At 35.7% G+C, this 57,671-nt stretch carries 52 protein-coding genes, 2 tRNA genes and 2 pseudogenes (1 of these 56 only partly in view); 27 read left to right on the top strand and 29 right to left on the bottom strand.

Features of this window, described 5'->3' with window-relative positions; genetic code table 11:
• Nucleotides 1-133: 133 nt before the first annotated feature.
• The 4 genes from ACFIQC_RS03720 to ACFIQC_RS03705 all read right to left on the bottom strand — a co-directional run bounded on the left by ACFIQC_RS03720 (nucleotide 134) and on the right by ACFIQC_RS03705 (nucleotide 3,389).
• Nucleotides 134-209, bottom strand: a tRNA-Thr gene (locus ACFIQC_RS03720).
• A gap of 195 nt (nucleotides 210-404) precedes the next feature.
• Entirely contained in the window at nucleotides 405-1,763 is a 1,359-nt protein-coding gene (gene accC, locus ACFIQC_RS03715; RefSeq protein ID WP_375613402.1) for an acetyl-CoA carboxylase biotin carboxylase subunit, read from the bottom strand.
• Between the two features lie 14 nt (nucleotides 1,764-1,777).
• A complete protein-coding gene (gene accB, locus ACFIQC_RS03710) occupies nucleotides 1,778-2,275 on the bottom strand; it encodes an acetyl-CoA carboxylase biotin carboxyl carrier protein (RefSeq protein ID WP_273787930.1) in 498 nt (165 codons plus the stop codon).
• A 241-nt stretch (nucleotides 2,276-2,516) separates the two neighbouring features.
• Entirely contained in the window at nucleotides 2,517-3,389 is an 873-nt protein-coding gene (locus ACFIQC_RS03705; protein WP_375629889.1) for a DsbA family protein, read from the bottom strand.
• Between the two features lie 345 nt (nucleotides 3,390-3,734).
• Between ACFIQC_RS03705 and glpD the strand changes: the two genes are divergently transcribed.
• The 3 genes from glpD (at nucleotide 3,735) to cobT (ending at nucleotide 8,322) form a co-directional block, all read left to right on the top strand.
• Entirely contained in the window at nucleotides 3,735-5,264 is a 1,530-nt protein-coding gene (gene glpD, locus ACFIQC_RS03700) for a glycerol-3-phosphate dehydrogenase (protein ID WP_375621286.1), read from the top strand.
• A gap of 698 nt (nucleotides 5,265-5,962) precedes the next feature.
• The gene (gene dusA, locus ACFIQC_RS03695) at nucleotides 5,963-6,943 is read left to right on the top strand and encodes a tRNA dihydrouridine(20/20a) synthase DusA (RefSeq protein ID WP_375706757.1); all 981 of its coding nucleotides are present in this window, start codon (nucleotides 5,963-5,965) and stop codon (nucleotides 6,941-6,943) included.
• Between the two features lie 392 nt (nucleotides 6,944-7,335).
• On the top strand, nucleotides 7,336-8,322 hold the full coding sequence (gene cobT, locus ACFIQC_RS03690; RefSeq protein WP_375706756.1) for a nicotinate-nucleotide--dimethylbenzimidazole phosphoribosyltransferase: 987 nt from the start codon (nucleotides 7,336-7,338) through the stop codon (nucleotides 8,320-8,322).
• 48 nt (nucleotides 8,323-8,370) lie between these two features.
• On the opposite strand, the gene ACFIQC_RS03685 is transcribed toward cobT, so the two are convergent.
• The 7 genes from ACFIQC_RS03685 to topA form a co-directional block, all read right to left on the bottom strand.
• Nucleotides 8,371-8,862, bottom strand: a complete 492-nt coding sequence (locus ACFIQC_RS03685) for an Lrp/AsnC family transcriptional regulator (RefSeq protein ID WP_375608344.1) — start codon at nucleotides 8,860-8,862, stop codon at nucleotides 8,371-8,373.
• 21 nt (nucleotides 8,863-8,883) lie between these two features.
• Entirely contained in the window at nucleotides 8,884-9,513 is a 630-nt protein-coding gene (locus ACFIQC_RS03680) for a uracil-DNA glycosylase family protein (protein ID WP_375613408.1), read from the bottom strand.
• A 28-nt stretch (nucleotides 9,514-9,541) separates the two neighbouring features.
• Nucleotides 9,542-10,105 (bottom strand): thermonuclease family protein, encoded by a 564-nt coding sequence (locus tag ACFIQC_RS03675; RefSeq protein ID WP_375628149.1) that lies wholly within the window; start codon nucleotides 10,103-10,105, stop codon nucleotides 9,542-9,544.
• A 315-nt stretch (nucleotides 10,106-10,420) separates the two neighbouring features.
• Complete coding sequence (gene rpmG / locus ACFIQC_RS03670) at nucleotides 10,421-10,588, bottom strand: 50S ribosomal protein L33 (RefSeq protein WP_004864083.1); 168 nt, start codon at nucleotides 10,586-10,588, stop codon at nucleotides 10,421-10,423.
• A 102-nt stretch (nucleotides 10,589-10,690) separates the two neighbouring features.
• Nucleotides 10,691-11,827, bottom strand: coding sequence for an MFS transporter (locus tag ACFIQC_RS03665; protein WP_375706755.1), 1,137 nt, complete (start codon nucleotides 11,825-11,827; stop codon nucleotides 10,691-10,693).
• A gap of 312 nt (nucleotides 11,828-12,139) precedes the next feature.
• Entirely contained in the window at nucleotides 12,140-14,416 is a 2,277-nt protein-coding gene (gene rnr / locus ACFIQC_RS03660; protein ID WP_375706754.1) for a ribonuclease R, read from the bottom strand.
• A 3-nt stretch (nucleotides 14,417-14,419) separates the two neighbouring features.
• Entirely contained in the window at nucleotides 14,420-16,993 is a 2,574-nt protein-coding gene (gene topA, locus ACFIQC_RS03655) for a type I DNA topoisomerase (RefSeq protein WP_375677751.1), read from the bottom strand.
• A gap of 264 nt (nucleotides 16,994-17,257) precedes the next feature.
• Between topA and ACFIQC_RS03650 the strand changes: the two genes are divergently transcribed.
• On the top strand, nucleotides 17,258-17,464 hold the full coding sequence (locus ACFIQC_RS03650; RefSeq protein WP_005773510.1) for a hypothetical protein: 207 nt from the start codon (nucleotides 17,258-17,260) through the stop codon (nucleotides 17,462-17,464).
• Here the strand turns inward: ACFIQC_RS03650 and dprA are convergent.
• Genes dprA through ACFIQC_RS03630 form a run of 4 tightly spaced genes read right to left on the bottom strand, consistent with a single transcriptional unit; the run spans nucleotide 17,394 to nucleotide 21,490 of the window.
• Nucleotides 17,394-18,626 (bottom strand): DNA-processing protein DprA, encoded by a 1,233-nt coding sequence (gene dprA / locus ACFIQC_RS03645; protein WP_375706753.1) that lies wholly within the window; start codon nucleotides 18,624-18,626, stop codon nucleotides 17,394-17,396. The genes ACFIQC_RS03650 and dprA overlap by 71 nt on opposite strands.
• Nucleotides 18,583-19,215, bottom strand: a complete 633-nt coding sequence (plsY, locus tag ACFIQC_RS03640) for a glycerol-3-phosphate 1-O-acyltransferase PlsY (protein WP_375706752.1) — start codon at nucleotides 19,213-19,215, stop codon at nucleotides 18,583-18,585. The genes dprA and plsY overlap by 44 nt, the downstream gene beginning before the upstream one ends.
• A gap of 11 nt (nucleotides 19,216-19,226) precedes the next feature.
• Nucleotides 19,227-20,528, bottom strand: a complete 1,302-nt coding sequence (locus ACFIQC_RS03635; protein WP_375706751.1) for a dihydroorotase — start codon at nucleotides 20,526-20,528, stop codon at nucleotides 19,227-19,229.
• Complete coding sequence (locus ACFIQC_RS03630; protein WP_375706750.1) at nucleotides 20,525-21,490, bottom strand: aspartate carbamoyltransferase catalytic subunit; 966 nt, start codon at nucleotides 21,488-21,490, stop codon at nucleotides 20,525-20,527. Before ACFIQC_RS03630 ends, ACFIQC_RS03635 begins: the two co-directional genes overlap by 4 nt.
• 125 nt (nucleotides 21,491-21,615) lie before the next feature.
• Here ACFIQC_RS03630 and ACFIQC_RS03625 point away from each other — a divergent pair, with 125 nt between their 5' ends.
• On the top strand, nucleotides 21,616-23,235 hold the full coding sequence (locus ACFIQC_RS03625) for an acyl-CoA dehydrogenase family protein (RefSeq protein WP_375706749.1): 1,620 nt from the start codon (nucleotides 21,616-21,618) through the stop codon (nucleotides 23,233-23,235).
• On the opposite strand, the gene ruvX is transcribed toward ACFIQC_RS03625, so the two are convergent.
• Nucleotides 23,220-23,699 (bottom strand): Holliday junction resolvase RuvX, encoded by a 480-nt coding sequence (gene ruvX / locus ACFIQC_RS03620; protein ID WP_375621276.1) that lies wholly within the window; start codon nucleotides 23,697-23,699, stop codon nucleotides 23,220-23,222. The genes ACFIQC_RS03625 and ruvX overlap by 16 nt on opposite strands.
• Nucleotides 23,700-23,847: 148 nt before the next feature.
• On the opposite strand from ruvX, the gene gatC reads away from it, so the two are divergent.
• Both gatC and gatA read left to right on the top strand, forming a co-directional pair.
• Complete coding sequence (gatC, locus tag ACFIQC_RS03615; protein ID WP_375621275.1) at nucleotides 23,848-24,135, top strand: Asp-tRNA(Asn)/Glu-tRNA(Gln) amidotransferase subunit GatC; 288 nt, start codon at nucleotides 23,848-23,850, stop codon at nucleotides 24,133-24,135.
• A gap of 31 nt (nucleotides 24,136-24,166) precedes the next feature.
• Nucleotides 24,167-25,651 (top strand): Asp-tRNA(Asn)/Glu-tRNA(Gln) amidotransferase subunit GatA, encoded by a 1,485-nt coding sequence (gatA, locus tag ACFIQC_RS03610; RefSeq protein WP_375706748.1) that lies wholly within the window; start codon nucleotides 24,167-24,169, stop codon nucleotides 25,649-25,651.
• A 94-nt stretch (nucleotides 25,652-25,745) separates the two neighbouring features.
• Here gatA and ACFIQC_RS03605 read toward each other — a convergent pair whose 3' ends face one another.
• The 5 genes from ACFIQC_RS03605 to ACFIQC_RS03585 form a co-directional block, all read right to left on the bottom strand.
• On the bottom strand, nucleotides 25,746-26,456 hold the full coding sequence (locus ACFIQC_RS03605) for an ABC transporter ATP-binding protein (RefSeq protein ID WP_273791026.1): 711 nt from the start codon (nucleotides 26,454-26,456) through the stop codon (nucleotides 25,746-25,748).
• On the bottom strand, nucleotides 26,443-27,225 hold the full coding sequence (locus tag ACFIQC_RS03600; protein ID WP_375611930.1) for an ABC transporter ATP-binding protein: 783 nt from the start codon (nucleotides 27,223-27,225) through the stop codon (nucleotides 26,443-26,445). The genes ACFIQC_RS03605 and ACFIQC_RS03600 overlap by 14 nt, the downstream gene beginning before the upstream one ends.
• Entirely contained in the window at nucleotides 27,222-28,280 is a 1,059-nt protein-coding gene (locus tag ACFIQC_RS03595; RefSeq protein ID WP_375629862.1) for a branched-chain amino acid ABC transporter permease, read from the bottom strand. Before ACFIQC_RS03595 ends, ACFIQC_RS03600 begins: the two co-directional genes overlap by 4 nt.
• Nucleotides 28,280-29,356 carry a branched-chain amino acid ABC transporter permease gene (locus tag ACFIQC_RS03590; RefSeq protein ID WP_375706747.1) on the bottom strand — a complete coding sequence of 359 codons (1,077 nt, stop codon included), beginning with the start codon at nucleotides 29,354-29,356 and terminating at the stop codon, nucleotides 28,280-28,282. The genes ACFIQC_RS03595 and ACFIQC_RS03590 overlap by 1 nt, the downstream gene beginning before the upstream one ends.
• 114 nt (nucleotides 29,357-29,470) lie before the next feature.
• Nucleotides 29,471-30,604: an ABC transporter substrate-binding protein gene (locus tag ACFIQC_RS03585; protein ID WP_375621270.1), complete on the bottom strand. Its 1,134-nt coding sequence runs from the start codon at nucleotides 30,602-30,604 to the stop codon at nucleotides 29,471-29,473.
• 324 nt (nucleotides 30,605-30,928) lie between these two features.
• Between ACFIQC_RS03585 and ACFIQC_RS03580 the strand changes: the two genes are divergently transcribed.
• The 4 genes from ACFIQC_RS03580 (at nucleotide 30,929) to ACFIQC_RS03565 (ending at nucleotide 33,869) form a co-directional block, all read left to right on the top strand.
• Nucleotides 30,929-31,504, top strand: coding sequence for a cold-shock protein (locus tag ACFIQC_RS03580; protein WP_273791031.1), 576 nt, complete (start codon nucleotides 30,929-30,931; stop codon nucleotides 31,502-31,504).
• A gap of 251 nt (nucleotides 31,505-31,755) precedes the next feature.
• Complete coding sequence (locus ACFIQC_RS03575; protein WP_375706746.1) at nucleotides 31,756-32,268, top strand: DUF192 domain-containing protein; 513 nt, start codon at nucleotides 31,756-31,758, stop codon at nucleotides 32,266-32,268.
• On the top strand, nucleotides 32,265-33,038 hold the full coding sequence (locus ACFIQC_RS03570) for an alpha/beta fold hydrolase (RefSeq protein ID WP_375611926.1): 774 nt from the start codon (nucleotides 32,265-32,267) through the stop codon (nucleotides 33,036-33,038). The genes ACFIQC_RS03575 and ACFIQC_RS03570 overlap by 4 nt, the downstream gene beginning before the upstream one ends.
• 618 nt (nucleotides 33,039-33,656) lie before the next feature.
• Nucleotides 33,657-33,869 (top strand): DUF3126 family protein, encoded by a 213-nt coding sequence (locus tag ACFIQC_RS03565; protein WP_375621268.1) that lies wholly within the window; start codon nucleotides 33,657-33,659, stop codon nucleotides 33,867-33,869.
• 44 nt (nucleotides 33,870-33,913) lie between these two features.
• Here ACFIQC_RS03565 and radC read toward each other — a convergent pair whose 3' ends face one another.
• From radC to sfsA, 3 genes are read right to left on the bottom strand one after another with little or no spacing between them, the layout of a single operon-like run.
• A complete protein-coding gene (gene radC, locus ACFIQC_RS03560; protein WP_375621267.1) occupies nucleotides 33,914-34,708 on the bottom strand; it encodes a DNA repair protein RadC in 795 nt (264 codons plus the stop codon).
• Nucleotides 34,709-34,725: 17 nt separating this feature from the next.
• Nucleotides 34,726-35,556, bottom strand: coding sequence for a type I methionyl aminopeptidase (map, locus tag ACFIQC_RS03555; RefSeq protein WP_375629859.1), 831 nt, complete (start codon nucleotides 35,554-35,556; stop codon nucleotides 34,726-34,728).
• Nucleotides 35,549-36,265, bottom strand: a complete 717-nt coding sequence (gene sfsA, locus ACFIQC_RS03550) for a DNA/RNA nuclease SfsA (protein WP_375611922.1) — start codon at nucleotides 36,263-36,265, stop codon at nucleotides 35,549-35,551. The genes map and sfsA overlap by 8 nt, the downstream gene beginning before the upstream one ends.
• 302 nt (nucleotides 36,266-36,567) lie before the next feature.
• Here sfsA and ACFIQC_RS03545 point away from each other — a divergent pair.
• The 4 genes and pseudogenes from ACFIQC_RS03545 to ttcA all read left to right on the top strand — a co-directional run bounded on the left by ACFIQC_RS03545 (nucleotide 36,568) and on the right by ttcA (nucleotide 40,156).
• Nucleotides 36,568-37,405: pseudogene (locus tag ACFIQC_RS03545) on the top strand (RNA methyltransferase).
• On the top strand, nucleotides 37,398-38,225 hold the full coding sequence (murI, locus tag ACFIQC_RS03540; protein WP_375640802.1) for a glutamate racemase: 828 nt from the start codon (nucleotides 37,398-37,400) through the stop codon (nucleotides 38,223-38,225). Before ACFIQC_RS03545 ends, murI begins: the two are co-directional and overlap by 8 nt.
• A 170-nt stretch (nucleotides 38,226-38,395) precedes the next feature.
• Nucleotides 38,396-39,013, top strand: coding sequence for a 30S ribosomal protein S4 (gene rpsD / locus ACFIQC_RS03535; protein WP_273722651.1), 618 nt, complete (start codon nucleotides 38,396-38,398; stop codon nucleotides 39,011-39,013).
• 267 nt (nucleotides 39,014-39,280) lie between these two features.
• Entirely contained in the window at nucleotides 39,281-40,156 is an 876-nt protein-coding gene (gene ttcA, locus ACFIQC_RS03530) for a tRNA 2-thiocytidine(32) synthetase TtcA (RefSeq protein ID WP_375634106.1), read from the top strand.
• A 532-nt stretch (nucleotides 40,157-40,688) separates the two neighbouring features.
• On the opposite strand, the gene rimO is transcribed toward ttcA, so the two are convergent.
• Nucleotides 40,689-42,002 carry a 30S ribosomal protein S12 methylthiotransferase RimO gene (rimO, locus tag ACFIQC_RS03525; protein ID WP_375629851.1) on the bottom strand — a complete coding sequence of 438 codons (1,314 nt, stop codon included), beginning with the start codon at nucleotides 42,000-42,002 and terminating at the stop codon, nucleotides 40,689-40,691.
• A 459-nt stretch (nucleotides 42,003-42,461) separates the two neighbouring features.
• Nucleotides 42,462-43,166, bottom strand: a complete 705-nt coding sequence (gene lexA / locus ACFIQC_RS03520) for a transcriptional repressor LexA (protein ID WP_375693136.1) — start codon at nucleotides 43,164-43,166, stop codon at nucleotides 42,462-42,464.
• Between the two features lie 1,211 nt (nucleotides 43,167-44,377).
• Here lexA and ACFIQC_RS03515 point away from each other — a divergent pair.
• The 11 genes and pseudogenes from ACFIQC_RS03515 (at nucleotide 44,378) to ACFIQC_RS03465 (ending at nucleotide 54,216) form a co-directional block, all read left to right on the top strand.
• Nucleotides 44,378-44,453, top strand: a tRNA-Lys gene (locus ACFIQC_RS03515).
• A 538-nt stretch (nucleotides 44,454-44,991) separates the two neighbouring features.
• A complete protein-coding gene (locus ACFIQC_RS03510; protein WP_375610370.1) occupies nucleotides 44,992-45,891 on the top strand; it encodes a septal ring lytic transglycosylase RlpA family protein in 900 nt (299 codons plus the stop codon).
• Nucleotides 45,892-46,980: 1,089 nt separating this feature from the next.
• The gene (locus ACFIQC_RS03505) at nucleotides 46,981-48,144 is read left to right on the top strand and encodes a D-alanyl-D-alanine carboxypeptidase family protein (RefSeq protein ID WP_375628125.1); all 1,164 of its coding nucleotides are present in this window, start codon (nucleotides 46,981-46,983) and stop codon (nucleotides 48,142-48,144) included.
• 28 nt (nucleotides 48,145-48,172) lie between these two features.
• Nucleotides 48,173-48,817, top strand: coding sequence for a dTMP kinase (gene tmk, locus ACFIQC_RS03500; protein ID WP_375629841.1), 645 nt, complete (start codon nucleotides 48,173-48,175; stop codon nucleotides 48,815-48,817).
• On the top strand, nucleotides 48,814-49,857 hold the full coding sequence (locus ACFIQC_RS03495) for a DNA polymerase III subunit delta' (protein WP_375613424.1): 1,044 nt from the start codon (nucleotides 48,814-48,816) through the stop codon (nucleotides 49,855-49,857). The genes tmk and ACFIQC_RS03495 overlap by 4 nt, the downstream gene beginning before the upstream one ends.
• A 76-nt stretch (nucleotides 49,858-49,933) precedes the next feature.
• Nucleotides 49,934-51,493, top strand: a complete 1,560-nt coding sequence (gene metG, locus ACFIQC_RS03490; protein ID WP_375613425.1) for a methionine--tRNA ligase — start codon at nucleotides 49,934-49,936, stop codon at nucleotides 51,491-51,493.
• The gene (locus ACFIQC_RS03485; protein WP_375706745.1) at nucleotides 51,483-52,256 is read left to right on the top strand and encodes a TatD family hydrolase; all 774 of its coding nucleotides are present in this window, start codon (nucleotides 51,483-51,485) and stop codon (nucleotides 52,254-52,256) included. Before metG ends, ACFIQC_RS03485 begins: the two co-directional genes overlap by 11 nt.
• Nucleotides 52,257-52,266: 10 nt before the next feature.
• On the top strand, nucleotides 52,267-53,076 hold the full coding sequence (locus ACFIQC_RS03480; protein ID WP_375706744.1) for an MBL fold metallo-hydrolase: 810 nt from the start codon (nucleotides 52,267-52,269) through the stop codon (nucleotides 53,074-53,076).
• A 109-nt stretch (nucleotides 53,077-53,185) separates the two neighbouring features.
• Nucleotides 53,186-53,545, top strand: a complete 360-nt coding sequence (locus tag ACFIQC_RS03475) for a hypothetical protein (RefSeq protein WP_375606871.1) — start codon at nucleotides 53,186-53,188, stop codon at nucleotides 53,543-53,545.
• Between the two features lie 56 nt (nucleotides 53,546-53,601).
• Nucleotides 53,602-53,730 (top strand): annotated as a pseudogene (locus ACFIQC_RS03470) (MBL fold metallo-hydrolase); the annotation flags it as partial.
• Between the two features lie 123 nt (nucleotides 53,731-53,853).
• On the top strand, nucleotides 53,854-54,216 hold the full coding sequence (locus ACFIQC_RS03465) for a hypothetical protein (protein ID WP_375618144.1): 363 nt from the start codon (nucleotides 53,854-53,856) through the stop codon (nucleotides 54,214-54,216).
• A gap of 314 nt (nucleotides 54,217-54,530) precedes the next feature.
• Here ACFIQC_RS03465 and ACFIQC_RS03460 read toward each other — a convergent pair whose 3' ends face one another.
• Genes ACFIQC_RS03460 through pcsA form a run of 3 tightly spaced genes read right to left on the bottom strand, consistent with a single transcriptional unit; the run spans nucleotide 54,531 to nucleotide 56,826 of the window.
• Nucleotides 54,531-54,944: a DUF6163 family protein gene (locus tag ACFIQC_RS03460; protein ID WP_375613429.1), complete on the bottom strand. Its 414-nt coding sequence runs from the start codon at nucleotides 54,942-54,944 to the stop codon at nucleotides 54,531-54,533.
• The gene (locus tag ACFIQC_RS03455) at nucleotides 54,941-55,987 is read right to left on the bottom strand and encodes an enoyl-CoA hydratase/isomerase family protein (RefSeq protein WP_375613430.1); all 1,047 of its coding nucleotides are present in this window, start codon (nucleotides 55,985-55,987) and stop codon (nucleotides 54,941-54,943) included. Before ACFIQC_RS03455 ends, ACFIQC_RS03460 begins: the two co-directional genes overlap by 4 nt.
• A 26-nt stretch (nucleotides 55,988-56,013) precedes the next feature.
• Nucleotides 56,014-56,826: a phosphatidylcholine synthase gene (gene pcsA, locus ACFIQC_RS03450; protein ID WP_375613431.1), complete on the bottom strand. Its 813-nt coding sequence runs from the start codon at nucleotides 56,824-56,826 to the stop codon at nucleotides 56,014-56,016.
• 185 nt (nucleotides 56,827-57,011) lie between these two features.
• Here pcsA and ACFIQC_RS03445 point away from each other — a divergent pair, with 185 nt between their 5' ends.
• Nucleotides 57,012-57,671 carry the 5' portion of a UbiH/UbiF family hydroxylase gene (locus tag ACFIQC_RS03445; RefSeq protein ID WP_375706743.1) on the top strand. 567 nt of this gene lie beyond the right edge of the window, so only the first 660 of its 1,227 coding nucleotides appear in the window; the start codon lies at nucleotides 57,012-57,014; its stop codon lies off the right edge, out of view.

The raw sequence follows: 57,671 nt of genomic DNA, 5'->3' as shown, positions 1-57,671 counted from the left end.
GAGAAAGTTTGCAAAAAAAGAGGCGTCCTATAGAGATAGGTTGAAAAATCCTATTCCCTAACTTTTATTTACGCGTCCCTCACTGTAAAAAATATATGGAAAATCAATAAATTATTTTGGATAAAAAAGAGCATGGTGCCCCCAGAGAGACTCGAACTCCCGACCCCCTGATTACAAATCAGGTGCTCTACCAACTGAGCTATAAGGGCGTAACCATGTAGGAGTTAGCACAAACTAACAAAAAGGAAAACAGAAAATTATTAAATTTTATGCATATTAAAAGAAAACTATATAAAAAATAACCAATTTATTTCCTTTTTCCACTTTTTACAGCAAGGTTGGAACTATCCTTATGTTGATATCTTATAGAGTGTTTTATAAGAATGCACCGTTTTGCTATCGAATTACGAATCTGAAGACTTTGATTGATGAGCAAGGTAATTTTCTAGCCAGTGAATATTATAATTACCATCAGCAACATCTTGATTATTAATAAGATCGCGAAAAAGAGGTAGTGTAGTTTTTATCCCATCGACGACAAATTCATCTAAAGCACGCCGTAAACGCATCATACATTCTAAACGGGTACGTCCATGAACAATTAGCTTTCCAATCATGCTATCATAGTAAGGAGGGATACGATAACCTGAATAAGCGCCTGAATCAACACGAATCCCTAAACCTCCAGGTGTATGAAAATGTGTAATGGTTCCAGGTGATGGCGTAAAGTTAATGGGATCTTCTGCATTAATACGGCATTCAATGGCATGACCAGAAAAACAGACTTCATCTTGTGTTACTGAAAGTTTACAGCCTGATGCAATATGGATTTGTTCGTGGACTAAATCTATACCTGTAATTGCTTCAGTTACAGGATGCTCGACTTGTAAACGTGTATTCATTTCAATAAAATAAAATTCGCCATTTTCATAAAGAAATTCAATAGTACCAGCTCCACGATATCCAAGTTGGGCACAGGCATTTGCAACAATATTTCCAATTTTTTTCCGTTCAGTTTCATTAAGTGCAGGTGACGTAGCTTCTTCCCATACTTTTTGATGCCGTCGTTGAAGTGAACAATCGCGTTCTCCTAAATGAATAGCATTTCCCGCACCATCACCTATGACTTGAATTTCAATATGACGGGGTTTTTCTAAATATTTTTCTATGTAAACAGCGTCATCACCAAAAGCAGCTTTCGCTTCTGAACGCGTTGTTTTGAGAGCTATAGAAAATTCTTGTTCAGAATGAACGACTTTCATACCACGTCCGCCACCACCGGCAGAAGCTTTTATAATAACTGGATAACCAATTTCACGAGCAGTGCGTAAAGCATCTGATTCTTCAGTGACTGCTCCATCTGAACCTGGAACTACAGGAATACCAAGTTTTTTGGCGGTTTTCTTTGCTTCGATTTTATCGCCCATGATGCGGATATGAGTAGCTGTTGGACCGATGAATGTAATATCATGGGCTTCTAGAACATCTGCAAATTTTGCATTTTCAGAAAGAAAGCCATAACCTGGATGAACAGCATCCGCTCCTGTAATTTCACAAGCAGCAATAATTTGCTGAATACTCAAATAAGAATCACGAGCGGGAGGAGGGCCAATACAAACACTTTCGTCAGCAAGACGAACATGCATTGCATCTGCATCAGCGGTAGAGTGAACAGCCACGGTTTTTATGCCAAGTTCTTTACATGCACGTAAAACGCGAAGAGCAATTTCTCCTCGATTAGCAATGAGGATTTTTCGAATCATGTTTGCCCCTCGCTTTATTCAACAATAATAAGTGGTTCACCAAATTCAACAGGTTGGCCATCTTTGACAAGAACAGTGGTTACCGTACCGGAGCGTGGTGATGAAATTTGATTCATTGTTTTCATGGCTTCAATAATAAGTAATGTCTCTCCTTCAGAAACATTTTGTCCTACTTCTACAAAAGGTTGTGCACCTGGTGAAGGTGCAAGATAAGCTGTTCCAACCATTGGAGAGGTTATTGTGTTTTTGGATTTATCTTCTTGGATAGATTGTATGGGAGATTCGGTTGTTGGGACCGGAGAAGATGTTACAGAAAAAGTAGGAGTAGAAACAGGAGCATAGATTGCTTGCTCAGAAGAAGTTAAGGTATTTTGGCGTGAGACACAAATACGAAGCTCCCCTTGTTCAACTTCAATGTTCGTTAAATTGGTATCATTCAAAATTTCAGCAAGATCACGAATAATTTTCGTATCAATTGCGGTTTTTGCCGAATCCATTTTTTTTGTTGCCATTTTATTTCTAACTCCTTGATCAATGAAGATCGTCATTATCTCATTTTATGACCGAATATCTCTAGATTAGGGATGAGATCTTTTGAGGCTTTAAAGATTTTTATTTCCTTTAAATCATTATAGTTTGCAATTTAAACTCGTATCTGCTTTACGTAAAATTGCACTTATAAGCCTGTTATCAAAAAAGAGAAAGCATAAAATTACCTCATTTACAGTATTCTTCCTAAAACGGATCAGGTATTCACTGTGTATTATCTATCGCTTGTTTTAGAATATCTTGTCTGGCTGCGCCGATGAATATTTTATCACCAATGATGTAAGAAGGTGTTCCCGTAATATGAAGTGCAGAGGCAATTTGAATGTTTTCTTTAAAAGCGTTTTGCAGAGTGGGATCTTTTATTGCATTATGTAGTTTTTTTTCATCTGCTCCTAATGAAACAGCTACTTTAATAGCTTTAGCTTCATTTGCACGACCCTGATACATTAAAAGCGTTTTGTGAAACTGAGGATATTTCTCTGGAAATTGTTTTCGAAATGCGTAGGCAACAGTATGGGCTGCCATAGAATCAGAGCTTAAAATTGGTAAGTCCTTGATAATAACCTTTAAATCTGGATATTCTTTTATCAAGTCTTCTATATTTGAATAGGAAATTTTACAATAACCACAGTTGTAATCAAAAAAATTGACAAGCACTCTTTTACCATTTGGGTTTCCCAAAACAGCGTCATGAGGAGAATGAAAAATCTCTTTTTCTAATGAATGAATGACAGAAGTTTGTTTTTGGTTTTCGTATTCATTCTGTTTTTCCAGCTTATCTTGAAGAATAAGCTGCATTTCAATCATAATTTCTGGATGAGTAAGAAGATACTCTCTGACGATTTGTTGAATATGATGAGAATCAGTATGTGGTATCATTTTTTCTTTAAGCTTAGATAAAAAGCTAGAATCTTCCAAAAGTTGTGATTTAAGCTTTTCTAAGCTTAAATCATTTACTGTTTTTGAGTGTGATGTTGCGTTTGATAAAGAAGGTAAAAAGATTAAAATACTCGACATAACTATGACTAAAATTTTTGAAAAAAGTGTTATTTTCGAGTTTTGAGAGTGATAATTCATTTGTATACCTTCACATTTTTTAGGGTGTCATTGAGTGAACTATATGAAAAGCGCTATCTATGTGCAATGAAGCATTTAGTTATAGTGTATCTTTAAGAATGAGAAAAAACATCAATTTTTCTCTAAAAAGATTTCATATGATAAACCTTGGCTTGGTAAGGATTATGTTTTGTAAAAGATAAAAAAATTCTCTTTAATTTGTCAAATGTTGTTTTGATGTATAAGGGTATCAAAAGCTTTTTGTGCGTGTTTATTTTAGGAAAAAGTACGTTGATAATACAATGAAGAACATTTGTATTATTTTTTCCTGTTGCTTTATTGAGTACTGAGAAACAAAATTAAATAATGAAAAGTGAAATTATGAAAACCACAACACATTATGATCTGTTTATCATTGGAGGAGGGATAAACGGCTGTGGATTGGCAAGAGATGCAGCAGGACGCGGATTTAAAGTGGGATTGGCTGAAATGAACGATCTTGCATCTGGGACCTCAAGTGCGTCAACAAAGCTTATTCATGGTGGGCTTCGTTATCTTGAACACTATGAGTTCAAACTTGTTCGTGAAGCATTGAAAGAACGCGAGATTATTTTACGTATGGCTCCACATATTGTGCGTCCTTTGCGTTTTCTCCTTCCTTATCATAAAGAATTGCGCCCTGCTTGGATGTTGCGTTTTGGACTTTTTATTTATGATTATTTAGGGAATTGGAATCAGAAATTGTGGCGCAGTAAAACGATTAATTTTTCACAAAAATTTTGCTCTACACTGAAGAAAGAATATCAGAGAGGTTTTGAATATTCTGATGCAAGAGTAGATGATGCGCGTTTAGTTATTGGCAATGCTCGTGATGCAGAAAAGTGGGGAGCTGATATAAAAGTACGAACAGAAGTTCTCTCTTTAAAAAAAGAAGACAATAAATGGCGTATCTTTCTTCAAGACAAGTTAAGTAGCAAAGAATATAGTGTCACAGCTTCTTATGTCGCGAATATGACAGGTCCTTGGATTGATCATGTTTTAGCAAGCATATTAGATTGTAAAGAACATCCACCAGTACGGCTTGTTAGAGGTTCTCATATTTTAGTTCCCAAGCTTTATACTCATGATCGTGCTTATATTTTTCAAAATGGTGATGGGCGTATTATATTTGCTATTCCGTATCAAGAAGAGTTTACCTTACTTGGAACAACAGATTGTAATTATCAAGGAGATCCGGCTGACGTTCATATTACTGATACAGAAATTGATTATATTTGTGCAGCAGCCAGTGAATATTTCATACAACCAGTGTTGCCTGAAACGATTGTCTGGTCTTACTCTGGAGTTCGTCCACTCTATGATGATGGAGCTTCAAAAGCACAAGAAATTACGCGCGATTATGTTTTAAAAGAAATGGGAACAGGAACGACACCAAAGATACTTAATCTTTATGGTGGAAAGATTACAACTTATCGTAAGTTGGCTGAAGATGCGATGAAATTTGTTGAAAAAGAGCTTGGTAAAAAGGGAGCATCATGGACGGCTAAGGCAGTACTTCCAGGGGGTGATTTTCCCTATAACAAATTAGATACAATCGAAAATAGGATTGCTCTTTTAATGCCAGATTTAGATGCTTTTACACATCGCAGGCTTGCACGCTCCTACGGTACGGAAGCATTGGTGATCTTTGCACATGGTAAGGCAAATAAAGGAAAAAATTTTGGACATGGGCTTTATGAAGTAGAAGTAAAATGGTTGATGGAAAAAGAATGGGCTAAAGTATGTGAAGATGTGTTATGGCGTCGTTCAAAACTGGGGCTCCTATTTAATGAACAAGAGGTTGATACTCTTTCTTCCTATATGCAAAGCCAACAAGAGATTGAACAACGTTTATGATCATTTCATTTTACAGATTGTATCTGCAATATTGTAAAATATTTTCCTTCGAGAGATACTGATATTAGTTATAGATATTAAAAAGGCAATGGTTGTCTATACCCTGATTTTAGTTTTTTTTGCAAGAATCACAAAATGGCAAAATTAGATAGAATATTTAAGATGAAATTTGTCTATCTTATAAAGTGAAATCTAAGAATATTACCAAAAAGAACTCATTGATAAAAAATAATTTATAATTAGATTCGTGTGAAATAAGGTTTTTTTCTTCTTTAAGAGAAGATAAAAGCTACTTTCTGTATCGTTTATTTGCACAATGAGTTAAAAAAATCTAAAGAAAATTAAATCGATCATGAAAAATTCTATAATGTGTTAGTTTAGCATTTATTATCTTAAATGCTGTACTAAATCATGTAAGGGAAGAGGCTTGAAGAGCGTAAGAAGAACTTATAAATGAGTTTTTTATATTATAGTAAAAATCTTCTTTTTTCATGTTTATATACCTGAACACTAATCTATGAGAAATGCGATATTGTGTTGTGGCATGATTGATTGTAGTAAACCTTGATATCAATTGAAAATAATGAGCTGTTATTATACTCATGATAGTATAAGAGAATAAAATTTTCCGTAAACTAAAAGTAAGTATTTTTTTATGTATAAAGAGAGAGCTATAGGGACATGAGAGTAATACCCTCATGATATTTTACAATCTTCCATCGCCTATAAAATTTGCAGTAGCACCAATGTTGGACTGGACAGACCGACATTGCAGATTTTTTTATCGTCTTTTAACGAAAAAAGCTCTCCTTTATACGGAAATGATGGTAGCAGATGCTGTCATTCATGGTGTTCGCGAACAATTGTTGGCTTTTAGCGACAAAGAATGTCCAGTTGCATTACAATTAGGGGGGGCTGATCCGAGAAAGTTAGCAGAAGCTGCACGAATTGCTGAGGATTTTGGCTACAACGAAATAAATCTTAATGTCGGGTGCCCATCAAATCGTGTTCAAGCAGGTGTCTTTGGGGCTTGTTTGATGCTACATCCAGACATTGTGGCAAATGCCGTGGAAGCGATGAAACGAGAGGTTACTATACCTGTAACTGTCAAATGTCGGATTGGAGTGGACGAACAAGATGAAGAGTTAGCGTTAGATCTTTTGGCTAATCAGGTTTGGAATGCTGGATGTGATGCGCTCTGGATACATGCACGCAAGGCATGGCTACAAGGATTGAGTCCGAAAGAAAATCGCAATATTCCGCCCCTTAATTATGAAAGGGTTTACAAATTAAAACGTCAATATCCTCATAAATTCATTGGGATAAATGGTGGAATTAAATCGATTGATGAGATCAAAGAACACTTAACTTTCTGTGATGCTGTCATGGTTGGTCGCCAAGTTTATCATGATCCAACTTTGTTAAAACATATTGATTTTGAACTCTATGGTGAGTCGCAAAATAATCTGAGTGAGAGTGATCTTATTGAGGTTATGTGTGATTATGCAGCTCGACATATTGCATCGGGGGGGCGGCTTTCTCATGTGACACGTCACATGATTGGTTTATTTCATGGGCGGGGTGGGGCACGTCGATGGCGGCAAATACTATCAAATGATGCGACAAAACCAAACGCAGATATATGTACTTTAAAAGAAGCTTTTTATGCTCTCATTTAATAACAGTCAGACAATTAACATATATTAAAGTTGAGATCCTTTGCGTTTTGATTTCTTTGCGATAATTTTGATCCTTTTAATTTTATAAGTTTTTGAAAGTTTATAACTTTTATTATGAATAAGAATGTTAGAATTTATATATTAAACGGCATGCTGATTATACCTATTAAATAAAAAATAACTTAAGGGTATCACTGTAAAGGTAGTCATAAGATATTAATAACATTTTGAATCTTGCACGTTTGTTATTGGGGTAGAAAATAGAATATAGAAATTATTGCCTTCATAGTATTTAACTTTTTTAAAGCACTGTTAAAAAAACAATAAATTATTTATATCCTGTATATATGACGTGATTTTCATAAACATTGTAGATTTTAAAAGGTATCCTTATGATCGCTAGTCCATTTGATGATTTTCGTGCTTTGCTTACAAATTTACCTGTTGCTGATGAGTTTTCTATAATTTTGGCAAAAAAACGGCAAAAAAACTTAACAAAAGAGCAAGGAACATTGGGAAAACTAGGAGATATTGCTGTTTGGTATGCGGGGTGGAGGGGTACAGAAAAACCTATCGTAACGCGACCTTTGGTTGCTATTTTTTCTGGAAACCATGGTATTGTAGAGGAGAATATTACACCATTTCCACAATCTATGACACAAAAAATGGTAGAAAATTTTGCATCTGGTGGAGCTGCTATCAATCAAATTTGTATTGCTTATGATCTTGGATTAAAAATTTTTGATTTAGCATTGGAATATCCAACAATGAATATTACGAAGGATGCCGCAATGGATGAGCGGAGTGCGGCTGCTACAATGGCATTTGGAATGGAATCCATTGCGGGTGGGACAGATCTTTTATGTATTGGAGAAATGGGAATTGGAAACACAACAATAGCTTCAGCTTTATGCTTAGCATTGTTTGGAGGGGAAGTGGAAGAATGGACAGGAAATGGTATGGAATCAGAAGGTGATTTTTATCAGCGTAAAATTGCAGCGGTTAAGACAGCCATTTCTTTGCATAAGGATTATTTTAATGATCCTTTTGAGATAATGCGTCGCTTAGGAGGACGTGAGATTGCTGCTATGGTTGGTGCTATTTTAGCAGCAAGAATAGAAAAAATACCCGTTATTTTAGATGGTTTTGTGGCAACAGTAGCTGCAGCGGTTCTTTATAAAATGCATCCAAAAGCTCTTGATCATACCCTTGTTGGACATGTTTCTTCTGAGACAGCTCATCGTAAACTTTTAAAAAAAATTGGCAAAGAACCACTTCTAGATTTGGGGATGCGTCTTGGTGAAGGGACAGGAGCAGCTATGGCAGCTGGTATCGTCAAAGCCGCTGTTTTAACACATGCACAAATGGTGGTTTTTTAACAAGAAAGTTTGAATGCCTAAAAGATCATAAGACGGATATAAAAAATCTTAAGAGCTTTGTTCATGCGTCTTGTCGTGTAATTTAATATAATTCAGCGGAAGTTCTGTTGTATATTTAATCTGTTCCATTGCGAAAGAAGAAGAGACATCACGGATATCAATTTTAGAAATTAATTTTTTATAAAAAAGATCATAAGCTTCAATGTTGGGCACAACAACACGCAATAAATAGTCAATATCTCCACTCATTCGATAAAATTCAATGACTTCACGGAATTCTTGCACAATTTTTGAAAAACGCTTAAACCATTCATGACTATGTGTATTTGTGCGAATAGACACAAAAACAGTGACGTGTGCGTTTACTTTTTCTGGAGAAAGAACAGCAACACGACGCTGAATGACGCCATCTTCTTCAAGTTTTTGAATTCTACGCCAGCAAGGAGTGGTCGAAAGTCCCACTTTTTTAGCAATATCAGCAACAGAAAGTGTCGCATTTTCTTGCAAAAGATGTAAAATTTTTCGGTCAAGACGATCCATATTTTTTCTCAATATTTTAATTTATAAAAATTTACGCACTAAACAACGCAGATATACAATAAGCTCATCGTTAAACCATGGGTTTTTCTGTAACCAAGAAGTATTTCGCCATGACGGATGAGGCAAAGGCATAACATTATAGCCTCGAGGTTGAGGAATGGAAAGAATATTTCTCCAATCACCAACAGTTGCAGAAACGGTTTTATGTTTTAATTCTGTAATGTGCCACTTTTGCGCATAACTGCCAATAGCAAGAACAAGCTTTATTTGAGGCATTGCCTGAAATATCTTTTCATGCCATATTTCTCGACATTCACGTCTTGGTGGTAAATCAGCTTTATTTTTGTCATAACCTGGAAAACAAAATCCCATAGGAACAATAGCAAAGAGAGATTTATTATAAAATTCTTCTTTCGTGACACCCAGCCAATTACGCAATTTTTCACCAGAGCGATCATTAAAAGGGATAGACGTTTCATGGACACGCAACCCTGGTGCTTGGCCTGCAATTGCAATCGAAGCAGTATCGGATAAATAAACGACAGGGTTTGGTTCATGAGGAAGAGGAGGAAAATAATGGGGTTGTTGGACGCAAACACGACAGGAATAGATCTCTTTTTCAAGTTTGATAATTGGGCTACATTGTTTCATTAGTAAATAAAATTAAAAAATATTTTTTTTATTCTGTGCGAGGATTTGCTTTGCGCCATTCTTTTGGTCGTTGAAAACTTGATGCCCATATTCCTTTCTTTTTCTTTCTAGCTTCTTGCTCTTCTTTGGGGTATTCATAATAATTTACAGCCCAACCATTATGTACAAGTGTTGCGTTGATATTGCTAACTTGTTTTGTTTTACATGTTGCAAGAATACGGCGATATTTATCTGTTTTTTTCCAGTGACATGTAACAGTTTGATTTTTTAATAGTTGTTCTAAATATTTTTTTGCCTCAAGCCCACAAGGGTAGCGCGCTTCCTTTTTTCCACAAAATTGGTGGAGTTCAGGAGCATCAATTCCAGCTAGTCGAATCTTAATTGAAGAAATCATAATGGTATCGCCATCAATGATTAATGCATTTCCTTCAACAGAGTTTTGAGAAGAAAATTTTTCTTTTTGAGGCAACCGCTGAGTTTTCTTAAAATAAGTTGACATAATGATAAGAATGCTAGCAGCGACAAAAATACTGAAACCGATAACTTTTAGATTAAAGCTTCTTAGATTAAAATGAGAAAAAGATTTTTTCATGAAATAAAGAAACTGCTAACATTATTATAACTCTATTTTAGTATCGAGAAACTTTATTCATATGACGAAACAATGTTTCGTTTTAATGACAAAATTTTCATTAGATATCACAATAATCAAATACTCATACAGAATATATGTAAGCAACTTAAATAATAAATCAACTTATCCAAATCCGTACAAAACATACAAAGTTTAAAGTAAACTTTTTAAACTTAAGGAAATAAAAAACACCCCTCAAAAAATAAATTTGAAGAGCAATACTCCCACATTTCTTTTGGAATATAAAATCTATCAATTCAATGATAATTTTATTTATTTAATTTTTGTTTCTTTAAATTCAACGTGTTTTTTTACAACTGGATCATATTTACGCTTGCTCATTTTATCTGTCATTGTACGGCTGTTTTTCTTTGTTACATAGAAAAAACCAGTATCCGCAGTTGATAAAAGCTTGATCTTAATGGTTGCTGCTTTAGCCATAATGTAAGTACCCTATTTATACTGAAAAAATATTATTACTGTCAAAACTTATTTCCGACATCATCAGATTTTCCGGCAACACTACGGATGTTCTCAAAAAAGTCAAGAGCTGATTAATTTTCTCATAAGTTGGACAAACACGAAAATGACATATAAACCGAAAAAAACAGCCATGGCTATTGAAAAACCAAAGGGTTTAAAGATATCCATGGATTTTCCGATAAAGGTCGGTCCGATGAGCATACCAATTCCATAACAAAAAATAAAAGCAGAATTAGCAGCAGCAAGCTCTTGCCCCTTGAGACGGGCTCCTAAATGTGCAAGACTAATTGTATAAAGGCTCGCTGATACACCACCCAGAAAAAACAAATCAAGCATCAGAATCCATGGATATTGAAGAATCCATGGTACTATAAAAGTTCCTATAAAACCTAAAATAGCGCAACTCATCAGCGGGTAGCGTCGATCTTTGGCGTAGTCGCTTATAATGCTGATAGGAATTAAGAGGAAAATATTCCCAAGTGCAAGGGTTGCCATAAAATGTGCTGCTTCATTCTCATTATAACCAATGGATAAACTAAAGGGTATTATAAGAGTTAATACGCCCATTTGAATGGCCCCGTAAACAAGGACCGCCATCATTGCACTTGGAACGTGAAAAAGATAACGAAAAAATGGCATATATTGATTTTTTTGAAATTCTGGACTTAATTTCCAAGCGGTAAGAATTGGTATAGTAGCAAGTATAATAAGGCTATATCCAACAGCAAAAGGAATAAATCCTTGTGTTCCCACTTTTGCTAGCAGCGTTAGACCTATTATAAACCCTAATCCTAAGACAATAGCATAAATAGAAAGGATAAAACCGCGTTTTTTGGGGGGAGCATAACTGTTGATCCAAAACTCTGACAGGATAAACATAACTGTCATGCTGAAATGTAATATAAACTTTAAAATAAACCAAACCCATATGGGATCAAAAAAATAGAATCCTAAAAAACTTAAAGATCCTATCGCCATCATAAGCAATATTGTTTGAGCGATTCCTAAGCATAAGGCAATTCGAGACGTAAAAATAGCTGCAATAATTGTGGCGATTCCACCAACTGTTCCACTATAGCCGATTGTACTGTTGGAAAGTCCTTTCTCTGCCATAAGAAGAGAGACAAGTTGTGTTCCCATTGCCAATGCTGTTCCAACAGTGCCAATGGTTGCAATAGCGGCAATAATTGCACGCAAAGAATTATTTTGAGAGTCAAAAGTTTTTTTTTCATGAGAATGGCTTAAGGGTACTCTTGTTTATTTAAACAATGAAAAGATGAGCTGAAATGAAAGGGAGCCAAAACTATCCTTTGCAGTTTCTCTCATTTCCTAAGTATAAAAAACTGCAAGATTTTTATATGGTTATTATAGACTTAACAATAAAATTTATCATCTTGTATACTAAAGAAAGAAGATTGTACATATAAAATAATATAAATATTATATAATATAAGCCATTTCTTAAATTGAATTTATTATTCAAATTATATTTAATGGAGGGCAAGAAGCTTAATTTTTTCTTTTCCCATAAAAAGTATACTTTTGTTTTTTTAATTTGTTTTTATGGTAGGATGTCGGTGAAAATTTTATTGGACGAGGTTTTGTTAACAGTTCAAAGCATAAAGCGCCAGCAAAAGGTTGTACCGTTATAAGTTTTACTTCTACAACATCACTGAGCTGATAGCCTTTATGGCTACGCTGTCCTACAAGAACATGTTGTGCTTCATCAAAATGATAATAATCATTTTTAAGTGTAGAAATATGGACAAAACCATCTGTATTGAGTTTATCAAGTGAGATAAAAAGACCTGCTTTTGTAACTCCGGAAATGCGACCTGTAAAAATACGACCGATTTTATTCGTTAAATAGTGAGCAACAAGCCGATCAATCGTTTCTCTTTCAGCCATCATTGCACGGCGTTCGTATAAAGAAACTTGCGTAGCAATTTCTGCAAGATTTTGTTCTTGTGTATCTGTTAATTGATCATTTCCTAATTTGAGAGCTTTAATGAGTGCTCGATGAATAATGAGATCAGCATAACGACGGATTGGTGATGTAAAATGTGTATAGTTCTGCAAATTTAAACCAAAATGGCCACTATTTTTAGGGTTGTACTCTGCTTGTGATTGTGAACGCAAAATAACTTGATTGACTAGTTCTTGTTGTTTAGTATGAGCGACCTTTTCTAAAATTCTATTAAGGCGTGCTGAGGTAAGTTCGCTTCCGCGGGAGAGTGGTATCCCCAAACTTTGAAGAAAGCTCCGAAGTATTTCTTGCTTAGCAAGAGAAGGTTTTTCATGAATACGATAAATGAGCGGCTGGTGATGTTGTTTTAATGTTTCAGAAGCTGCAATATTAGCTTGTATCATAAACTCTTCAATTAAACGATGCGCTTCTAATTGTGTTTCACTCACAACATCTTTTATGCATCCATTTTGATCAAGAATAATCTTTTTTTCTGCAATTTCTAATTCTAGTGGTTGGCGACGATTTCGCGCAGCTTTAAGGCATGCATAGGCTTCCCATAAGGGGTGCAAAATGCTCTCAAAAAGAGGGGTTATTTTTTCATTTATATTACCTTCAATTGCCAATTGTACTTCTTGATAAGAAAGTTTGGCTCTTACACGAATCATAGTACGATGAAAACTATGTTTTCGTTTATTACCGTTTGCATCAAAAATCATACGAACGGCTAAAGCTGGTCTTTCTTTTCCTTCACGCAGAGAACATAAATCATGAGAAAGGCGTTCAGGTAACATTGGCACAACGGTATCGGGAAAATAAACAGAATTTCCACGTTTCAATGCTTCTTTATCTAAAGCGCTTCCTGTTTTGATATAATAAGAAACATCTGCAATGGCTACAATAATAATCCAACCATCATTATTTGCTGGATCCTTATCCTTGGTTGCATAAACTGCATCATCATGGTCTTTTGCATCTGGTGGATCAATTGTAATAAAGGGTAATTGTCGCCAATCTTCACGATTATCCATATTGGCAGCTTTGATATGTTTGGCTTGCTCAAGAACACTTTCAGGAAAAATATAAGGAATTCCTTTCGAAAGAAGCGCTATCATTGAGAGTGTTTTCTCACTCTTAATGTGCCCTAAAACATTCTTTATTTTTGCGCTCTTTAATCCGTAACCAGTATTTTTTTTTATTTCGACTTCAACGAGATCACCAATTTGAATCTTCATTTCTGGAGACATTTCAACAATGAGTTCATTGGTTTTGCGGTCTATAGGATCAAGGCGCCATTGATTATTTTCCAATTTTCGTACAATAGCAAATGCGCTTTTGGGAGATACATCAATTTTACGAATAATTCGTCCCGTATAAGGATGGCTTGAGCTTTCAGAATTTTTATTTCGAAAAACTTTTACAAGAATATGATCTCCAACACCAATATTACTTCCTGTTATGTGATGAAAAGAGTGTATTTCAATATTGGGCTTTGGAGAATCTTCCCATTCAAGAGGTTGTGCAATAAAACTTCCATCTTTATCACGTCCGCTAATTTTTACTAAAGAAACAGGGGGTAATTTTCCTTTGTTTATTGCTCTTTTGTGGTGTTTAGATATGAGATTTTGATCCTTTAACTCACGTAACATATCTCTAAGCCAGATACGAGAATCGCCTTTTAAGTTAAAAGCTTTAGCGATTTCTCGTTTACTTGAGTGGTTAGGATTCTCAATTATAAAGGAAAGGATTGCTTCCTTATTGGGAAAAGTTTTCCCCTTGAATGAAGAGAGATATTTTATGTTTTTTTCACCTTTAGCCAAAATTTATGTCTCTTTTATTTTTGCTTTTGTTTTAGAAGAAGCTCTTTTTGAAGTTGTTTTTTTACTCGATGCTTTAGCCGATATAAGTTCTAGTGCCTCTGGAAGTGTTACACTAATGGGATCTTTATCTTTTGGCAATGTTGCATTAATTTTACCCCAATTGACATAAGGACCATAACGCCCGTTGCGCACGGTAATGGTTCCTCCTTCGGGATGCTCTCCTAATGTTGCCAATGCTTCAGGTGTTGTTCTGCTTTGCCTGGTTTTGTTTTCTTGTTGTTCTGCTAATACTGTAACAGCGCGATTGATACCAATATCAAAAACTTCATCTGCATGAAGAAGGCGCGCAGATTTTCCATTATGGCTAAGATAGGGACCATATCGTCCAATCGTAGCCGTGATTGTTTTTCCGGTTTCAGGATGAATGCCAATTTCACGGGGAAGGGATAGTAAAGCCAAGGCTTTATCAAGGGTTACATTTTCTGCCTGCCATTCTTTTGGTAATCCTGCACGCTTAACTTCTTTGCTTTCACCAAGTTGAATATAGGGACCAAACCGGCCATTACGAAGAGAGATCTCTTTTCCTGTTTCAGGGTCAATACCAAGTATAACAGGTTCATCATTGCGTACAGCTTCATTCTCTTCTCCAGTATCTGTACCAAGTTGGTGTGTGTATTTACATTCGGGATAATTGGAACAGCCAACAAAAGCACCATAACGCCCAAGTTTTAATGATAATTGACCATTTTTACAAAGAGGACAGGAACGCACATCACTTCCATCTTCGCGTTCAGGAAAGGCGAGAGGTGCTAATGTTACATTTAAAGCATCAAGAACATTGGTTATACGGAGTTCTTGGATATTGCTAATAGATGCATTAAATCCATCCCAAAAATCTCGCAATACGTCTTTCCAAGAAAGTTTGCCGTCAGAGATAAGATCCAGCTTTTCTTCAAGATCTGCTGTGAAACCATATTCTACATAGCGATTAAAAAAATTTTCAAGAAAGGCCGTAACAATACGTCCCTTGGCATCGGGAATAAGCTTTCGTTTATCAATGACAATATATCCACGGTCACACAATGTCGCCAATGTGGATGCATAAGTTGAAGGACGACCAATTCCTAACTCCTCAAGCTTTTTAATTAATGAAGCTTCAGAATAACGAGAAGGGGGCTCTGTGGTATGTTGTACAGATTCAACTTTTTCTTTTGTAAGTGCTTCACCAGTGTTTATTTGTGGTAAACGTGTTGTTTCATTTTCTTCATTATTTTCTTCGTCTCGTTGATCCGTGTAGACGGAAATAAAGCCATCAAAGCGAATAACAGATCCTGTTGCCCGTAGATTTGCACAGTTTTCTCCTGTCTGTGCTTCAATTTCAACAGTTGTACGTTCAATTTCAGCAGAGCGCATTTGGCTGGCAATGGCACGCTTCCATATCAGATCATAGAGCTTTGCTTGATCGCTATCGAGAAAATTACGGACTTGACTAGGATTGCGTTGAAAATCTGTTGGGCGGATCGCTTCATGTGCTTCCTGTGCATTTTTTGCCTTTGTTGAATAAAAACGTGGCTTTTCAGGAATATAGTCTTTTCCGAAAGTTTCATGAATAACTTTTCGTGCTGAATCAATAGCCTCTGGTGCTATCTGCACACCATCGGTACGCATATAAGTAATAAGCCCTGCCGTTTCACCATTAATTTCAATGCCTTCATAAAGCTTTTGGGCAATTTGCATAGTGCGAGAAGCTGAAAAACCTAGTTTTGAAGAAGCTGCTTGTTGTAGTGTAGAGGTTGTAAATGGAGGAAAAGGATTTCTCTTTGTAGGTTTTGCTTCAACACTGAGTGTATGATATTGAGCTTTCTCCAGCATAAAGCGAATTTGGTCTGCTTGTTCTTGAGATTGAATATCAAGCTTGCCTATTTTTCTTTGATTAAACATTGTCAATCTTGCTTGGAAACTATCATTTCGGATGGTTTTTAACTGTGTTGTAATGGACCAATAATCTTCTTTGATAAAATGTTCTATTTCTGATTCACGATCACAAATAATACGCAAAGCAACCGATTGAACCCGTCCTGCTGAACGCGCACCAGGGAGTTTACGCCATAAAACAGGTGAAAGTGTAAAACCAACGAGATAATCAAGAGCGCGACGTGCAAGATAAGCATCTACAAGTGATGTATCAATATCACGTGGATTGTTCATAGCATCAAGCACAGACTTTTTGGTGATGGCATTGAAGACAACTCTTTTAATAGGTTTATCTTTTAAAACTTTTTTTTGACGGAGAACATCCAGAATATGCCATGAAATAGCTTCCCCTTCACGATCAGGGTCTGTTGCTAATATAAGGCTATCGGCTTCTTTAACGGCTTTTGCTATTTCATTTAAACGTTTAGCGGCAGCAGAATCTATATCCCATTTCATAGAAAAATCTTGATCCGGTAAAACAGAACCATCTTTTGCAGGCAAATCACGAACATGTCCAAATGATGCGACAACTTTGTATTGAGACCCAAGATATTTATTAATTGTTTTTGCTTTTGCTGGAGATTCAACGATAACGATATTCATAATTTTACCCAAATATTGAAATAAAAATTTTTTTATAAACGCCTTTTACGCGAATAGCTAATGCCAATTGCTTAAGAGCACATAAAAAAATATTAGCCATATAAAAAACATGAATATTGTACAACTTATGATTGTCATTATTAGAGTACACCCTATATAGAATTACACGATTTATTTTCCACTGTTATTACAAAAACATACGGCGAAATACTAAGATAACGTCTATTGAGAGGTAGGAGGGGAAATGCTCAAGGATAGAGGATTATGTTTATAAATCATTTAAAAGTTATCCAATATATTACAGACATGTCAAAGCAAATGAATCAGATGGCGCGTCAGGCGCACAGTCCGCTTTTAGCATTGCTTTTGGATATGGTTGCCAAAGAAGGGCAAAGCATTATTAATAGTGCTGAGGCTCTTGGGGAAGATCAAGATTCGACAATGACACACAACCACCAGAGTGTCGAATAAGCTTTCCAGCAAGCTCGAGTTCTACCAACAAGAGGTAGAGAGCTGGGAGTGAAATACCTGAGTGGATACTGAGTGTGTCTAAGTCGATTGGCGTTGTTGAAAGAGCGGAGAGAACTGCTGCACGTGCTGCATCATCATCTGCTAAAGAGAGATCGCTGTTTTTTTCATCTGCTAAATTAAAATTCTCCTTTTCAAGTTGTAAGGAGGATGGTTCCTCAAAAAAATTGAGTTGCGAATTTGGAAGCGGTGAAATTAATGGCGTAAGTGTTTCTATAATGTCAGAAGGATGTGTGGTGAGTAGAGCACCGTCTTTGATAAGATTGTTTGTACCAACAGATCTTGGATCAAGTGGAGAACCGGGAATGGCAAAAATTAGCCGTCCCATTTCAGCTGCTTGACGTGCGGTAATTAAGGACCCTGAGCGCAGGGCTGCCTCTACAACCAAGAGACCAAGTGATAGAGCTGCAATAATACGGTTTCTTCTTGGAAAATCGATAGCACGCGGCTTCCAAGAAATGGGCATTTCGCTGATGATGGCTCCACCGTTGGCAATAATATCTTCATGCAACTTTTTATTTTCAGGAGGATAGATATGATCAATTCCTCCCGCCATGACTGCAACAGTTCCTGTTTTTAAACTTGCTTGATGCGCAACGCTATCAATTCCACGAGCGAGCCCAGAAATTGTTACAAAGTCTGCTTCTCCGAGAAAACGCGCAAATTGAGCTGTAAGCTTTTTTCCCGCAGCTGAAGCATTTCGAGAACCTATAATTCCAATAGAAGTTTTTTGAAAAATTGAAACATTACCTTTGATAGCAATAAGCGGCGGGGGGGCTTCTGTAACCTTAAGAAAAGCTGGATAATCTGGTTCGCCCATACCAATAAACCGGACACCTAATCTTTCAGCTTCTTGCATTTCTTTTTCTGCATCTTCTAAGCTTGCTATTTTTATAGATACAGAACCACCACCTTTTCTACTAAGCTCTGGCAGCGCTGCCAGAGCATTTTCTGCTGTTTTATAATGATCAATGAGATTGCGAAAACTAACAGCTCCAATATTTTCACTGCGCAATAACCGTAACCAGCTTAGACGTTGACGATCAGTAAGCAGGATTCCTTTATTTATCTCCGTGTTGCGTACCAATCTTACTTTCTTCCCCAATTAATAATCTACCGATATTTGTATAATGTTTTATGAACACAAATATGCTCATCGCAATCAGCATACAACAGAAATAAGAATCGGAAAAATAAAAAACAAATATCGGCGTGATCATAACAGCAACGAGTGCGGATAATGAAGAATAGCGTGTGAGGAGAAAAATCGCACTCCATACAATAATAAAAATAATTGCTGCGGGCCAGTAGGTCCCTAAGCAGACCCCTAGATAGGTAGCAACACCTTTGCCACCTTTAAATTTAAGCCATACGGGGAAAAGATGTCCTAAGAAAGTAAAAAAACCCGCTAGAGAAACAAGTATACTATTGTCTAGCGGATTACTAAAAAACTTTATAATCAAAACAACGATAGTTCCTTTTAACATATCACAAAGAAGTGTTAGAGCAGCAAGCTTTTTATTTCCTGTTCGTAAAACATTTGTTGCTCCAATATTGCCGGAACCGATTGTTCTTATATCACCAATTTTGAACAATCTCGTAAAAAGAAGACCAAATGGAATCGAGCCAATGAGATAAGATATGAGGAAAATAAACCATGGAGTGGACTGAAAAAATATTTCTGCTTCATTCATTAAGAATCTCATTAAGTTTGTTGATCAAGTTTAAAAACGGATTTCCCTTTCACAAAGGTCTGGAGCACACGTCCTTGAAAACGTGCATTATCAAAAGGGGTATTTTTTGAACGTGAATAGAGCTTCTCTTTCGAAACAACCCATGGTTCTTCAAGATCAACCACAATAAGGTCTGCATGAGCCCCTTTTTTGAGTGTTCCTGCATTGAGTCCAAAGAGCTTTGCAGGCGCCGTTGACAAAAGTTCCGTTATCCGTAGAAGAGATAGGCTCTCATCATGATAAAGGCGTAAGGCTGCGCTCAATAAGGTCTCCATACCAATAGCGCCAATTGCCGCGTCATTAAATGGTAAATGTTTTTTGTCGATACTCTGAGGATCATGAGAAGAGACAATAACATCTATAGTCCCATCCTTTATTGCTTCAATCATTGCTATACGGTCTTCTTCTGTACGCAATGGGGGCATTAAGCGAAAAGAAGTGCGATATTGTCCAATGTCATTTTCATTGAAAGATAAATGATTAATAGATACACCCGCTGAAATTTTCTCACTGCGTTTTTTACCTAAACGAAGTGCATCAGCAGAGAGTGCTGTCGATATTTGAGCGGCATGATAGCGTGTTTGCGTTAATGCTGCTAAACGTAGATCTCTTTCAAGTGGGATAACTTCTGCTTCGCGAGGAATGCCAGAAAGACCAAGCCAACTGGCAAGCAGTCCTTCATTCATCACACCTTGCCCTGTAAGATCTTTATCTTGCGTTTCATGCATCAATGGAACATCAAAATCGCGTGCATAAGTCATTGCACGCCGCATAACAGATGAATTTTGAAGTGTTTTTTTTCCTTCACTAAAAGCAACGGCTCCTGCATCTTTGAGCAAACCAAATTCGGTTATTTCTTGTCCGTTGAAACCTTGTGTGATTGAAGCAACGGGATAAATATTGACCAATGAGATTTCCTGTGCTGTATGCGTAATAAATTTAACGAGTGCTACATTATCAATAACTGGATGCGTGTTTGGCATCATAAGAAAGGAAGTAATACCACCTGCTGCGGCCGCGTAACTTGCTGATGTAATTGTTTCACAATGTTCATTCCCTAATTCTTCAACAAAAACGCGCGCATCAACAAGTCCAGGGAGAATTGCTTTGTTTTGTGCGTTAATAACTTCTGCTTCTTCAGGGAATCCCTGATTCAGAGCTTCTTTTCCAGCGGCTATAATTCGTCCATTTTCAACAATAACTGTACCAATTTCATCGATTGCGCGCGAAGGATCAATAATACGAGCATTTTGAAAAACAATTGGTTTTATCATTTTTTTTCTCCACTGATCTTTGCGCGTGAATCTAATAGAGCCTCCATGACAGCCATACGCACTGCAATTCCCATTTCTACTTGCGTATGAATCATACTTTGTGGTCCATCTGCTATATCGGATGCAATCTCTACACCACGGTTTATTGGACCAGGGTGCAGAATAATAGAATCATTTTTGGCATAGGCTAAATTTTCTTTATGTAAGCCAAAATAATGGAAATATTCACGCGTAGAAGGAATAAAAGAGCCTGTCATCCGTTCATGCTGTAAGCGCAACATCATGATAACGTCAGCATTTTTAAGACCTTCTTTCATCGTGTTAAAAACCTCAACACTCATATGAGCGATTTCTGCGGGTAAGAGTGTTGAGGGAGCAACAGCACGAACACGAGCACCCAAAGCATTGAGACACAGGATATTGGAACGGGCAACACGTGAGTGTAAGATATCTCCGCAAATCGCAACAGTTAATCCTTCAATACGACCTTTTGCCCTTTTAATGGTTAGAGCATCTAATAAAGCTTGGGTTGGATGTTCATGAGCACCATCACCTGCATTAATAACACAACAATCAACTTTTTGCGCTAATAAAGCTGCCGCTCCTGCACTGTTATGGCGAAAAACCAGTATATCTGGCTTCATCGCATTGAGAGTTGTAGCAGTATCAAGTAATGTTTCTCCCTTTTTTACAGATGAGTTGCCGATCGCAAGACTCATCACGAGTGCACCTAGCCTTTTACCCGCTAATTCAAAAGAAGATTGTGTTCGCGTAGAGGCTTCAAAAAAGAGATTAATTTGAGTCCGTCCATGCAAAGTAGATTTTATTTTATCAATTTTGTTAGAAAGGATAATATTTGCTTCTGCACGATCAAGCAATGTATTAAGATCTTGTACACTCAGATCTTTAATAGCTAAAAGATGTTGATGAGGGAAAAGTGGGAAAAAATTATCTTGCATCATAGCATTCTTCTTTATCTCTCTCTAAACAGGTTAAACAAGCATTTGTTTGAATATGATAAATGTTTCTTAACTCTAAAAAGACAAATAGTCTATGATATGAATGATTTGAATGTAGGAATATACCTATGAGTGCTGTATCTGCGCAAAATACTCGTCGAAAAAATACATTTCTTAGCGATACGCTTATGTTTCGTATTGCTTCTACTTTGCCTAAGTTTTTGTTAGCAAGTTTTGAAGAAATAGGGGATTTTGCCGCGAGTCGAGAAGCATGGAAACTTTCTTGCTTAGCGAATCATTATAAGCCTTTATTATGCTATAATGATGAATGGGGGCAACCAACGGAAAAATTAGAGATCCATTCTTCCTATCAAGCTCTTCAACAATATTCTAGACAAGCAGGTTTGGTTACCTCACTTTGGGAAAATGCGAGCTCAGAAAATGGAGTACGCTATCAAGCGCGTGCGATTCGTTTAGCTTTATCTGCTGGTTTAGAAACAGGACATTTGAATGAAGTTATCATAACGAGTGCAGCTATTGCTGTTTTAATTAGTGATATCGAGCTCTTCAAAAAATGGCAAAATGTACTTTTATCACGCCAATATGATTCCTCATCAAAGCCTATTCATCATAAAAAGGCAGCTTCTCTAACTTGTGCATTTGACGATATTGAAAAATACGCTTTCAATTTTCCAAGTGTTAAGAAAATTTCTTTCGATGAAAGTATGGAACGTGATCTATATCGTTTAAATGTTGTAAAAACCAACGTTATTAATCCTACCGCTGACGGATATCTTGTTAGTGCAGATTTAGATGGTCATTTAAGTTGTTTTTTTATTCCACGCATACAAGAAAATGGCGCATTAAATGGATCTATATCGATTCGTCATTTAATTCAGCGTTCTGGAGAACTTTTAACACCAGAGGGGGTTGTCGACTTCCAAGGCAGTTATGGCTGGCTTTTGGGAAATGCTGGAGAAGGGCTTAAAGTTATTAAAGATATCGAGACGATGATGCGTTTCGATCAATCTGTCATATCGGCAGGTGTTTTACGAGCGGCTCTTCAATTTGGTATGGATTTTTTCCGGAAAAAAATGCCCAATCAGCCTTTACCTCCACTGACAGAACGTATTTTTGCAGATATTGCATTAGATATAGCTGCCTCACAAGCATTGGTTTTACGTTTAGCGAGAGCATTTGACAATGCAGCAAATGACCGTTCTGAAGCAGCTTTTGCCCGCATTATGACACCTATTATTGCTTATCATGTAAGTCAATTGGTTGTGCCTATTATTGGTGAAATTATCGCACAACTTGGTATTGAAAGTTTTATAGAGAATAATCCATTATCACAAATGTTGCATAATGGGCCTGCGCGAATTGTGAGAAATAGTTCTGCTAATCAATTGGTAAAGGATGCCATTCTTATTGCTGAAAAAGCACCGGGATTGTTTCAGAAATTGTTGGAAAAAATTGCTCTTGATATTGGACCAGCAGGACCCCGAGCAATTGAAATTATTAAGTCAGCAGGTGATATGGCATCAGCAAATGAAGGTGCAGGAAGATTTTTTGTTGAACAAGTAGCTTATGCAGCAGCAGCAGCAGCATTACGTTCTACAGACATAGAACATGTTGCGAATGCCTATATGGAAAGCCGCCTTGGGGGACAATGGAGATCTTCTTACGGGATGCTCATTGCACGATATAATGCAGGGCATTTGCTCAATGTTCTCTATCCTTCCATATGATGAAAGTTTTGAATTCTATTGAGAGCACCTTGCAATATAAAAGCGGCGGCGGCTGAATCAATACGGCTTGCTCTTTTAGCGCGCGATACATTCATTTCTAAAAGAGACCGTTCCGCAGCAATTGTTGATAAACGTTCGTCCCAAAAAACAAATGGAATTTTTGTATAAGCTTTCATATTACTCACAAAAGCTCTGGTTGCTTGAACACGAGAGCCACTGCTTCCATTCATGTTAAGAGGTAAGCCAATGATAATAACGCCTACATTTTCACGGTCAAAAATTTTAATAAGTGTGTAAGCATCTTCTGTAAATTTTTTTCGCTGTAGTACAGGACGCGGATTTGAGACAGTCAGCCCCCTATCAGAAATCGCAATTCCGATAGTTTTTGTCCCTAAATCTAAGCCTGCTATTGTTTGTCTAGGCAAAAGATGTTTTATAACTTCATCTATATTAATAACAGTCATAAAGGTATAATACGTTTTTTAATGTTTCAGATCTATAGTTATATTCTTTATTCATGTTATCTAATATTCTTGCACTTACAAGTGCAGCCTTGTATAGCCAGAATAAAGATCAAATAAATAAACAAAAAAGCAGAAAGGCGTAAAGAGTATGTCTGTTGATCAAGAGACAGTCAAGCGGATAGCACATTTAGCAAGGATTGCCCTCCACGATGATGAGATAGAACCTGTGACAAAAAAATTCAATGCTATTTTAGGTTTTGTAGAGCAATTGAATGAAGTTGATGTCAGTGGAGTTGAGCCATTAACATCTGTGATGCCGATGACTCTACGAATGCGTGAAGATACTGTTACAGATGGCGATAAAGCAGAAGATATTGTAGCCAATGCCCCTGTTACAGAAGAAAATTTTTTTCTTGTCTCAAAAATTGTTGAGTAACTTTTTATATTTTTGAAATTTGAGAACCAATATGACTGATTTAACAACTCTCACAATTGCGCAAGCTCGTGATGCTTTAATAAAGAAAAATCTCAAAGCAACAGAATTAACGGCAGCTTATTTACAAGCAATAGAATCAGCTAATCCAGTTTTGAATGCTTATGTAACAATAACAGCAGAACAGGCAATGAAAATGGCTGCTGAATCAGATAGTCGCTTAGCGAGAGGGCAGGGAGGGCTTTTGGAAGGAATTCCCTTGGGGATTAAAGATCTTTTTGCAACCTATGGTGTTCATACTCAAGCCTGTTCAAATATCCTTGATGGTTTTAAACCGCACTATGAATCAACTGTCACGGCTAATTTATGGCAAGATGGTGCTGTGATGTTAGGAAAACTTAATATGGATGAGTTTGCTATGGGCTCATCCAACGAAACATCATATTATGGTCCTGTTATTAGTCCATGGAGAAAAAAAGGCTCAAATGAAAAACTCGTACCCGGTGGTTCTTCGGGGGGATCCGCAGCCGCTGTTGCTGCACAAATTTGTGCTGGTGCAACTGCAACCGATACAGGTGGCTCAATACGTCAACCAGCAGCTTTTACTGGGACTGTAGGAATAAAGCCAACTTATGGACGTTGTTCGCGATGGGGCGTTGTCGCGTTTGCTTCATCTCTTGATCAAGCTGGACCTGTTGCTAGAGATGTTCGTGATTGTGCTATCTTACTCAGATCAATGGCCTCTTTTGATGAAAAAGATTCTACTTCCGTCAATTTACCAGTTCCTGATTATGAAAGTTATCTTGGTCAATCAATCAAAGGAATGAAAATCGGTATTCCAAAAGAATATCATGTGGATGGAATGTCTCCAGAAATTATTGAGCTTTGGCAAAAAGGAATAAATTGGTTAAAAGAAGCAGGTGCTGAGATTAAAGATATTTCTTTGCCCCATACAAAATATGCTCTACCTTCTTATTACATTATAGCTCCTGCAGAAGCCTCTTCTAATTTAGCGCGTTATGATGGTGTGCGTTTTGGTTTGCGCATGCCTGGAAAAGACATCATTGAGATGTATGAAAATACGCGTTCTGTTGGTTTTGGTGATGAAGTCAAACGACGCATTCTGGTTGGGACTTATGTTCTTTCATCAGGTTATTATGATGCCTGTTATTTAAGAGCTCAAAAAGTAAGAACACTCGTAAAACGTGATTTTGATCAATGTTTTGCTTCAGGCATTGATGCTATTTTGACACCAGCAACACCAACACCTGCTTTTGGTATTGCTGATGAAAAAATAAAAAATGATGCTGTAGCAATGTATCTTAATGATATTTTTACGGTACCAGTTAATATGGCTGGTTTACCAGGAATTTCTGTTCCTGCTGGTCTGTCATCAAATGGTTTACCTCTAGGATTGCAATTGATTGGTAAACCTTTTTCTGAAGAAGTCATTTTTCAGATAGCGCACATTATTGAACAAGAAGCAGGAATATTCAGTGCAGAAAAATGGTGGATGTAATAGTCAAAATTCACAAAAAAGCATTTCTCATCCTTAATGAGAAATGCTTTTTTAAAAGGTGGAGGGATGAGCTCTATTTCCTTAATTCGTAGTCTTACCCACCAAGATAGGCTTCTTTAACACGCGAATCAGAGAGCATAGTTTTTCCTTCACCGTGAAATAAAATATGTCCTACCTCTAAAATATAAGCATAGTCAGCTATGGAAAGTGCAGCAAATGCATTTTGTTCAATAAGAAGAACAGTTTTTCCCATATCATTAATTTTTCGAATAATCGAAAAAATTTCTCGAACGAGAAGTGGTGCTAACCCCAACGAGGGTTCATCTAATATGACCATATCAGGATTGCTCATGAGTGCACGGCCCACAGCAACCATCTGTTGTTCACCACCTGACATTGTTCCTCCCAACTGTTTTGCTCTTTCACGTAGGCGCGGAAAAAGGTCAAATATCCATTCAATATCACGGGAAATTCCCTGCTTATCGTGACGAATATAAGCGCCTAGATGAAGATTCTCTAAAACAGTGAGATGGGGCATGATACGTCGTCCTTCAGGGCTTAGAGCAATCCCTAATCGCAAAATCTCTTCTGGTGATTTTTTTATAATAGATTTGCCATTATAGGTAATTTCTCCATAAACAGAGCGATTAAGCCCTGTAATAGAACGTACAATACTGCTTTTTCCTGCACCATTGGCTCCAATTAAAGTGACAATACTGCCCCGCTTTATGGACATAGAAAGATTTTGGACAGCTTTAATGGCGCCATAATGAACATAAAGATTTTTTATTTTAAGAATATCCATAAACATCTCCGCCAAGATAAGCTTCAATAACTTTAGGGTTATTACGAATTTCATCTGGTGTACCACTGGCAATGCAACAGCCATATTCCATAACCAAAATATGTTGGCAAAGCCCCATAACCACTTTCATATCGTGCTCAATAAGAAGAATTGTAAGATCAAAGTCTTTTTGCACTTTTGCTATGAATTTTCTAAGATCTTCACTTTCTTGTGGATTCATGCCAGCAACAGGTTCATCAAGAAGAAGCAATTTGGGCTTTGTGGCTAACGCACGCGCAATTTCTAGACGTCGTTGCACACCATAAGGTAAAGCTGTTGCCGATTGATTGGCAAGATGATCAAGTTGTAGCTGTTCAAGGAGCTCCAAGGAATTTTTATAAACTTCCTTCTTTTCTTTTATTGCTTTTGAAAAAAAGAGAGCTGACGAAAACCAAGGATATTTTTGTCGAACATGCGCTCCTACCATAACATTCTGCAAAACCGTTAACCCTGAGAAAAGACGAATATTTTGAAATGTTCTGGCAATATGGCTTCTACAGATAATATAAGGAGACGCTCCAGAAATTTTTTTCTCATCAAAAAGAATGATGCCGCTTGTAGGAGCATAAAATCCAGAAATCATATTGAAAACTGTTGTTTTTCCAGCACCATTGGGACCAATTAATCCAGTAATACTTCCTCGTTTAATTGCCATATTAACATTATTTACAGCAACTAATCCGCCAAAACGCATTACAATATTATTGAGTGAAAGGATATTGTCGTTCATAGCTTTCCCTCAGTATTAGAAAGCTTTTTGCGTGTCAAAAAGCTATAAATTCCATTCCATGAAAATTCTCGTTGTCCCATTAACCCTTTTCTCCAAAACAAGATAATTACCAGCAATAAAAGAGAAAAAACAACCATACGAAGCCCTGGGGTTTCTGGAATATGTATAAAACCTAAGTCAAATGGACTTTCAATAATACGAAGCCATTCAAGCATGACTGTAATAATAATGCTGCCAATAATACTCCCTGTAATTGAACCGAGACCACCAGCAACAACAATCATTAAAATATTAAAAGTCAGAAGAAAATTAAACATTTTGGGATCAATGGTTGAAATAAGAGCCGCCATTAATGCGCCACCTATACCTGCAAAAAATGCTCCAACAGTAAAGGAAAAACTACGGTAGAAAAAAGCATTTATTCCCATAGTTTTCGCAGCTATTTCATCATCACGAATAGCACGTAATACGTTACCAGTATTACTTTGCAGTAAGAGGACAATAAAGAGAACTGTAAATGCTAGCCAACCATAGTTCCACCATAATGTTGCATTTTGAGGTATTCCTTTGATTCCCAAAGAGCCATTTGTGAGCGATGTTGCGTTCGTAATGACAATGCGAATAATTTCCGCAAAACCTAATGTTGCAATTCCAAGATAATCGCCACCAAGACGCAATATTGGTAAAGCAATTAATAAACCTACAACAGCAGCACACAAACCACTTATAACAACAGCGATAAAAAAAGGTAACTGTAAATGATATAATGGTTCAGCAATAGGCTCAAGAATCCACATCATTTCTTTTTGTTCAGGGGAAAGAAGTAAAATTGCGCAAACATAAGCACCAATAGCCATAAATCCAGCATGTCCAAGAGAAAACATACCTGTGAAACCATAAATCAAATTAAGCGAAATTGCCAATATCGCATTAATAGCAATCAGATTGATGATACGAAGCGTATAGTCATTAAAATGGCTATCAGCATAAAATAAAAAACCTATGAGAACTAAAACACTTATACACGATAAAACAGTTGTCGCTGACTTTGCCATTAGATTTTCTCCTGATTTCTTTTACCCATTAATCCTGTGGGCAATATCAATAGAATCAGAATCAATAAAATGAAAGCGAAGGCATCTCGATATCCAGATAGCGCGGGGAAAAATGCGATAATCATAATTTCAATAAACCCTAATAATAATCCTCCCAACATTGCACCTGGTATCGAACCAATACCTCCGATAACAGCAGCGATAAATGCTTTAAGACCAGGAAGAACACCCATATAAGGCTGAATTTGAGGATAACGTAAAGACCACATAATGCCAGCTATGGCGGCAAGAGCTGAGCCTATTCCAAATGTAAGCGCAATAACTTTATTGACAGACACACCCATCAAACGTGTTGTTTCAATATCATGGGAGATTGCGCGCATAGCAAGACCCGGTTTTGTTTTATGGATAATCCATAACAGTAATAAAATAAGAATTAATGACACAAAGGGAACGATCAGAGACATGGGAGCAATTCTGATGATACCATCTGCTCCTGATCCTAGATGCCATAAAAATGGTGTTACAAGAAAGTCTGGCTGTTGTACACCTTTCGGAACACCACTAAAGAGTACAGTAGCAAGATTTTCAATAAAAAAAGAAACACCAATTGCACCGATAAGTGCCGAAATACGCGGAGCATGGCGTAGAGGTTTATAAGCAAATTGATCAACAGCAACACCCACAGCACTTGTAATAAAAATGGAAAAACAAAGAGCTAAAACCCAAATCGGTGTAAAGTCTTGCGGGGAAATTTTAAAATAATAAACAAATCCTAGCGCAAGAATTAAAAAAGCAGCAATCCAATAAATTGGAGGACGCCTTTTAAAGCCTATAAAGACCGAATAATAAACAAGAGCAGCAAGGAACAAAAGAAGAAAAGCTGCCCACGCAGGCATAAAGCTAATTGTGGAAAAGAAAACAAAGTATGCTCCCAGCATAAAGATATCACCGTGAGCAAAATTAATGAGTCTCAGTATACCGTAGACCATGGTGTAGCCAATAGCAATAAGCCCATAAAGAGATCCCAATGCCAGTGCATTAAAAAAGTACTGGATGAACATTTCAGTGCTCATCTCTCATCCTTCCACATTTGTTAATTTACATAGGACAATAAGAAATTTCTAAGTTTTTGGTTGAGAAAAAAATCCTCAACCAATTCTTGCATTTTAGTAAGTAAAACTTTTTAATTAAAAAGCAGGTTTAACTTCTTCTAAATAAACACGTTTTCCATCCTGTATTTTAATGATACCAATAGGAATTTTAGGATTATGATTTTCATCCATTGACATATCCCCAAAGGGGGTAGGAAAATCTTTTAATTGGCTAAGTGCGATAGTAATTTTTTCACGATCAGTGCTACCAGCATTTTCAATAGCCTTCATGAACATCATATAACTCGTGTATCCCAAAACAGAATTGATATTTGGCTCTTTGTCTGGGTAAGCTTTTTTCCATTCTTTTGTGAATTCTTGCGCAGCTACTGACATATTTGGCATATCCTCACTATAGGGAAGTGTCGTATGTAAGAAACCTTCTGCAGCTTTTCCTGCAATCGTAATGGTTTCTGGATTATCCATAGCATCTCCACCCATAATTTGAAACTTCGCCCCTAATTCTCGTGCTTGTTTCATGATGATAGCACCTTCAGAAAAGTAAGATGGAATGAATAAGATATCAGGTTTCTGGGCGATAATTTGCGTGAGAACAGCTGAAAAGTCCTGATCTCCAGAATTATAATTTAAATTTGAGATAACTTCACCACCTAATTTTTTGAAAGCACGCGTAAAATAACTTGCAAGACCAATGGCATAATCGCTTGAAATATCTTTAAGGATAGCAGCTTTTTTTGCGTGTAAAGTTTGGCTTACATAAGTTGCGATTCCTACTCCTTGATAGGAATCAATAAAGCAAGCACGAAAGTAATATTTTTTACCCTGTGTAACAAGGGGACTTGTTGAGGACGTTGCAATGGTTGGAGTCTTTGCCTTTTCAGATATTTCACCACCTGCTAACGAAAGTGAAGAACCATAGCTACCAATGATTCCACTCACTTTTTCACTTGCTGTTAAACGCATAACAGCATTAGCCGCTTCTACTTTATCAGATTTATTATCAATAATAACAAGTTCCACTTTACGTCCTAAAATTTCTGGAACTTTTTTATGGGCTAATTCTATACCTCTAATTTCAAGCTGCCCTCCAAATGCATTTTGACCACTTAATGGAAGATAAACACCAATCTTAATAGGTTCACTCGCATAAACATTTGCTGTAAATGCCATAAATGCTGTGATTATCGTAAGGATTTTCTTCAATTGCATTGCGCATTTTCCTTAATTGAATTGTCGTTTTTTCACCTTATATTGAACTTCTTCATCATGCAAGTTACACATTAATCAAAATATCATTATGTAAAAAAACTTTGTATATGACCTCTTTTGTAGGGCACTCCTTGTAAGGTATGTAAAGTGTACAATCAAATAGTTTTATAAATATTCATGTTGATATTCTCTGACATTAACATAGAAGATACGACAATGTGGGGAAATCTTATCTTGGGGCTTGCGTGTTGATACAAGAGCAATGTTTACTTAAACCTAGAGAATCAATATCGTACAATTTATAAGCTACAGGATCACGTTATTATGACGAGTAAGGATGCATTAAAGGATTGTTCCCCATCTGAGGATAGTATAGGTGCTTGTGGGGAGATTATCGAAATCAGTGGTGTCATTAAGTGGTTTGATGGTAGTAAGGGGTATGGATTTATTGTACCTGATTTACCTCATTTTCCAGATATATTATTGCATGTTACGGTAATGCGAAGGGATGGTTTTCAAACAGCTTTAGAGGGAGCTAAAGTCATTTGTGCTGTGGAAAAAACTGAACGAGGGTTAAAGTGCGTTCAGGTGAAATCCATAGATTGTTCTTCAGCAATTCATCCATCAGAAGTTCCTGCCCGTACCCATGTTGTTGTTACTCCAGAAAGTGGACTAGAACGAGCAATTGTTAAATGGTTTAATCGTGACAAAGGATACGGTTTTCTTAGCCGAGGGCAAGGAACAGAAGATATTTTTATTCATATGGAAACATTGCGCCGTTTTGGTTTAGCAGAGCTTCGTTCCGGCCAAGTTGTTCTTGTACGTTTTGGTAAAGGAGAAAAAGGTTTAATGACAGCAGAGATTTATCCGGACATAGGCATTCCTTTAGCTACGCATTGAATTTCACGAGTGAAATCAGTGTGTTTTCTATATTTTTAAAGATGGTTATTCCGTAAATTGCTATAGAGGTAGATTTTTAAAGAAAATATGGCTCTCGTTAATCCATAAACCAAATGAAGAAAATTTCGCATATTACGTTGAAAAAAACTAGAAAATAACAAGGAAGCAATCCTCTTGTTTTTTGACTTTTAAACTCTGGTACTTTTTATTTTAGAAACAAAATTTAAAATTTTTCTGTGGTGGAGACAAGAATGTTAAAGCCTTTTAAAAAGGGGCATATTGTTTTATTGGTGATGCTTTTTATGTTAGATATGCGTGTTGTTGTAGCAAAGGAGCCCATAGAGATTCCTGTGCATCCGGTTCCTTTAGAAATACATACAAAGCAAGGTCCGGTTTTTTATAAGGTAGAGATTGCTTTTACGCCATCTCAAGCAGCAGCTGGTTTAATGTATCGAACTGATTTTCCACGCGATCGTGCAATGCTCTTTAAGCAGCTAAAAAGTTCTCGATCGGGAGATGAGCAGAAAATTTTTATGTGGATGGCAAATACGCCTTTACCTTTAGATATGATTTTCTTAAACTCTAAGGGAATTATTGTATCGATTATTGAAAATACTTCTCCACTTTCAACAAATACCATTTCATCAGAAGTTCCTGCAGCTTTTGCACTTGAAATTAACGCTGGTGAAGTTTCTAAAAAAAAGATACAAAAAGGACAACGTGTTATTCATCCTGTACTTTGTGGAAAGTGCAATAAAAAATGACCGCTGAAGATATTCGTTTTTTTGAATATAATGGTTTGCGATTTGCTTATCGAGAAGAAGGGCAGGGCGCGCCTATTTTGTTGATCCATGGTTTTGGATCTTCTGCACGGGTGAATTGGTATGCAACGGGTTGGTTTCGTATTCTCACTGAAGCAGGATATCGTGTTATTGCTCTTGATAATCGCGGTCACGGAGATTCAGTTAAAAGTTATGATCCTATCTTTTATACACCTCAAGCTATGGCTGGCGACGCAGTAAAGTTACTGCAGCATTTAGAGTTATCTAAAGCCCATGTTATGGGATATTCTATGGGGGCTCGTATTAGTGCTTTCATGGCTCTTTTGCATCCAACATATGTACACAGTGTTATTTTTGGTGGTTTAGGTATTGGTATGGTGACGGGAGCAGGAAATTGGGAGCCTGTTGCTGAGGCCCTTTTAGCAGAAGATATTTCCACTATTACCAATACGCGCGGTTTAATGTTCCGTAAATTTGCAGATCAAACGAAAAGCGATAGGCGTGCTCTTGCTGCTTGTATCATTACATCAAAACAGGAGTTAACGGCGTCTGAAGTTTACAAAATCAAACAACCAGCACTTGTTGCCGTTGGTTCATTAGATGAAATTGGCGGTGATGCAGAGCCATTGGCAGCCTTGTTGCCTTGTGGTGAAGCTTTATCAATTCCTGATCGAGATCATATGCTTGCTGTAGGCGATAAAGTTTATAAAAAAGGCGTTATCGATTTTCTTTCTCGTTATCCTATAAAATAAGAACTCTTCATAGCTTTTAGAATTTACAGAAATACCCAATATTTTTATTTCGTATAAATTGAAAAAAGCTTATTAAAAAATCTTTTTGTTGTGACGTAAGTTTTTATAAAAAATGAAAAGAAAAATAAACTCTTATTAGCTTATTTTGTATATTTTCCAGAGACGTAATTCTTCTAAGATTAGATAATTATACTTTAAAGGTTATTAAAAAGAATTATTTTCGAATGATGTAATAAATATTTTTTGCTAAAAAATGTAGTTTTAAATAAAAAAATATTTTTATTTATATTTTTTATAAAATAAACAAAATTATAAATTATTGATCAATTTATTCTTACGAATATGCATTTTAAATACAGAGGCTAAAATTGGAGATAAAGTAAAATTATTAAAAATATACAGTTTTTTTGCCATTTTTTAATCTATACGGGTATATTTAATAATGATAGACTCCTTTTGTAAACGTTCTTTATGAATGTATAAAGAACGTTGTGAATATATGTAATATTAAGTAAATATTCAGATTATGCTTTTTTACTGACTTTACAGAATCATAAGAGTGTCTTATTTGCACGACACGCAATTATTTTAATCGTTTCAAAAAAACAGGAGAGCATAGTGAATGCTGATGAAATAAAAAAACTTGATAATTATTTTAAAAATATATTCCAAAACTCAGCATTGCAAGTCAGAGCACGGCCTAAAAAGAGTGATTCTTGTGAGGTTTATATGGGAGATGAGTTTTTAGGCATTATCTATCGAGATGAAGATGAAGATGAGCTCTCCTATAATTTCTCAATGGCTATATTAGATATTGATTTAGAAAATTGATTCGTTATTCATAGTTGAATGAAGTCTTTTTTATCCCATAAGATTTATATAAGTTTTAACGCTTTAAAACTCGTATGGTTATTTCGTGCAATAATAAGATGGTCATGGATAATAATGCCTAATGCATTTGCTGCATCTTTTAATCTATATGTCATTGTTATATCTGCATTAGAGGGTGTGGAATCGCCAGAAGGGTGATTGTGGACTAAGATAAGTCCTGATGCGGATAACTCTAAAGCTCGAGAAATAACTTCACGAGGATAAACAGGGGTATGATCAATGGTTCCAGTTTGTTGCACCTCATCAGCAAGTAAGCCGTTTTTCTTATCAAGAAACAAAATACGAAATTGTTCACGTGTTTCGTGAGCCATAACAGCTTTACAATAAGCTAACACTTTATCCCATGATGAAAAAATATCGCGCTTAAACAATTGCGCACGAGCAAGACGTCCAGCAACATCTGAAATAATTTTTAAATCAACTGCAGTGGCGGGACCACATCCTGGAATTTCTTGAAGTCGGTGAATATCCGCTCCCAACACATCAGCTAATGAACCAAAACGTGCTATCAAATTTTTAGCTATGGGTTTTGTGTTTGCACGGGGTATTGTGCGAAAAAGCAATAATTCAAGATATTCATAATCTTCAATTGCATTTCCTTTTGACTTTAAATAGCGCTTCCGAAGACGTTCACGATGGCCTTGATAATGTTTATGAAGCTGTGCGTTTTTCTGAGGCTCTTCACTTTTTCTTTCTGATACTGGGGTGAGTGGAAAACTCGATGTTAATGCAAAGTGATTACTTTGAGTACCTTCTTTTTGATTTAATTTTTTAGCCATAACATCTCTACATTGCGTTAGGTATGGGAATTTGGAATATAAAAAATATTTTTAGGAGATTGTGTAAATATTTCATACCCTTCATTTGTAACACCAATTGTATGTTCATATTGTGCTGTCAGAGAGCGGTCACGGGTAACAGCAGTCCAACCGTCAGATAAAATCTTAACTTGTGGTTTACCAAGGTTAATCATAGGCTCAATTGTAAACATCATACCTTGTTTTAATTCAATTCCTTCTCCAGGATTTCCATAATGGAGGATATTGGGAGCATCATGAAAAAGTTGGCCGATACCATGTCCGCAAAAATCTCTCACAATTGAACAGCGTTCAGATTCTGCATACTGTTGAATGGCTGCTCCAATATCACCTGTCGTTGCTCCAGGCTTAACGACAGCGATTCCTTGCATAAGACTTTCATAGGTTATTTTTAGCAAGCGTTCTGCTGCACGCCTAATTTTTCCAACAGGATACATTCGGCTTGAATCCCCATGCCAACCATCAAGGATAAAGGTTACATCAACATTTACAATATCACCTTCTTGCAAAGGTCTTTTATTGGGAATGCCATGGCAGACAACGTGATTGATAGATGTACAGCATGAATGGCTGTATCCATGATAATTTAGATCAGCAGGAAGTGCTCCTCGCTTAGCTCCAAAAATAAATACAAAATCATCTATTTCTTGCGTAGTAACGCCCGGCTTAATAATATCTGTAAGCGCATCAAGGCATTCTGCAGCAATACGACCAACTTCACGCATTTTAGCAAAAGCATAATCATCGAAAATGCGGATTTTTCCATTAAATTTTAAAGGGATTTTATTATATTCGATATACTCAGTCATTGTTTCTTCTATTTTCTATTTTTACTCTCTGAATCGGAAAAATGCCTTCTACACTTACATGACACTTTACAGCATAACATTCTACTCCTGATTTTAATGCTAAATCAAACTTACGTCCATAGAGTGGATCAAGATCATGACAAATTGTAAAAGCTGAGCAATCTTCTCGTTGAATAATATAAAGCATAGCAGCTCGTTTTCCTTGTTGTACAACTCCTATGAGCTCATCAAGGTGACGTGCACCACGTTTTGTTTCGCTATCAGGAAATTCTGCTAATCCTTTCTGACGAATAAAATGAACATTTTTGACTTCTAGGTAACAATCAGGAAGAATGTCATCACGTAAAAGAAAGTCAATTCGTGATTGTGTCCCATAGCGTTGTTCTTTTAAAATTGTTTTATATCCATTTAATTCTGGTAGTAATCCGTTTTGAATTGCTTCTAACGCAAGTTTATTGGGTAAAGACGTATTAATGCCAACCAAAGTATTATCGGCTTCAATAATTTCTAATTGATAGGCATATTTTCGTTTGATGTTGTTATGATAAGAAAGCCAAATATTGGTATTGAAAGCTGTTAATCCAAGCATTGATCCTGTATTAGGTACAGACACGGTGAGGACATGCTGATCATCTTGTTGAACATCCGCAAGGAAACGTTTATAACGACGGATAAGCTTTGCAGGAAAAAGTTTGGGAATAAAGTGCATATCCCTTTTTTAGGATTTATGATTTCATAATTCAACTGAGATTATGATTTATAGGGGCTGTTCCCTATTAAAAAAGATAAAATTGATGTAAAAAACGCTACGATATCTTATATAAATTGTTATAAATTCCATCGTTCACTTTAATGGCTTTTAAAATTTATTATTAGGTTTAGAAACTATTATCTTTGAATGAAAAGATAGATTATCTATAATTTATTATTAAACAGCATTAGAGTATTGTGAAAAAGGTTTCGTAAAAATAGTGGAGAGGGAGATAGTTTAAGTGAAACTAGGTAAAATTGATGGCAGGAACGAATAGGAATCGTGAAAATTTAACAAATGGTCCCATTATTATTTTAGTTGAACCGCAGCTTCCTGAAAACATTGGTATGGTCGCAAGGGCAATGGCAAATTTTGGACTTTCTAAGCTTCGATTAGTCAATCCTCGAGAAATGTTTCCAAATGAAAAAGCTAGAGCTGCTGCAAGTAAAGCTGATCATGTCATTAACAATGCTGTGATTTTTAACACATTGCGTGATTCAATTGCAGATTTACACTATGTTTTTGCCACAACAGCACGTGAAAGATGTGGATTTAAAACTGTAAAAAGTGCTGTCGAAGCAGCAAGCGTATTACGTCAGCGTGAAAGTATCGGACATAAGACTGGGATTGTCTTTGGAAGAGAGAGATGGGGACTAGAAAATGATGAAATCAGCCTTGTTGATGAAATTATTACTTTTCCAGTTAATCCTGCTTTTGCGTCACTTAATATTGCGCAAGCGGTTCTTTTAATGTCTTACGAATGGATGAAAACTGGTTTAGAGAATGTCAGCGATACGGCATTTCGTGCAGCAGAGATGGAACCTGCAAATAAAACAATATTCCATGGTTTTTTATCTCAGTTAGAAGAGGCTTTGAATATCCGTGGGTATTTTAGACCACCAGAACGTAAAGAAGTAATGCTTGCAAATTTGCGCTCTGTTTTTACGCGCGCTAACTTTAGTGAACCTGAGGTTCGTTTATTGCGAGGCATTATATCTTCTTTGGATCATTTTTCGCCACAATATCCACGAGGGAGTAGAGCACCGGAAGAGCGTGATCGTAAAAAAATTAAAAATAAGTGTGAAAACTAATGGATGAACGACCTGTTCTTTTTTTTGATAGCGGTATTGGTGGTTTAACAGTATTCAGGGAAGCGCGTATTCTTATCCCTGACATGCAATTTATCTATGTTGCTGATGATGCAGGATTTCCTTATGGAAATTGGAAAGAAAATATTTTGAAAGAGCGTATTTTGAAGATTTTTAAAAATATTTTAACACGTTACAATCCAGCTTTATGTGTGATTGCTTGCAACACTGTTTCTACACTGATGATAGCAGATTTACGACAGAATTTTCCTCATGTCCCTTTTGTAGGAACGGTTCCTGCAATTAAATCAGCTGCTGAACAAACAAAATCTGGTTTTATTTCCGTATTAGCGACTCCTGGAACAGTTAAACGTGCTTATACAAATGAATTAATTAACTCTTTTGCTGGACAGTGTCATGTTCAGCTTGTGGGAAGTAAAAAGCTAGCTGGACTTGCTGAAGATTATTTACGGGGAAAATCTATCGATTCAGAAGAGTTAAGAAAAGAAATCCTGCCATGTTTTGTGGAAAAAAATGGACAATATACGGATGTTATTGTTTTAGCCTGCACACATTATCCTTTTTTGATTAATTTCTTTCGTGATCATGCTTTATGGTCCGTTGAGTGGATTGATCCGGCGAAAGCGATCGCCAAACATATCAGATCTTTATTACCATTGTCGGGAAAGATACACCATCAATATATAAAGAAATATCAAGATTTTGCGTTATTGACATCGAAAAATATCACTTCTTTAACGGAGAATTTGTTTAAAGGATTTGGCTTAAAACTCATGAAAGGAGTTGACTTTGGGTTACGAGACCAATAATGATGATCTAGCTATTTTTTCAAGAAAATAGCATTAATTGACGTGTCCCGTGGATAACTTTGCATATTGATATGTTAAGGTATTCTGTCAGTCTTTAGTATTTAAAGGCAGAGGAGGGCGCGTTTCCTTGGGGTCTTAAGATCTCGTGTTTTATTTTATAAGGAAATGCGATGAGTAAACGCGAAACAACAAAGTATAAAATTGACCGTCGTATGGGAGAAAATATTTGGGGGCGTCCAAAATCTCCTGTCAATCGTCGTGATTATGGTCCAGGTCAGCATGGACAGCGTCGTAAAGGAAAACTTTCTGACTATGGGGTTCAGTTGCGCGCTAAACAGAAATTGAAAGGGTTTTATGGAGATATTTCAGAAAAACAATTTCATAAAACCTACGAAGAGGCAGCTCGTCGACGGGGCGATACTGGCGAAAATCTTATCGGTCTGTTAGAATCACGTTTGGATGCTGTTGTTTATCGTGCAAAATTCGTACCTACGATTTTTGCTTCTCGCCAATTTATCAATCACGGTCATGTTAATGTCAATGGGCGGCGTACAAACATTCAATCTTATCGTTGTAAACCAGGTGATGTTATTGAGGTTCGGGAAAAATCGAAACAACTTGTTTTAGTGTTAGAATCAGTGCAATTGGCAGAACGTGATGTCCCTGATTATATTGAAGCAGATCATAAACAGATGAAAGCAACCTTTACACGTATTCCTGCTTTTGCAGATGTTCCTTATGCTGTGCAAATGGAACCTAATCTGGTTGTTGAATTTTATTCTCGATAATTTTTCTGTAAGAGAAATTGTTTCTCTCTTCTATTATGATAACTTCAAAATATTGTGTTATTCTTACAATATTTGAAGTTAATAAGTTCTTTTTGTAAATGGTTCTATATTAAGTTTATTGCTATGTTTTATAGTCATAAATTTGTATAGTTCCATTTCTTTTTTGTGTATCTAATTTATAAATTCAAAAAACATAAATGTAAGCTTGCTTTAATATTTGTTTTTATCTTTGCAAAACGAGCCGTTTATTGTGCAGGATATGGTATTATGAATGATGTTTCAGTTGAATATCAGGCAATAGAAGAAAACAAAGGGAGAGATGATCCTTTAATAAGCGAAGCAGATAATTGTCATCCAATGTTTCGTGTTGCTCCTTCAAGCGTAGAATTTAATAAATTGCGCAAACGACTTTTACGTCATATGCGACAAGCTTTGGATGATTTTTCTATGCTCTCTACAGGGAAAAAATGGCTTGTTGCTTTATCGGGTGGAAAAGACTCTTATGGTTTATTAGCGCTTCTTTTAGACTTAAAGTGGCGAGGTCTTTTATCCGTTGAAATTCTAGCCTGTAATCTTGATCAAGGGCAACCAGGATTTCCTAAGCATATTCTTCCAGACTTTTTAAGTTCTTATAAAATTCCATATCGTATTGAATATCAGGATACTTATTCCATTGTTACAGATAAATTGGCAGAGTCGCAGACATATTGTTCACTTTGTTCTCGATTACGACGTGGTAATCTCTATCGTATTGCACGTGAAGAGGGATGTTCTGCATTAGTTTTAGGTCATCATCGTGATGATGTTTTAGAAACATTTTTTATGAATTTGTTTCACGGTGGCCGATTAGCTGCCATGCCTGGAAAACTTAAAAATGATGAAGGAGATCTTTTTGTATTACGTCCTCTTGTTTATGCTGCTGAGGAAGATATGGAAAAATTTTCTCAAGAAATGCAATTTCCAATTATTCCTTGTAATCTTTGCGGTAGTCAAGATGGATTACAACGTAATGCAATGAAAGAAATGCTGAAAAATATAGAAAGACAAATGCCAGGACGTAAAGATACGATGATTCGCGCTTTAACAAATGTACGCCCAAGTCATTTGCTTGATAAGAAATTCTTTGATTTTAAAACGTGTTAATAAAAATTAGATATTTTAAAAATAAGTTTAAAGAGTTTAAGATAAGAGACTTATTTATAATGATAATTTATTTTTTTCATTTAAATATCGTCAGATTGTTTTGTTTCAAATTCTCTTATATTGCAACCATAAAAAACATCCGTTTGCATATCACAAAGGAAGTTCTTGTGTGCATAAAACACTCTTGAAAAAAGTTTCCTTTCACTAACCAATGACTGTCGTAATATGAAAAATGGGAAAATAGTACGGTTGTCGATTTGCTCTTTTGTTAATTAAAAATGGTGAGCCTTGTGGATTTTATTCTTTTGCGCCGCCGTCACCGCCATTTAAAGCTCATTTTAAGGCATTAAATTAAGAGAATATATAACTGCTTGGTATTTTGGGAGTGTATAGCAAACATTCAGAGTAAGGATTGCTCATAAATTCTCATGAAGTAAGTCACATGATCGGTTCTTGTTATGAAAAGTCGCTTTTTTATAAACTAATGCTGATAGAAATCTTCATCATTGAGGACAGGGAAGGAGTTAAATTTTTAAACGGCTATACCATAAAGGTCATAGGCATCCGATTGTTCGATTTTAACGGTGACAAATTCACCAACACGCAGTGGGCGTCGTGATGATATATGGACAACACCATCTATTTCTGGAGCATCGTACTGACTACGTCCTTTGGCAACTTTTCCTTGACTTTCATCGATAAGCACTCGGAGTCTTTTTCCAATTTTTTTCTTTAAAAGATGTGTAGAAATTTGTTGTTGTTTTGCCATAAAACGATGCCAGCGGTTTTCTTTCACCTCTTCAGGAATATTTTCTAATCCCAAATCATTTGCGGCAGCTCCTTTTACTTCTTCATATTTAAAGCACCCCGCGCGTTCAATTTTTGCTTCTTCTAGCCATTCTAGAAGTATATTAAAATCTTCATTCGTTTCACCAGGAAAACCAACGATAAATGTTGATCGCAAAGTAAGATCTGGACATATTTTCCGCCATTTTTCAATTCTACGGTTTGTTTTTTCCATAAGTGCGGGACGCTTCATGTGACGCAAAACAGTTGGTGATGCATGCTGAAAAGGTATATCCAGATAAGGAAGAATTTTTTTTGCAGCCATAAGTTCGATAACTTCATCAACATGGGGATAAGGATAAACGTAATGCATACGTACCCAAATACCCATATCGCCTAGTTCGCGACAAAGATCAAAGAATTTAGTTTTGATTGTACGATCTTTCCAAGAATTTTCGAGATATTTAAGATCAACACCATAAGCACTCGTATCCTGTGAAATAACCAAAAGTTCTTTTACACCCGCTTGCACGAGTTTTTCAGCTTCACGAAGAACATCGCTGATGGGACGTGAAGTGAGATCACCACGCAGTGTAGGGATGATACAAAAACTACACCGATTAGAGCATCCTTCAGAAATCTTTAAGTAGGCGTAATGGCGAGGTGTTAAACGAATACCTTGGGGAGGAACTAAATCAAGAAAAGGATCATGAACAGGAGGAATTGCTGTATGAACAGCTTCTATAACGCTTTCATAAGCTTGCGGTTTTGTAATAGCCAATACATTAGGATATGTTTGGCGAATAGCATCAGGATCAGCACCAAGACACCCTGTTACAATAACTTTTCCATTTTTTTTAAGAGCTTCATCAATATTGGCTAATGATTCTCTCCTTGCCGAGTCAAGAAAACCACAGGTATTCACAATAACGACATCAGCTCCTTGATGTTGACGTGAAATCTCATACCCTTCAGAGCGAAGGCGTGTAATAATTCGCTCAGAATCTACGAGTGCTTTTGGGCATCCGAGGGAGACAAAACTAATACGAGGTGCTACCATGATGATCCTACAATTACTATGAATGATTGAGTTGCGCTTTTATTAATTTAAAAATAATGTTCTTTATTTTTATACCTATGCAATACAATCTGTTACAAAGTTATTTGATTTTTTTCTACAAAATTTTATGTGTTTTTATGCATGCATACAATTTTGTCTTATTATATCGTAAAATTCCGTTATTGAGGATGATGATATAAGGCAGCTTCCTTCAAAGCATTTAAGTTCTTTTCAAAGTACGTGGTGAATATTTTAAAACTTACTTGTCAAGCCTTGCATTAAGTGAAGAACATGGAGGGAAGGGAAAATTAAACCCGCTCGATAAGGATCTGGATTGTTTATAAACCGAATTGGGGGCATCTTTGGCTGTGGAGAAGAAGTCAATTGCGTGTGGCACAATAAAAAAATACTCAACAGCTTCTTACTGCGATATCTATCGCGTACTATAAGGTTTATTTTTTAATATTTGCGAATAAGACCGGTAAGTTTGCCTTGTATTTCTACACGCTCGGATTCGTATGTCCGTACTTCATAATGAGGATTTGCGGCTTCTAATGCAATAGAAGCTCCTTTGCGTCGATAACGTTTTAATGTGGCTTCTTTTTTATCAATAAACGCAACAATAATTTCACCTGTTATTGCTGTATTTTGACGTTTTACAATGATCGTATCTTTATCAAAGATACCAGCCTCCATCATAGAATCATCTTTAACTTCTAATGCGTAGTGCTCACCTGTATTAACCATATCGAGTGGAAGAGAAAGGCTGTTTATTTGTTGCAGTATAGCAGAGGCGGGTACGCTCGCAGAAATACGTCCCATAATAGGAATGGTGATATTTTTTTTTTCTTCTTCATCAAAGGGACTCAAGCTTTTTGATATTTCCCTTTTCTTTCTTTCTATCATACTGGGAGAAATTTTACGTGCTAAAGAAAGGTTAAATGTTATTTTTTCAGGGAGGCGAATCACCTCCACAGCACGAGCACGATTGGGCAAGCGACGTATAAAACCTCGTTGTTCTAAGGCTATAATGAGCTTATGAATACCAGACTTTGAAGAAAGTTCTAATGCATTTTTCATTTCTTCAAAAGAAGGAGGAACACCAGTTTCTTTTATATGGTTATGAATAAACAAGAGTAGCTCATACTGTTTACATGTTAGCATTCAACATTCCAATCAAAATAATAAAAATTAGTAAAGTAAAAATACATGTATATATAATACTTTTACAATTTTTTATCGCCAAATCAAAATTATTTTCTTTGTTTTTGATCTTATCGTTTAATAAATCAATATGTTTATTTATAGATATATTTAAATTATTATTTATATACTGTATATCTACATTAATATTAAATAATGTATAAATATACTTTATAGTTCTGACTGAATTATCCAACACTAAATTTTGTGACTAGTATTATCCTTTTCTTCTAAAAATATATCTACGTATTTTGTAATTTTTGATATAAAAAAGTTAATTAGAAGGCATTCTATATATTCAAAACACTTAAAATAATTTTGCATACTGCATATTATTTCTGCTTTTTTATTCTTAGTAAAATTATCTACAGCTCTAATAGTGAGCATAATTTATAGTCATTCGGGATATTTTCAATGAGACTAAATTTTTTCTTCATATCTACTTGATTCTATAGGATAAATTGGCTTTCGTTATATATTCATTATACATGAATAAAAATCATACTCTCAAAGCCATTGTTGCTCATTGTTCCATTTTCAAGTCTAACGTGTCAACCGCTATATACTATTTTCATGAACCCTAATGTTGCGATAATTTTTGGTTATTGAAAGGAGGCATAAAAGGTATTTTCATTTCTTTTTTATAGTTTTATTCTCTCGCTTATATCGGTCAAGAAAATGCTTTTTATTGTTTCAATATAAAAAAGATTTGAAATGAGAAAAACTTACAGTATTTGAGAATTTTCACTCAAGTAAAAAATAATAAATTATTATAAATCAATATATTATCTTATAAAGCTGTATTCATATTTGAAAATTGAACACTAAAATATAAAGATATAAAAATAATATTATGATAAAAGGTATTTTTTCTTCTCTACCCATTATGCTCAACAACCCATGTGAGGGGAAGGGGGTATTTCTCATAATTTTAACGCTTCGAATCTATGCAATATTTTGCAGTGAAATTTTTCCTTTATTGAAACTTCAAAAAGAAGATTAAAGAGTACTTATACAATGATGAAGTAAAGGGGCGAAAACGGAAAATTATTGATAACTGAAGAAAATAATAATATTTTTTTTCAAAAGGTGTTGACCAAATGGAAAGTCAACCGTATGTTCCCTTCACTTTCTACAAATTAGATAGTGTGCAAACTAGATAGCTTGTGTGAGAGCGCGTAGCTCAGCTGGTAGAGCAACTGACTTTTAATCAGTAGGTCCAGGGTTCGAATCCCTGCGCGCTCACCAAATTTAAGTAATATCAATAGGCTATCAAAAGTTTAAGAATCTTTTTTGTTTTGATTCTTTTTGAAGTTTTTATCGATTCTATAGTCTGTCATTTTCTATCAGCTGTTTTGGAATAGAGCGGTGCTATGCTGTCTCCATTTTCAACAAACTTACGGATAGGGTTGTACCTGCGTTAGCAGCACATGCGGTTTCTAATTTTCTCAATCCATAGGTGGTTTTTAATACCCACTGCATTACATGATTCGCAAAACAGTTGCTAAAATCACCACTTATTCACACTTATATTATGAAATGAATTTTCTATAAGATGTTGATTTGTTTAAATTTTAATCTTTTTAACATCTACTATAGTACATTTATTTTGTATGAAAACCATAAAAAGGTTAACAATACGTTAATTTCTTGATAGAAGGGGCCAATTCAAGAGTGGTATATGCGCGAGGGGAATCATTTAAAAACGTAAATTCTTCCGTTGCGTACAAAAAGCGTGACGTGGTTTTTACAAGTAGTACTTAACAGAAATAAGTGGACTGAATAGATGCCTTCAAATAGAAAAAAGAAAATTACTTTTATGATTAAACCAACACTTCAATTGTTTTCTATGATCGTCATTTCTCAGTCACTGGTATCTTGTTGCGCAAGCCAAACTATGAATTTTTCAATAAAAGATTCCTATCATAATAAACCAATTAACGTAAACACTTCTGTACTACCTCAACAAGTATCTAATAAGAAGAATCAATCGGAAGAAAAAAAGCGTGGACGAGCGATTGTTGGTAAACCTTATCAAATAAAAGGAAAGTGGTATTATCCTCAAAGTGATCCAACTTATAAACGTGTTGGCGAAGCATCATGGTATGGTTCAGATTTTCATGGACGTTTAACTGCCAACGGTGAAATTTATGACATGAATCTTTTGACTGCTGCTCATCCTACAATGCCTTTACCTAGCTATGCTCGTGTTACTAATTTGAAAAATGGGTCTTCAATCGTTGTTAGAGTGAATGATCGCGGACCTTTTATGAAAGACAGAATCATTGATTTATCAAGGCAAGCTGCGGCAATATTGGGGTATGTAGATAGGGGGGTCGCAGATGTTAAAGTAGAATATATTGCTGAAGCACCTGTTGGCTATTATGATGCTGCATATTTAATGTCCTCTTATACTCCTGGAAATGCTGCCCCATATTCATTAGCGTCGGAAAATGTTGCGAAAAAAAGAGAAACTGTTTTGTTAAAAGAGCAGCGCAATACAAGGAACAAAAAAGAATTAGCTAAAGCAGCTGCTGTTGAACAAGAACAACGTAATAAAACTGTTGCAGTTAAATTGCCAGAAATTGGTCCTATCATGGTTGATAAGCCGATACCATTCGATCAAGTTGCTTCTATAAATAAGCTAAACAAAAAAACAAAGGTTAATTGGCTACAACTGTTTTAAGAAAAAATGCATTGATTTTTTATCTATATAATTTTCTAGTAAAAAAGGTAAGAAATTACGGATTTAGTGTAGGATTTTTATCTTAAAGCGCTTTGTCCTTTTCAAAAAGCGTGGTTGGGTTCTATTATTATAAATTCAGTACGGCCTTTCCACTCCATTGCTGGTCTATTCGTCGTTTTATGATATTGCTTGCTTAATAAAGCGTGTACTTTTCTTGCTGTAATAGCTTTTGCTAGACGAAGGTAAATTATTGTGTCAGTCTGTTTGTGTAATCTCTAAAACAACTTGTACAATCGATTTGAGAGGAATAAAAAGCTTAACAAGTAAAAAAATATTTTCTTTTGATTCGGCCTTGCATCTTTCTAAAGTATCTACGGTAATATCTTATGAAAAGATTATGCATTATCTCATGCTTTTGTTTATCATGTTCTTTAATGGAGTAAGTTCCCTCACGAAAAACAGAGCGTCTCAAACAAAATACACTTACATTGCCAATTCATGGACTTATTTAAAAGAGACATACTTTAACACGCTACAAGCCTATTTTGCGACAGCGCCTGTGAATGGTATAACTGTTAACGCCTTTAGACATCAGCATCTTTACTCTTATGAAGATATAAATCGACACCATCATACACTTTGCAAGTCCCCGATGTTTTGTGCGATAATTCTTAACACTTGAGAGGTTTATAAGAAGTATTTTTACTCTCTTTTTTAATAATTTTTATCCATATACGAACCCTACTTATGACCCGTAAGTAAGCGATTTTTAATGAATTCAATATGAGAAGAGGGGATGAAAGAATCTTACAGTATTTTGAGTTAGCTTCAATTTTAAAATGATAATTTATCATAACAAATCAAAATACTATCAATAAAAATAGGAAAAAATCTTTTGTCTCTCATACATTTAAAATGTTAAATTGAACCTACATGGAAGATAAAAAACGTATCATATTATTTTTTCTAAAGCTAAATGAAAATAAAATCTTTTTATGAGTTGTAAATAATTCCTCAATTTTCAGAAATCAAAAAGTTTTTTCCTATATAAGATTCTTTATGTTGATCTTTGGGATGGGAGGAGCAGCTATGTATACAGCATTAAGGATCTTATTGATATTATGGGGAGTATTGGCATTTGATACGTGGGGGAGAGCACAAGATTTTCAAACTCCCGCATCACAACTGTTATTACTCGATGATGATACAGAGACAATACTTTATGAAAAACAAAGTGATATTCCTTTTTTTCCTGCTTCATTAGTAAAATTGATGACAGCAGAAGTTGTATTTCATCAATTAAAAAAAGGATTATTAAAAAGTACGCAGAAATTCAAGGTCAGTGAAAATGCTTGGCGCAAAGGTGGAGCACCTTCCGGTACAACCACTATGTTTGCAAAGATAAAGACAGAAATCAGTGTTTCTGATCTTTTACGTGGTTTAATTATTGTGAATGGAAATGATGCTGCTATTATTCTTGCTGAAGGAATATCAGGACATGAAGATCATTTTGTAAAACTGATGAATCAGCGCGCAAAAATAATCGGATTATCTCAGAGTCATTTTGTTAATGCTACAGGGCTACCCGAAGAGGGACAATTTGTAACTGTGCGTGATATGATTATATTAGCACGTCATATTGTTCAGGAATATCCGGATTATTATGCACTTTATTGTGAGCCTCATTTTACATGGAATAATATTTTTCAACGTAATAAAAACCCTCTTATTTCTAAGGAAATTGGTGTAGAAGGATTTGGTTTTGGCTACAGTGAAAAAGAAGGTTTTTCAATGGTTGCCACCATTTCTAAAAATCATCGACGTCTTTTTTTAGCAATCAATGGTTTGCAAGATGGTAAAAAATATACAAAAGAAATAGAACGCATTCTTCAATGGGGGATGACGGCATTTGATCTCAAAACAATTTTCACAAAAGAAGAAACGGTTGGTCGTGCTTCTGTTTACGGTGGTAAGAAAAATTTTGTTCCACTCATTGTTAAAACACCAATAAGTTTTATGCTTTCGAATGAAAAAAAAGTAAATGTTAAAGCAAAAATTAAATATCATGGTCCATTGAAAGCCCCCATCGTTTCTGGGCAATCAGTTGGTGTTATTCAAATTTTAGAAGATAAAAAGATTCTTCTGGAAAAACCAGTTTTTGCCGGAATGAATATTCAGGAAGGAAGTTTCTTTGCAAAAGTAAAAAATGCATTCTATGAAATAACAATTGGATGGTTACGGAAATATTTGTAGTTACGCGCTAATAAGGTTAAGGTCATACGTGTCAGGTTATTTTATTACATTCGAAGGAGGGGAGGGGGTAGGAAAAACGGTGCAGATTTCTTTACTTGCTGAGTCTCTCTCTCACCAAGGTTATGATGTTGTTACAACACGAGAACCAGGAGGAACGCCAGGAGCAGAAGCAATCCGGCATATTTTGTTGTCGGGGCAGGCGCGACAGTATGGACCGTTGATTGAAGCTGTTTTGTTTACAGCTGCACGTGTCGACCATTTTCATGAAGTTATTGCACCTTCTTTGCAAAAAGGTAAAATCGTTTTATGTGACCGCTTTATTGATTCTACACGCGTTTATCAAGGACTCAATAATAGAGTCAGTTCTTCTCTTCTTTCTGTTTTAGAGTGTATTGCGCTCAATGGTATTTTGCCTCATTTAACATTTTTATTAGATATGCCAGCAATGTGTAGTATGAAGCGTGCAAATTTGCGAAGAAAAAAAACAGAAGAAATTGATTATTTTGAAAAAGATCAGTTGGAAATTCAAGAACAAAGACGTCAGGCTTTTCTTCAATTGGCCAAACAAGAACCCCATAGATTTCGAGTCATTGATGCCACTGGCTCAGTGGAAGCTATTGCTCATCAAATAAAAAATATTTGTCATCAGGTATTGTTGGATCAGCTTTCATGAGTAATTTAAATACCTTACGCCAATATGATGATATTGATACAATTTTATCACCATCCCAGAACAATGTTATCTTTGGTCATGAGGATGTGCGTCATTTTTTGACACAAATGCTTAAAGAAGAGCGTTTGCATCATGCATTATTATTTGAAGGAGAATACGGGATTGGAAAGGCTACATTAGCCTTTCATCTTGCTTGGAACATTTTAAGTTTTCAACAGAGTTCTTTCTTCAAACCCGATCCTTATTCTACCCCATGGCGCCAAATTACACAAGGAAGTCACCCTGGTCTTTTGTATATTTCACGTCGATTTGATGTGAAAACGCAAAAGTTTAAAACAGGAATACTCGTTGATGATATCCGTGATATTATGCATTTTTTAAGTCGAACATCGCAAGATAATGGATGGCGTATTGTTATTATTGATTCTGCAGATGATATGAATAGAAATGCAGCAAATGCAATTCTCAAAATACTTGAAGAACCACCTACAAAAACGTTATTTGTTATTATCGCACATTCTTCAGGAAAATTGCTTCCAACAATCCATTCACGGTGTCAAAAAATTTCTTTTCGTCCATTGAATAACGATGAAATGAAAAAAGTTATTATACATATTTTCGCCGATCAGGATTTACCTGATGAAAAAACAATTGAAATGATTATTAAAAAATCTAAAGGAATCCCTCGAAAAGCCGCTTTACTTATTTGCCATGGCGGTCTTGAAATTATTAAAACAATTGATGCTCTCCTAGAGAAACCTGTTTGTAACGCAACAATTGTACATACTCTTGCACAAACATTTTCATCTGCTTCTTCTACATTCCAATTTCAACAATTTTGTGATGAAATTCTTAATAAAATTCAAAAAAAAGCTATCATGCTCGTTGAAAAGGGAGACTTATTTCTCTCAAAAAAATATGCGGAAAAATGGCAGGAGATTCATCAAGAAATAGAGGAAATACAACTGTTTAATCTCGATAAAAAGCAGTTTGTTATTAACTTACTTTTTAAAGTTCATAAGATCATTCATGAGAATTAGTTTTTCCGTGACAATGCGATGAACAAGCGTTATGTCATTATATCTTCTATTTATAGCGTTTTACAACGAGTATGACATGCGTGACACATATTACATAACAACTCCCATTTTTTATCCTAATGGTGCTCCACATATTGGACATGCTTATAGTGCCATTGCAAGCGATGTTTTAGCCCGCTTTCAACGGTTAAACGGAAAAAATGTATTTTTTCTTTCTGGTACAGATGAGCATGGTCTCAAGATGCAACAAACCGCAGCTGCATTAGGCATGACACCTCAGCAACTTGCAGATCGTAATAGTGCGGTGTTTCAAAAAATGCTTGCAGTATTAAATTGTTCTAACGATGATTTTATCCGTACGACAGAAGAACGCCATTATCAAGCTTGTCAAGAAATTTGGAAAAAGATGGAAGCAAATGGCGATATTTATCTCGGTCGTTATACGGGGTGGTATTCGGTTCGCCAAGAAGCCTATTATGAAGAAAAAGATACGGAAATTGGAGCAGACAACATCCGTCGTGAGAAAGAATTAGGCTCTCCAGTTGAATGGAATGAAGAAGAAAGTTATTTTTTTAGACTTTCTCATTATGAAAAGGCTCTTCTTGAATATTATGAAAAACATCCTGATTTTATTGCTCCATTTGAGCGGCGTAATGAAATTATAAGTTTTATCAAATCAGGTTTAAAAGATATCTCTATTTCACGCGCAAGTTTTAACTGGGGAATTGCTGTTCCTGAGAATCCAAAGCACGTGATGTATGTCTGGGTTGATGCGCTTACAAATTATCTATCAGCAATAGGTTTTTTCAATGAAAATTCAAAAAAACGTGATTTTTGGCCTGCAAATACGCATATTATTGGTAAGGATATTATTCGTTTTCATGCAGTCTATTGGCCGGCATTTTTAATGTCTGCTGGAATTGAATTGCCTAAAAATATTTTTGCACATGGTTTTTTACTTAATCGTGGTGCAAAAATGTCAAAATCTATTGGAAATGTCGTTGATCCTTTTGAAATGGTTGATCATTATGGTCTTGATCAGGTCCGTTATTTCCTTCTCCGTGAAGTGCCATTCGGACAAGATGGTAGTTATAGTCATGAAAGCCTTGTGAACCGTATTAATGCTGATCTTGCTAACGATCTTGGTAATTTAGCACAGCGCTGTTTGTCTATGATTGCCAAAAATTGTAATGCACAAGTCCCGAAACCAGCTTCATTTTTAGCTCAAGATAAACAGCTTTTAGAACAATCTCTTCAAGTACTTGAAACTGTACACCAAGCTATGTCTTCTTATAGTATGCATTTAGCACTTTCAGCTATTTTTTCAATTGTAGCAGATGCCAATCGCTATTTTGCCAACGAACAACCTTGGAGTTTACGTAAAAACGATCGAGAACGATTTTCTACAGTTCTTTATATAACTGTAGAAATCTTGCGGAGAATAGGAATTATGCTTTTGCCTTTCATACCCCAATCAGCAACGAAACTTCTTGATAGCCTTGCGGTTGCTGAAGATGATCGGTTATTGTATCATATAAGTCATTCAAAAATTCAAGAAGGGCTTGATCTTCCACCACCAGAACCAATTTTTCCTCGTTATATCTTGAAGAAAGAAAACACTCATCATGTTGATTGATACACATTGTCATCTTGATTTTGAAGACTTTTCACAAGATTTGGATAATGTTATCCAACGGGCTTTAGATGCTGAAGTTAAACGTATGATAACAATTTCAACCCATGTTCATAAGTTAGATAAACTGTTAGCCATTGCGCAAAGCTATGATCAAGTCTTTTGTTCCGTTGGAACACACCCCAATCACGCGCATGAAGAACAAAATATTACAGCGGAAGAGCTTATACAGCTCTCGAATCACCCTAAAATTGTTGCGTTTGGGGAAGGGGGCCTTGATTATCATTATGATTACTCTACACCAGAAGAGCAAAAGAAAGTTTTTCAAGAACATATCATTGCTTCTCGAAAAACACAGATTCCTCTTGTTATACATTCACGCAATGCCGATATCGATATGGAGAAAATATTACGTGAACAGATAAAAGAAGGAGCTTTTCCCTTTATCCTTCATTGTTATTCGTCTGGAATGCAACTTGCTCGTGCTGGAATTGAACTTGGTGGTTATATTTCTTTTTCGGGTATTCTTACTTTTAAAAACGCACTTGAAATCCGTGAAATAGCAAAAATTGTACCCCATGAGCATTTGTTAGTGGAAACAGATGCTCCATTCTTAGCACCTAGTCCCCATCGGGGCAAAACAAATGAACCATCTTTTGTATGTTATACAGCAGCTGTTTTGGCTGAAACAATTGGCTTAAGCATTGAAGAAACAGCTCAAATAACAACGCGTAATGCTTTTCGTTTATTTAGCAAAATGAAATAAGGCAAAAGATATGTGTGATCAATACCGATTTACAATATTAGGTTGTGGTCCTTCTCCAGGAGTGCCAAGACCTAATGGTGATTGGGGAACATGTGATCCGAATAACCCTAAAAATAAACGCTACAGAAGTTCTTTATTAGTTGAACGTATTAAACCTTCTGGAGACAAAACAACGATCGTTATTGATACAGGTCCAGATTTTCGCTCACAAATGATCGATGCGCGTGTAAGCCATCTTGATGCTGCTCTTTACACGCATTCTCATGCAGACCATATCCACGGTATTGATGATTTACGCAGCTATGCACTTGCACAAAAATGTTTAATAGATATCTATGCCGACAAATTTACACTAGAGCATCTCAAAAGTGCTTTCGGATATTGTTTTCAAACTCCAGAAGATTCATCTTATTCTCCCATTTTAAAAGAGCATCTTATCAATGAAGATAGCCAATTTATTATTCAGGGGCAGGGCGGAGAAATAAGCGTCAATACACATTTACAACACCACGGAAACATTCATTCCTTAGGTTTTCGGATTGGGAATGTTGCCTATTGTACGGATGTTAGTGAATTTCCTGAAAAAACTTTATCCAAATTAATGGATTTGGATGTTCTCATCATTGAAGCTCTTCAATTTAAATCCCATCCGAGTCATTTTTCTGTTGATCAAGCATTACAGTGGATAGAATATTTAAAGCCGAAACAAGCAATACTCACACATATGGACAGATCGCTGGATTACAATAAGGTTATAAATTACGTTCCATCCTATGTAAAACCTGCATATCAAGGTCTTACTTTCGAAACAACTGCATAAGCTTATTCATACAATATTTTACGTTAAATAAAGTTTTTTGAAGATTATCCTTTATTTTGTTTTATTTTTGACATAAATATCACTTTTTTATGTTTAAAATGAGGTTTTTATGTATAAGAATTTTAAGCGGGGTGTATGTATTGCCGTTTTAGCAGTTTCCTTGACAGCATGTGGGGGGCGTTTAGAAAAAAATATTGCAACGACAACATTACATGATGGATCAATGAGTTGCACCGATATTCAACGGGAGTTTTTTGCTAATAAACGACAGATTAATGATACAATTAGAGAGCGTTCTACAGCAAGAAATAAAAATGTAGCTTTAGCAGCGGCAGGTGTTGTATTTTTACCTGCTCTGTTTTTTATGGATCCTAAATCCAGTGAAAGCAATGAAATTTCGGCTTTAAATAATCGTAATGCTGTTTTGAGTGATCTTGCACGTATGAAACGTTGTAAAATAGTACAGTAATTTTTCTTATTTATCATATGTAATTTCATTTTTTGGTCTTTAAGGAATATACCTTAAAGACCAAATCGAAATTAATGGATTTGGATGTTCTCATCATTGAAGCTCTACTCACACATAATTACAATGTGGTCGTAAATTACGTCCCATCCTATGTAAAACCTGCATATCAAGGTCTTACTTTTTAAACAGATGCGTGAACTTATTAACGAAATATATTTTTGTTGATAGTATATTTGTTAAAATTTTAATCTTACTTTTGCTCTATTTAAATCTCATTAAAAACATTTTGTGTTAAAAGTGAGGTTTTTATGTATAAAGAAAATTTTAAATGGGGTGTATGTATTGTCGTTTTAGCGTTTTTTTTGACAGCATGTGGGGGGCGTTTAGAAAAAAATATTCCAGTTACCACATTACATGATGGAACAATGAGTTGTTCTGATATTCAACGGGAATTTTTTGCTAATAAGCGCCAAATCGATGCTACAATTAGAGAGCGTTATAAAGCAAGAAATAAAAATGCGGCTTTAGCAGCAACAAGTCTTGTATTTCTTCCTGCTTTGTTTTTTATAGATCCTAAATCCAGTGAAAGTAATGAAATTTCAGCTTTAAATAACCGTAATGCTGTTTTGAGTGATCTTGCACGTACGAAACGTTGTCAAATAGCACAATAATTTTTCTTAGTTTTATTATACGTAATTTCATTATCACTATCACTATTTTTGGTCTTTAAGGAATGTACTTAAAAGACCAAATTTTATTTTAAAAGTAAATTGTATGATATAAATATGATGATGTTTTAAAGTAGGGTTTTCTTTTGGGATAAAGGATTTATCTTCTGTATCATGTTATCGCATAATATATATTATGGAACTTTATGGAAAAGTATAGCTAGCATCAGCGTTTTGAGGAACGAAGCTTTAAAATGAGCTACTTAAGTTAACTAAGATCGAAAATTGAGCCTGTTATTCTGGCTCGAAAATTTTAATCACAATGTTTTTTTATTTTTTACTCTTTTAAAAAAAATAATTACAATTTGTAGTACTATAAAAGCTAAAAACAATATTCCATGAAATAATGGTACAAATGGCTGATAAATAAAATCGGAATAATATATTGTTATTGCTTCAATCAACGCTGCAATACACCACACAATGATACCCCATAGTGAATACATCCAAAGTCCAACTAAGGCAATAGGATAGAGAATAGCCAATATAGCTGATGCAAATTGCCACTGCCAAGGCATAAGATCAAAACGCCATAGAATACCTGGAAAAACCCCAACAAGGCGTATCCAATAACAAATACCTAGAACTAAGCAAATAAATGCCAAAAACCGTAAGTAACAGTTATAGATTAAATTGATTTTTGAAATCTGTTTGTGAGAATTATTTTTCACAATAATAACTCTTGTTCAACAGGTTGGAAGTAAGAATCTACCATTTCATCTGTCACATTTGAAAGTTTATCTGGTTGCCATTGAGGTCTTTTATCCTTATCGATTAACATAGCACGTATACCTTCATAAAAATCATGTGAATGAATCATATGATACGCTATGCGGTTTTCAATTTTCATACAATCTTCCAACATTTGAGATGAATTTTGTTTCATTTGTTTCCAGATAACTTTTAAACTTGTCGGAGAACGTGACTGCAAAATATCATAACATTCTTTAGCAAATAAAACATCTTCATTGCTTTTTTTATGTAGCAACTCGAGACATTCTTCTAAGGTATGGGCACTAAAACAAGTGTTAATAATACAACGTATTTCATGACTTGTTTCATAGTCTTTTGTAATTGTTCGCTCGTTTAAAGCTAAAGTAGGATCTCCTTGCTCAATAACAGCTTTTCTAATCATATCGAATTCAGTTTCAGCAACGGCGTGTGTTGCTAATCCTAAATTTAAGCAATCTCCCCACTTTATACGTGCGCCCGTTAATGCAAGATAGATACCAAAATGATTGGGAAGAGATGGTAAGAAAAAACTTGCACCTACATCTGGGAAAAATCCAATCGCACCTTCTGGCATAGCAAAAACTGTATTTTCTGTAACAATTCGATGCGAGCCGTAGAGAGAAATACCTACCCCTCCTCCCATCCAAATACCGTTTAAGAAAGAAATGTAGGGCTTTGAAAAATGTTTGATATAAGCATTTAAACTATATTCATTTCTAAAGTATTGACAAGCAGCAGCACTTTTCCCCATATGATAGATTTCTACAACATCTCCACCAGCACAAAAAGCACGCCCCTCCCCTTCAATTAAGACACAAGAAACATTATCATCTGTTTCCCATGTTCTGAGAGCTTTTTTTAAAGCTGAAACCATTCGTTGATTAAGAGCGTTTAATGCTGAAGGACGTGTGAGCTTTATAATACCAGCACGCCCTTCTTTCGTAAAAGAAATATCATCATCTGCTCCAAAATTAATTTGCATCTCACACCCTTCTTAAAACAATTATTTCATTGTTTTTTTATACTTTTTGCCCCAAGTTTAGGAAATATTTGCATGATTGCGCCAATACAATATATATAAATTCCTGTTACCGAAATTCCTATTTTAACCCAATAGGGAGCCTCTAGTTGATAAAAGAAGGCAGAAACACCAAAAAAACACCATAAGAGAAAAATGGGAAAATTAATTCTACGTAAACGAAGGACTCTTACTGGATGAATAAAATAAATTGGCAAAAAAGATATAATCGCCGATAAAACAATAATGATAAAAGTAATCCACTCTCCTGGTCTGACGACAAAAAGCGTAAAAATCATCATATTCCAAACAACAGGAAATCCTTTAAAAAAGTTTTCTTTGGTTTTCATACTAGTATCTGCATAATAAATAGCAGATGAAATAACAATAATTGCACTCAATGAAAATGATAACCCTATCCCCATGAAACCACTTTGATAGAGTGCAAAGGCAGGAATTAAGACATAAGTCACGTAATCAATAATATTATCTAACAGCTCTCCAGACCATGTTGGAAGAACGTACTTAACATCAAGTTTGCGTGCAATTGGTCCATCTATACCATCAACGAGAAGAGCAAGCCCAAGCCAACAGAACATAGCTGTCCATTCTTTTTGAGAGGCTGATATAAGAGAAAGAAACGCTAAAAATGATCCCGAAGCTGTTAGTAAATGAACGGAAAAGGCCTTTGCTTGTGGCATTGTTACTTTTTTATGGCGTAATAATTTAGCATTTGTTTTGATTTTCTTTGTTAATTTACGTTTCAAGGTTTTCTTATCCTCGTTTTTAAAGTCTTCAACCATCTATCAATACGCCATTTTTTAACGATGATATAACTCAGCATTAAAAAAAATCATAAAAAGGTTACTTTTTTATATCGCATTATTTATTACATACTATAATAATAGAAGAGCTTCATATAATAAAAAGAGAGAGATCATTTGGAAATGTTAAAATATTTTCTCAATGAATAAAGGTTCAAATCGTTGTGATATTTGAAAAGGAAGAGCATAAAGATATTGCTGTTATTGGTGCAGGTCCTGTCGGAATGTTAGCCGCGCTGAGTCTTGCACAGAAGGGGCTTTCTGTTTTTCTTGTTGGGCCCCCTGCTCATACAGATGAGTTACGGACAACGGCTCTTATGATGCCTGCAATACGCATGCTTCAAAAACTCAATATTTGGGATAATCTTCAAAAACATGCAGCTGCTTTATCGTCCATGAGAATTATAGATATAACTTCTAGAATTGTGCATGCTCCTACGGTGCATTTTTCTTCTACTGAAATTGGCGAAAAAGCTTTTGGCTATAATATACCTAATGTAAAATTGAACAGTGCTTTAGTCGACGCTGTTACACATACGCCCAATATTACAAGATTTGTTTCTGCAGCCAAATCTGTTCATCACACAAAAAACCATGTATGCATTATTCTTGCTAATCATAGAATTATTCAAGCACCACTTGTTGTTGCAGCTGATGGACGTCACTCTCTTACACGTGCCGCAGCAGGGATAAGTGTCAAACAGTGGAATTATCCCCAAAAAGCACTTGTTCTCAACTTTTCTCATGAGTTTTCTCATCAAAATACATCAACTGAATTTCATACAGAACACGGTCCATTTACACAGGTTCCACTACCAGGACGA

It is taken from the genome of Bartonella sp. AA126HLJHH, from assembly GCF_042197425.1.
Taxonomy (GTDB): domain Bacteria; phylum Pseudomonadota; class Alphaproteobacteria; order Rhizobiales; family Rhizobiaceae; genus Bartonella.
Note: the sequence above shows the minus strand (reverse complement) of the source record. Positions and strands in the feature narration are given on the sequence as shown.

What these genes read in the sequence shown, in the direction of transcription:
- accC (WP_375613402.1), bottom strand. Translation starts at nt 1,763, where the DNA reads ATGATTCGAAAAATCCTCATTGCTAATCGAGGAGAAATTGCTCTTCGC.
- accB (WP_273787930.1), bottom strand. Translation starts at nt 2,275, where the DNA reads ATGGCAACAAAAAAAATGGATTCGGCAAAAACCGCAATTGATACGAAA.
- ACFIQC_RS03705 (WP_375629889.1), bottom strand. Translation starts at nt 3,389, where the DNA reads ATGAATTATCACTCTCAAAACTCGAAAATAACACTTTTTTCAAAAATT.
- glpD (WP_375621286.1), top strand. Translation starts at nt 3,735, where the DNA reads ATGAAAAGTGAAATTATGAAAACCACAACACATTATGATCTGTTTATC.
- dusA (WP_375706757.1), top strand. Translation starts at nt 5,963, where the DNA reads ATGATATTTTACAATCTTCCATCGCCTATAAAATTTGCAGTAGCACCA.
- cobT (WP_375706756.1), top strand. Translation starts at nt 7,336, where the DNA reads ATGATCGCTAGTCCATTTGATGATTTTCGTGCTTTGCTTACAAATTTA.
- ACFIQC_RS03685 (WP_375608344.1), bottom strand. Translation starts at nt 8,862, where the DNA reads ATGGATCGTCTTGACCGAAAAATTTTACATCTTTTGCAAGAAAATGCG.
- ACFIQC_RS03680 (WP_375613408.1), bottom strand. Translation starts at nt 9,513, where the DNA reads ATGAAACAATGTAGCCCAATTATCAAACTTGAAAAAGAGATCTATTCC.
- ACFIQC_RS03675 (WP_375628149.1), bottom strand. Translation starts at nt 10,105, where the DNA reads ATGAAAAAATCTTTTTCTCATTTTAATCTAAGAAGCTTTAATCTAAAA.
- rpmG (WP_004864083.1), bottom strand. Translation starts at nt 10,588, where the DNA reads ATGGCTAAAGCAGCAACCATTAAGATCAAGCTTTTATCAACTGCGGAT.
- topA (WP_375677751.1), bottom strand. Translation starts at nt 16,993, where the DNA reads ATGAATATCGTTATCGTTGAATCTCCAGCAAAAGCAAAAACAATTAAT.
- ACFIQC_RS03650 (WP_005773510.1), top strand. Translation starts at nt 17,258, where the DNA reads ATGTTTATAAATCATTTAAAAGTTATCCAATATATTACAGACATGTCA.
- plsY (WP_375706752.1), bottom strand. Translation starts at nt 19,215, where the DNA reads ATGAATGAAGCAGAAATATTTTTTCAGTCCACTCCATGGTTTATTTTC.
- ACFIQC_RS03635 (WP_375706751.1), bottom strand. Translation starts at nt 20,528, where the DNA reads ATGATAAAACCAATTGTTTTTCAAAATGCTCGTATTATTGATCCTTCG.
- ACFIQC_RS03630 (WP_375706750.1), bottom strand. Translation starts at nt 21,490, where the DNA reads ATGATGCAAGATAATTTTTTCCCACTTTTCCCTCATCAACATCTTTTA.
- ACFIQC_RS03625 (WP_375706749.1), top strand. Translation starts at nt 21,616, where the DNA reads ATGAGTGCTGTATCTGCGCAAAATACTCGTCGAAAAAATACATTTCTT.
- ruvX (WP_375621276.1), bottom strand. Translation starts at nt 23,699, where the DNA reads ATGACTGTTATTAATATAGATGAAGTTATAAAACATCTTTTGCCTAGA.
- gatC (WP_375621275.1), top strand. Translation starts at nt 23,848, where the DNA reads ATGTCTGTTGATCAAGAGACAGTCAAGCGGATAGCACATTTAGCAAGG.
- gatA (WP_375706748.1), top strand. Translation starts at nt 24,167, where the DNA reads ATGACTGATTTAACAACTCTCACAATTGCGCAAGCTCGTGATGCTTTA.
- ACFIQC_RS03605 (WP_273791026.1), bottom strand. Translation starts at nt 26,456, where the DNA reads ATGGATATTCTTAAAATAAAAAATCTTTATGTTCATTATGGCGCCATT.
- ACFIQC_RS03600 (WP_375611930.1), bottom strand. Translation starts at nt 27,225, where the DNA reads ATGAACGACAATATCCTTTCACTCAATAATATTGTAATGCGTTTTGGC.
- ACFIQC_RS03595 (WP_375629862.1), bottom strand. Translation starts at nt 28,280, where the DNA reads ATGGCAAAGTCAGCGACAACTGTTTTATCGTGTATAAGTGTTTTAGTT.
- ACFIQC_RS03590 (WP_375706747.1), bottom strand. Translation starts at nt 29,356, where the DNA reads ATGAGCACTGAAATGTTCATCCAGTACTTTTTTAATGCACTGGCATTG.
- ACFIQC_RS03585 (WP_375621270.1), bottom strand. Translation starts at nt 30,604, where the DNA reads ATGCAATTGAAGAAAATCCTTACGATAATCACAGCATTTATGGCATTT.
- ACFIQC_RS03580 (WP_273791031.1), top strand. Translation starts at nt 30,929, where the DNA reads ATGACGAGTAAGGATGCATTAAAGGATTGTTCCCCATCTGAGGATAGT.
- ACFIQC_RS03575 (WP_375706746.1), top strand. Translation starts at nt 31,756, where the DNA reads ATGTTAAAGCCTTTTAAAAAGGGGCATATTGTTTTATTGGTGATGCTT.
- ACFIQC_RS03570 (WP_375611926.1), top strand. Translation starts at nt 32,265, where the DNA reads ATGACCGCTGAAGATATTCGTTTTTTTGAATATAATGGTTTGCGATTT.
- radC (WP_375621267.1), bottom strand. Translation starts at nt 34,708, where the DNA reads ATGGCTAAAAAATTAAATCAAAAAGAAGGTACTCAAAGTAATCACTTT.
- map (WP_375629859.1), bottom strand. Translation starts at nt 35,556, where the DNA reads ATGACTGAGTATATCGAATATAATAAAATCCCTTTAAAATTTAATGGA.
- sfsA (WP_375611922.1), bottom strand. Translation starts at nt 36,265, where the DNA reads ATGCACTTTATTCCCAAACTTTTTCCTGCAAAGCTTATCCGTCGTTAT.
- murI (WP_375640802.1), top strand. Translation starts at nt 37,398, where the DNA reads ATGGATGAACGACCTGTTCTTTTTTTTGATAGCGGTATTGGTGGTTTA.
- rpsD (WP_273722651.1), top strand. Translation starts at nt 38,396, where the DNA reads ATGAGTAAACGCGAAACAACAAAGTATAAAATTGACCGTCGTATGGGA.
- ttcA (WP_375634106.1), top strand. Translation starts at nt 39,281, where the DNA reads ATGAATGATGTTTCAGTTGAATATCAGGCAATAGAAGAAAACAAAGGG.
- rimO (WP_375629851.1), bottom strand. Translation starts at nt 42,002, where the DNA reads ATGGTAGCACCTCGTATTAGTTTTGTCTCCCTCGGATGCCCAAAAGCA.
- lexA (WP_375693136.1), bottom strand. Translation starts at nt 43,166, where the DNA reads ATGCTAACATGTAAACAGTATGAGCTACTCTTGTTTATTCATAACCAT.
- ACFIQC_RS03510 (WP_375610370.1), top strand. Translation starts at nt 44,992, where the DNA reads ATGCCTTCAAATAGAAAAAAGAAAATTACTTTTATGATTAAACCAACA.
- ACFIQC_RS03505 (WP_375628125.1), top strand. Translation starts at nt 46,981, where the DNA reads ATGTATACAGCATTAAGGATCTTATTGATATTATGGGGAGTATTGGCA.
- ACFIQC_RS03495 (WP_375613424.1), top strand. Translation starts at nt 48,814, where the DNA reads ATGAGTAATTTAAATACCTTACGCCAATATGATGATATTGATACAATT.
- metG (WP_375613425.1), top strand. Translation starts at nt 49,934, where the DNA reads ATGCGTGACACATATTACATAACAACTCCCATTTTTTATCCTAATGGT.
- ACFIQC_RS03485 (WP_375706745.1), top strand. Translation starts at nt 51,483, where the DNA reads ATGTTGATTGATACACATTGTCATCTTGATTTTGAAGACTTTTCACAA.
- ACFIQC_RS03480 (WP_375706744.1), top strand. Translation starts at nt 52,267, where the DNA reads ATGTGTGATCAATACCGATTTACAATATTAGGTTGTGGTCCTTCTCCA.
- ACFIQC_RS03475 (WP_375606871.1), top strand. Translation starts at nt 53,186, where the DNA reads ATGTATAAGAATTTTAAGCGGGGTGTATGTATTGCCGTTTTAGCAGTT.
- ACFIQC_RS03465 (WP_375618144.1), top strand. Translation starts at nt 53,854, where the DNA reads ATGTATAAAGAAAATTTTAAATGGGGTGTATGTATTGTCGTTTTAGCG.
- ACFIQC_RS03455 (WP_375613430.1), bottom strand. Translation starts at nt 55,987, where the DNA reads ATGCAAATTAATTTTGGAGCAGATGATGATATTTCTTTTACGAAAGAA.
- pcsA (WP_375613431.1), bottom strand. Translation starts at nt 56,826, where the DNA reads ATGGTTGAAGACTTTAAAAACGAGGATAAGAAAACCTTGAAACGTAAA.